This is a genomic window from Streptomyces sp. NPDC005195 (genome assembly GCF_040608315.1).
Classification (GTDB): domain Bacteria; phylum Actinomycetota; class Actinomycetes; order Streptomycetales; family Streptomycetaceae; genus Streptomyces; species Streptomyces kaempferi.
The window spans coordinates 53,822-111,492 of the sequence record NZ_JBEXHZ010000010.1; the positions used below are offsets into that span (position 1 = coordinate 53,822).

A 57,671-nucleotide genomic window follows, 5' to 3' on the forward strand; every position below is an offset into this window, starting at 1 on the left:
CGGACCGGCGTCGGCGACGTACCGGCGCTGGGGGCTGTCCGCCCCGCTCGCCCCGGCCCCGCGGCCGCCCGCGCGCAGGGGCCTGCACCGCGGCCGGACGGGGCTCGTCCCCGTCGTCGGCCGCGTACCCACCCGCGACAAGGTGGTCTTCCTGACGTACGACGACGGCGTCGAGCGCGATCCGCGGTTCGTCGACATGGTGCGTGAACTGCGGCTGCCGGTCAGCATGTTCCTCACCGACCATGTCGTCGGACCCGGCTACGGCCACTTCGCGCGGCTGCGGGAGGTCGGCGCGAGCGTGCAGAACCACACCCTCGACCACGCCTCGCTGCGCGGACTGCCGTACGCGGGCCAGCGGGCCGAGATCTGCGGCCAGCAGGAGAAGCTCAAGGCCCGCTTCGGCATCCGCCCCCGGCTCTTCCGGCCCCCCTACGGCACCTACGACGCCACCACCCTGCGCGCCGCCGCCGACTGCGGGGTCGCGGCCGTCGTCCTGGGCAGGGAGGCCGACGCCCACCGGCTGCGCCCCGGCGACATCCTGTCCGGCTCCGAGGGGCCGAACCTCGTCGCGGCGACCTCCCGACTCCTGCGCCGCATCCAGGAGGAGGGCCTCACCCCGGCCCGCCTGGAGAACTACCTCTGACGCACCGGCGCGGGCGGCCGTCCTCAGCCGGTGCGGCTTCCAGCACGGGCCGGTAGCCCCCAACAGCGCGCGCCCACATCGGCGAACCCCGGCCCGAACCCCACGCCACGCCGCATGCCTTTGGCACTCCGCTTGACCGAGTGCTAATCGCGGTCATAGTCTCAGGCCTGGCACTCGCCACTGGAGAGTGCCAATAGCGACGGGCAGGTCCGGCACCCGCGACGACGGATCCACCTGGTCGCCACCTCAGACAGTTAACCCCGTGAGATCTCCGAAGGGGGAGGCCGGATCGTGACGACCACCAGCTCCAAGGTTGCCATCAAGCCGCTCGAGGACCGTGTCGTGGTCCAGCCGCTGGACGCCGAGCAGACCACGGCCTCTGGCCTGGTCATCCCGGACACCGCGAAGGAGAAGCCCCAGGAGGGCGTCGTCCTCGCGGTGGGCCCGGGACGCTTCGAGAACGGCGAGCGCCTGCCGCTCGACGTCAGCACCGGCGACATCGTGCTGTACAGCAAGTACGGCGGCACCGAGGTGAAGTACAACGGCGAGGAGTACCTCGTCCTCTCGGCCCGCGACGTGCTCGCGATCATCGAGAAGTAATTCACCACAGTTCTGCAGTGAACTGCGCCCCTGGCCCCCGCGACCTTATAAAGCCGGGCGCTGGGGGCGCGGTTCGTTTTCACCCACGATTTCCGAGAGGGCTGAACCGCTCCCATGGCGAAGATCCTGAAGTTCGACGAGGACGCCCGTCGCGCCCTTGAGCGCGGCGTCAACAAGCTTGCCGACACCGTCAAGGTGACGATCGGTCCCAAGGGCCGCAACGTCGTCATCGACAAGAAGTTCGGCGCCCCCACCATCACCAACGACGGCGTCACCATCGCCCGCGAGGTCGAGCTCGACGACCCGTACGAGAACCTCGGCGCCCAGCTGGTGAAGGAGGTGGCGACCAAGACCAACGACGTCGCGGGTGACGGTACGACCACCGCCACCGTGCTGGCCCAGGCGCTCGTCCGCGAGGGCCTGAAGAACGTCGCCGCGGGTGCCTCCCCGGCGCTGCTCAAGAAGGGCATCGACGCCGCGGTCAAGGCCGTGTCCGAGGAGCTCCTCGCGACCGCCCGCCCGATCGACGAGAAGTCCGACATCGCCGCCGTCGCCGCCCTGTCCGCCCAGGACAGCCAGGTCGGCGAGCTCATCGCCGAGGCGATGGACAAGGTCGGCAAGGACGGTGTCATCACCGTCGAGGAGTCCAACACCTTCGGTCTGGAGCTGGACTTCACCGAGGGCATGGCCTTCGACAAGGGCTACCTCTCGCCCTACATGGTGTCCGACCAGGAGCGTATGGAGGCCGTCCTCGACGACCCGTACATCCTCATCCACCAGGGCAAGATCAGCTCCATCCAGGACCTGCTGCCGCTGCTGGAGAAGGTCATCCAGGCCAACGCCTCCAAGCCGCTGCTGATCATCGCCGAGGACGTCGACGGCGAGGCGCTGTCGACCCTGGTCGTCAACAAGATCCGCGGCACGTTCAACGCCGTCGCCGTGAAGGCCCCCGGCTTCGGCGACCGCCGCAAGGCCATGCTCGGCGACCTCGCCACCCTCACCGGCGGTCAGGTCATCGCCGAGGAGGTCGGCCTCAAGCTCGACCAGGTCGGCCTGGACGTGCTCGGCACCGCCCGCCGCGTGACGGTCACCAAGGACGACACCACCGTCGTCGACGGTGGCGGCGACCACGACGCCGTCGTGGGCCGCGTCAACCAGATCAAGGCCGAGATCGAGAACACGGACTCCGACTGGGACCGCGAGAAGCTCCAGGAGCGCCTCGCGAAGCTGGCCGGCGGCGTGTGCGTGATCAAGGTCGGCGCCGCCACCGAGGTGGAGCTCAAGGAGAAGAAGCACCGTCTGGAGGACGCCATCTCCGCGACCCGCGCCGCGGTCGAGGAGGGCATCGTCTCCGGTGGTGGCTCCGCGCTCGTCCACGCCGTCAAGGTCCTCGAGGGCAACCTCGGCAAGACCGGCGACGAGGCCACGGGTGTCGCGGTCGTCCGCCGCGCCGCCGTCGAGCCGCTGCGCTGGATCGCCGAGAACGCCGGCCTGGAGGGCTACGTCATCACCTCCAAGGTCGCCGACCTCGACAAGGGCCAGGGCTTCAACGCCGCCACCGGCGAGTACGGCGACCTGGTCAAGTCCGGTGTCATCGACCCGGTCAAGGTCACCCGCTCCGCGCTGGAGAACGCCGCTTCCATCGCCTCCCTGCTCCTCACGACCGAGACCCTGGTCGTCGAGAAGCCGGCCGAGGACGAGGCCGACGCGGGCCACGGCGGCCACGGGCACTCCCACTGACGTACCCGGTCGGACGCCCGCTTCGGTAGGCGTCCACACCGGTGGACAGCACTGAGGCCCAGCTCCCTCCGGGGATGCTGGGCCTCAGCGCTGTGGCAGGCACGTACGTGTTCCTACCGTCCCGCTGCTCTCCCGCCGTACCGCTCCACCGCCGTACTGTCCCGCTGTCCCACGGCTCCGCCGTTCTACTGCGGCCCGTACTTGCGGCCCGTCTTAGACGTGATCCCGCCCAGCAGCCCGCGCGGCGCCACCTTCACCACACCCATCAGCGCCTTGTAACGCAGGTCGGGGATGGACAGCGACTTGCCGCGGGCCAGGTCCGCGAGCGCCGCCGCGACCAGCTTGTCCGCGTCGAGCCACATCCAGTTCGGGATGTTGTCCGTGCCCATCCCGGCGCGCTGGTGGAACTCGGTGCGCACGAAGCCCGGGGCCAGTGCCATCAGCCGTACGCCGCTGCCCGCCAGGTCCCTGGCCGCGCCCTGCGTGAACTGCACGACCCACGCCTTGGACGCCCCGTACGTACCCCGCGGCACGAACGCGGCCACCGACGCCACATTGACGACCCCGCCCCGGCCGCGCTCCCGCATGGCCGCGGTCGCCGCCGAGGTCAGCCGCAGCACCGCCTCGCAGTGCACCTTGAGCATCGTCAGCTCGTCGGCCATCGACACCTCGAGATAGCGGCCCTTGTTGCCGAAACCGGCGTTGTTGATCAGCAGGTCGACCGGGTTCCTGCGGTCGCTCAGCCGCCTGGCCACCGTCTCGATGCCGTCGTCCGTCGCCAGGTCGGCGGTCAGCACCTCCGCCTCGATGCCGTGCCGGTCGTGCAGTTCCGTCGCCTGCTCGGCCAGGCGCTCGGTGTCGCGCGCCACCAGCACGAGGTTGTGGCCGTCAGCCGCGAGGCGGCGCGCGAAGGCGGCGCCGATGCCCGCGGTCGATCCCGTAATCAGAGCCGTTGTCATGGCCCAAGGCTAGTGACCGGACCAGGCGTACCGCGCCCCCGCCTCCCGGTCCCCGGCCCCGCTCCACGCGTCTCGCGCGGCCGGTGCCGCCAACGCCTCCGGCCGTGTCCCGCGCGCGCCGCCGCGACCGCTATCCGCCCTGTCGCGCCACGTACTTCTCCGCCGCCGCCAACGCCTCCGGACGCAGTGCCCGGCCCGCGGCCAACAGCCCGGGCAACAGCTCGCGTTCGGTCGTCATGGCGCGGAACTCGACCGCGACCGTCACCTCGTGCTCCGGCCGGTGCACGACCTCGATCGGGTCGCCCGCGCGGATCTCGCCGGGCTCGACGACCCGCAGATACGCGCCGGGCGCGGCCTTCCGGGTGAACCGCTTCACCCAGCCCCGCTCCCCGAGGTGCTCCTGGAACGTACGGCAGGGGATGCGTCCGGAGGTGACCTCCAGGACCAGCACGGAGCCGACCCGCCAGCGCTCACCGATCCGCGCGCCGGACACGTCCAGCCCCCGCGTCGTGAGGTTCTCGCCGAAGGCGCCGTTCACCAGTGGCCGGCCGAGCTCGCGCTCCCAGTCGTCGAGGTCCTCGCGGGCGACCGCGTAGACGGCCTGGTCGTTCCCGCCGTGGTGGCGCAGGTCGCACACCGTGTCCCCGGCCAGACCGCTCGCGCCGACCCCCTTGGGCCCGGGGGCCGTCACCCGCACCGGCCCGTCCACCGGCCGCTTGTCGATGCCGGTCACACCCGCGGCCTGGTCCGTGTAGGGGACGGCGTGCGCACGGCCCAGGTTCAGAGACAGAAGCTGCATGGCAGCACGCTAGGCGATGGAGGCCAAAGCGTCGACGCGATATTCGCCACCGTACCCAAGTCTCGCTTATGCTCGAAGGGTGATCGAGGCCCGTCATCTCCGTGTTCTGCGCGCCGTCGCCGCCACCGGTTCCTTCTCGGCGGCGGGACGCGACCTGGGCTGCACCCAGCCGGCCGTCAGCCAGCAGATGAAGGCGCTCGAATCGTCCGTCGGTACACCGCTGCTGATCCGGACGGGCCGCGAGATGCGCCTGACCCAGGCGGGCGAGGCGCTGGTCCGGCACGCGGCCGGCATCATCGCGGGACTGACCGCCGCCGAGGAGGAGGTCGCCGCGATCGCGGGCCTGCGCGCGGGCCGGGTCCGGCTCGTCTCCTTCCCCAGCGGCAGCTCGACGCTCGTCCCCACGGCTCTGGCCGCCCTGCGCGCCGCGCATCCCGGCACCCGGGTCTCCCTGGAGGAGGCCGAGCCGCCGGAGTCCGTCGACAAACTCCGCGACGGCGACTGCGACATCGCGCTCGCGTTCCGGTACGAGGGAGCGGCGGGCGTCGAGGAGTGGGACGACCTGGTCGTACGGCCGCTGCTGCGCGACCGGCTCGTCGGGCTGGTCCCCGAGGGGCACCGGCTCGCCCGCGCGGGGTCGGTCGCCATCGGCGAACTCGCCGGGGAACCGTGGATCGCGGGCTGCCCGCGGTGCCGGGGGCAACTGGTGGAGGTCTGCCGCCGCGAGGGTTTCGTGCCCCGCATCGACTTCGCCACCGACGACTATCCGGCGGTGGTCGGACTCGTCGGCGCGGGTCTCGGGGTCGCCGTGCTGCCGGAGCTCGCGATCGAGTCCGTACGCCCCAAGGGCGCCTGCGCCGTGACCGTGGAGCCGCCGGTGTGGCGGGAGATCGTCGCGCTGACGCTGCCGGATCTCTCCCAGGTGCCGGCGGTGGCGGCGACGCTGGACCAGCTGGCCCGGGCCGCGGCCCGCTGACGGCGGCGGAGGACCGCCGGCGCCGTACGCAGGTCGGGGACGCGCGCGTGCGCGCCCGTACGCGGGCATGCCGACGTGCGCCCGCTCAGCGGCACACCTGTGCGCCCGGCTGCGGACTCATCAACGCAGAAACGTTCCTTCAAGTGTTCGAAGCGGAACCGCTCCCGGTGGCCGACGCCGTCACCAGCCGGTTTCGTGCCCGTCCCATGAGTTCTTCGCGTTCGTCCTCGGTCAGCCCGCCCCACACCCCGTACGGCTCGCGCACCGCCAGCGCGTGAGCGGCGCACTGGGCGCGTACCGGGCATCGCATACAGACCTCTTTGGCCGAGTTCTCGCGAGCGCTCCGTGCCGCACCGCGCTCGCCCTCCGGATGGAAGAAGAGCGAGCTGTCGACCCCACGGCATGCCGCGAGGAGCTGCCAGTCCCAGAGATCCGCGTTCGGACCGGGAAGGCGGGAGAAATCTGCCATTGCGTGTCCCCTTGTTGGCGTTCTGGGATGCTCTGTGCCCACCGACCGTACATCTACGATCTAAGGAGATGAAAATATGACTCATTGCGAATCTAGCCGCAGACACCAGTAAATGGGAAGAAAACAGGCTGAATGGGGCATAGGTTGTGTTGAAAGATTGAGGGTCCGTTGTGCATGTCTGCACCGTGTCCGTGCCCTCACGTAGAGTGCCGAAGATGACTGGCTGCCCCGTAACTCTTTCGAGTGACCATCGTTGAGATTGCGAAGGCGGTTGAAGGAACAAGCGCTCGGGCAGACGGCAGTTTCCGTCGGCGAGTGTCGACCGCACAGGTGACGATTCGTACCAGCCTGGAGGCTCAAGGTGACGCGCATCAGCTGCGGAGGGCGGCCATGACATCCGTCCTCGTCTGCGACGACTCCCCGCTTGCCCGAGAGGCGCTCCGCCGTGCGGTGGCGACCGTGCCCGGCGTCGAGCGCGTGACGACTGCGGCCAACGGAGAAGAGGTGCTCCGCCGATGGGGCGCCGACCGTTCGGACCTGATTCTGATGGACGTACGCATGCCCGGTCTGGGCGGCGTCGAGACGGTTCGGCGGCTGCTGTCCGCCGACCCCGGTGCGCGCATCATCATGCTCACCGTGGCGGAGGACCTGGACGGCGTGGCACTCGCCGTCGCCGCCGGGGCCCGCGGGTATCTGCACAAGGACGCCTCCCGGGCGGAACTGCGCGCGACCGTGACCCAGGCGCTCGCCGACCCGACCTGGCGGCTCGCCCCGCGCAGACTGCGCTCGGCCGAGATGGGTGCCGCTCCCACGCTCACCGCGCGTGAGATCCAGGTCCTCGAAGGCATGAGCCACGGCCGCTCCAACGCGGAGATCGGCCGTGAGCTGTTCCTCTCCGAGGACACCGTGAAGACGCACGCCCGGCGGCTCTTCAAGAAGCTCGGCGCCTCGGACCGCGCGCACGCCGTGGCGCTCGGATTCCGGTGGGGCCTGGTCCGGTAGTGCCGCGGCAGGCGACGCCCGCCCCGTCGCGACGCCCGGCACGCACTCTCGCCGCACCGGCCGAAAGCCCGAGTACGTCCAGTACGAGGACTTCCGGCCGGCACGCCGAGAGCGCGCACCGGACGCCGCTCCTCGAAGGGCAAACGCTGCCTGCCGCGGCACTGGGTGAGCCGTCGCGGGGGTACGACGCACCCCGCCTGTCGTATGGCGGGCGGGGCCTTCAAGGGGGCGCGCCGGGTGCCCGCTGCTCGTTTCGCCGCCGATGCCGCATCCTTGAGGTGTGGAGTTCCTCGGGGACGAGTCGGTCGAGCGGAAGAGGAGGGCGACGGAGATGAGTTCCGGCGCACCTGCTCATAACGCTTCGGTGCACAACTACGGACGCGGTGCCACGGACAGAACGACGCCGAGGCACCATGGACCGATGCGTGACGACGAGACGACGGTGATCGGTGCGCTCGTCCATCGCGCGGTCGACGGCGACGAGCAGGCCACACACGATCTGCTCGCTCATGTTCATCCTCTGGCATTGCGCTACTGCCGCACGCGTCTGTCCCGGCTGCCGGGCGACGCGCGGCACTTCGTGGAGGACCTTGCGCAGGAGGTCTGCGTCGCGGTACTCCTCGCCCTGCCCCGCTACAAGGACACCGGGCGGCCCTTCGAAGCGTTCGTCTTCGCCATCGCCGCGCACAAGGTCGCCGACCTGCAACGCGCCGCGATGCGCCATCCCGGGTCGACGGCTGTCCCCTCGGACGAGATGCCCGAGCGCCCCGACGACTCCCTCGGTCCCGAGGAGCGCGCGCTGCTCAGCAGTGACGCCGAATGGGCCAAGAAGCTGATGGCCAACCTCCCCGAGAACCAGCGCGAGCTGCTTCTGCTGCGTATCGCGGTGGGCCTCACCGCCGAGGAGACGGGGCAGATGCTGGGGATGTCCCCGGGAGCGGTCCGGGTGGCTCAGCACCGTGCGCTGAGCCGGTTGCGGGCGCTGGCGGAGCAGTAGGCGCGGCCGCCGGAGGTGCGCCGCGTGCCGGAGTGCGCGAGGGCGGTCGAAGGTGCGGGCGTGCGTGGCGTCCCCCCGGGGCGGTGTTCTGCCGCGTCGATGTCGGACCGTGTCCGGTGCCGCGTCCTGCGGTGCTCGATAAGCCGGCGCTCGGTGTGCCGCTCCGTCGTGCGCCGTCACGGCGTCGGCGGTGGCAGCGATGCCGGCGGTAGAGACGGTTTCTTACCGCAAACGTGAGAACGGACACGGTGGAATGCGGCATCGTCGGGAGAAACCCCGCCGGGGGATCCGTACGCCACCGCGGTGACGGGACGGCGAATCCCGGGGACCAGGCTGTCGGGCCGACGGGTGAACGGTCCCGGCGTGCCACCCGTACGAACCTACGAAGCCCGAGGGCGATCCGAACCGTGGAATGGGAGACCCTTGCTTCCCGTTAGCATGGACATCCGCACCGATCAAGGCCATTTGGGGAAGGTGTCATGACTGCCAACGTCGACGGAGTGCCCGCCAAATTCGCGACACTCGGGCTGACCTACGACGACGTGCTGCTGCTGCCGGGCGCGTCGGACATGGCACCCGACGAGATCGACACCGCCTCGCACATCTCGAAGAACGTGCGGGTCAACATCCCGCTGCTCTCGGCGGCCATGGACAAGGTGACCGAGTCCCGCATGGCCATCGCGATGGCCCGCCAGGGCGGTGTCGGCGTGCTGCACCGCAACCTGTCCATCGAGGACCAGGCCAACCAGGTCGACCTGGTGAAGCGCTCCGAGTCCGGCATGGTGACCGACCCGATCACGGTCCACCCGGACGCGACGCTCGGCGAGGCCGACGCGATCTGCGCCAAGTTCCGCATCTCCGGCGTGCCGGTGACCGACGGCGGCGGCAAGCTCCTCGGCATCGTCACCAACCGCGACATGGCCTTCGAGACCGACCGTTCGCGCCAGGTGCGCGAGGTCATGACGCCGATGCCGCTGGTCACCGGCAAGGTCGGCATCTCCGGCACCGACGCCATGGAGCTGCTGCGCCGCCACAAGATCGAGAAGCTTCCGCTGGTCGACGACGCGGGCGTCCTCAAGGGCCTCATCACGGTCAAGGACTTCGTGAAGGCCGAGAAGTACCCGAACGCCGCGAAGGACGCCGAGGGGCGCCTGCTGGTCGGCGCGGCCGTCGGCGTGGCCGGTGACGCCTTCGAGCGCGCCCAGGCCCTCATGGAGGCGGGCGTCGACTTCATCGTCGTCGACACCGCGCACGGCCACTCCCGCCTGGTCGGCGACATGGTCGCCAAGATCAAGTCGAACTCCGCGGGCGTCGATGTCATCGGCGGCAACATCGCCACCCGTGACGGCGCGCAGGCCCTCATCGACGCGGGCGTCGACGGCATCAAGGTCGGTGTCGGCCCCGGCTCCATCTGCACGACCCGCGTGGTCGCCGGCATCGGCGTACCCCAGGTCACCGCCATCTACGAAGCCTCCCTCGCCGCCAAGGCGGCCGGTGTCCCGGTCATCGGCGACGGCGGTCTGCAGTACTCCGGTGACATCGCCAAGGCCCTGGTCGCCGGCGCCGACACGGTGATGCTGGGTTCGCTCCTGGCGGGTTGCGAGGAGTCGCCGGGCGAACTGCTCTTCATCAACGGCAAGCAGTTCAAGTCGTACCGCGGTATGGGCTCCCTGGGAGCCATGCAGTCCCGTGGCGAGCAGCGCTCCTTCTCCAAGGACCGCTACTTCCAGGAGGGCGTCGCCTCCGACGAGAAGCTGGTGCCCGAGGGCATCGAGGGCCAGGTGCCCTACCGGGGCCCGCTGTCCGCGGTCGTGCACCAGCTGGTCGGCGGTCTGCGCCAGTCAATGTTCTACGTCGGCGGACGCACCGTGCCCGAGCTCCAGGACAACGGCCGGTTCGTCCGGATCACCTCGGCGGGCCTCAAGGAGAGCCACCCGCACGACATCCAGATGACGGTCGAGGCACCGAACTACAGCCGTAACAAGTAACGGTCACCAAGCAGCCGTACAGAGCTCCACGCGTGCGTGAAGCCCGAACAAGGGCGGTCCCGGAGGTTCCGGGGCCGCTCTCGTCGTAGGCGTCGGGGATACTGGAAGGCGCAGAACCGAAGAGGGAAAGGCCACACACGTGACTGAGATCGAGATCGGGCGCGGCAAGCGCGGCCGCCGGGCGTACGCCTTCGACGACATCGCCGTCGTCCCGAGCCGCCGTACGCGGGACCCGAAGGAGGTCTCGATCGCCTGGCAGATCGACGCCTACCGCTTCGAGCTGCCGTTCCTGGCCGCCCCGATGGACTCGGTCGTCTCCCCGGCCACCGCGATCCGTATCGGCGAGCTGGGCGGCCTGGGCGTCCTCAACCTCGAAGGCCTGTGGACGAGGTACGAGGACCCGCAGCCGCTGCTCGACGAGATCGCCGAGCTGGACGCGGACACCGCGACCCGTCGTCTGCAGGAGATCTACGCGGCTCCCATCAAGGAGGAGCTGATCGGGCAGCGCATCAAGGAGGTGCGCGACTCCGGAGTCGTCACCGCCGCCGCGCTGTCGCCGCAGCGCACGGCGCAGTTCTCCAAGGCCGTGGTCGACGCGGGTGTGGACATCTTCGTCATCCGCGGTACGACGGTGTCGGCGGAGCACGTCTCGGGAGCCGCCGAGCCGCTGAACCTCAAGCAGTTCATCTACGAGCTGGACGTCCCCGTCATCGTCGGCGGCTGTGCCACGTACACCGCGGCCCTGCACCTGATGCGCACCGGCGCGGCGGGTGTGCTGGTCGGCTTCGGCGGTGGCGCCGCGCACACCACCCGCAACGTGCTGGGCATCCAGGTCCCGATGGCCACGGCCGTCGCCGACGTGGCCGCGGCCCGCCGCGACTACATGGACGAGTCCGGCGGCCGGTACGTGCACGTGATCGCGGACGGCGGCGTCGGCTGGTCCGGCGACCTCCCCAAGGCCATCGCGTGCGGTGCCGACTCGGTGATGATGGGCTCTCCGCTCGCCCGTGCCACGGACGCGCCCGGCAGGGGGCACCACTGGGGCATGGAAGCGGTCAACGAGGAGCTGCCGCGCGGCAAGAAGGTCGACCTCGGCACCGTCGGCACCATCGAGGAGATCCTCACCGGTCCGTCGCACATCCCGGACGGCTCCATGAACATCTTCGGCGCCCTGCGCCGCGCCATGGCCACCACCGGCTACAGCGAGCTCAAGGAGTTCCAGCGCGTCGAGGTGACGGTCGCGGACTCGCAGCACAAGCGCTAGCCCGGACGCGCGCCGCGCGCGCCGGTCCGTACGTGTGAAGGGGCCGTCCACCACCCGGTGGACGGCCCCTTCACGTATGAGTGCCGCCGGCCCGTCAGCCGTTCAGCCACCGTCCCGTGCCGGCCGGCACGGGAACGAGATGGAGAGGCGTCACAGGCCGGCCCTGCGGGTGGACTGGAACGCCACGTACGCCGCGATCGCGAAGAAGACGAAGGTCAGCGGGTCCGCGTCGGCCTTCCAGGAGTCCTGGACGAATCCGAGGTGGTCGAAGAAGACCTCGTTGAAGCCGACGCCGACCTGCTTGGCGATGATCATGGCCTCGCCGATCAGCTGGCCGAGGTAGATCGCGGCGACGGAGAGGACCACGCCGGCGACCGGAAGGCTCTGGCTGCGGCCGCCCACCCGGCCCGCGGCGATGCCGACGAGGAAGCCCACACCGACGGCGGCGTAACCGATCTCGTGCTTGGTCAGACCGATGACAAGGCCGTACAGGACGGCGGAGACCAGACCGGCGCCGAGGGCTGCGGCGAGACCGAGCGCGAAGTTGCCGCGCGCCGGGGCGACGGGTGCGACCGGGAAGCCCGGCTGGGGCGCGCCCGGTGGGAAGGCCTGCTGCGGAACACCGGGCTGTGGGGCGGGCGGCTGCGGGACACCCGGCTGCGCGTCGGCCGGCTGTGTGGCGTAAGGGTTCTGGCCCGCGTACGGGTTGTCGACCGGTGGACCGGACGGCGGCGGCGACTGAGTCATGTGGATCCCCCCAGGGACGTGAGCGCACGCCTGACAGCGCCCGGGACGCGGGCGCACTGGTGTGCGAGAGCTGACGCACACTAACAGGCGGCAGTGACATCGGGTCAGGGGATTTCGGAGAGGTCAGAGCCGGTGCGCCGCCCCCGTGGGAGTCGCCCCGCGGGTGTCCAGGAGGAGCTGGGCCTTCACGGACAGGCCCTGGAGGTCGTACGTCCGGTGCGGCTGGAGCAGGATCGTGAGGTCGGCGTCGGCGGCGGCCTCGTAGAGGGAGTCGGCGCGTGGGACGGGGTGACCGAGGACGTTCCAGGCGGGGACGAGCGGGTCGTGGTAGCTGACGGACGCGCCGAGTTCCATCAGACGCAGGGCGATCTCGTGGGCGGGCGTGCCCTGTTGGTCGGCGAGGTCGGCCTTGTAGGTGACGCCGAGCAGGAGCACGCGTGCGGCGCGGGCCGACTTCCCGTGCTCGTTGAGGAGGGCCGCGGCGCGCCGGATGACGTACTGCGGCATGTGGTTGTTGACCTGCTGGGCCAGTTCGACCATGCGCAGGGAGCGGGGCGCGCGGCCGGCCAGGTCCTGGGGGATGCCGTGGCCGCCGACACCGGGGCCCGGCCGGAACGCCTGGAAGCCGAACGGCTTGGTCTCGGCGCAGCGGATGACGTCCCACAGGTCGACGCCCAGGTCGTGGCAGAGCACGGCCATCTCGTTGACCAGGGCGATGTTCACGTGCCGGTAGTTGGTCTCCAGGAGCTGCACGGTCTCCGCCTCGCGGGGCCCCCGCGCGCGGACGACCTTGTCCGTGAGGCGGCCGTAGAAGGCGGCGGCCGACTCGGTGCAGGCGGGGGTGAGGCCCCCGATGATCTTGGGGGTGTTGGCCGGGGTGAAGTCTCGGTTGCCGGGGTCGACCCGGCTGGGCGAGTACGCGAGATGGAAATCGCGCCCCGCGCGCAGTCCGGAGCCCTCTTCGAGGAGGGGGCGCAGGAAGTCGTCCGTGGTTCCGGGGTGCACCGGCGACTCCAGGATCACCGTGGTGTGCGGGCGCAGGTGCGCGGCCAGGGTGCGGGCGGCGGAGGCCACCTGGGCCAGGTCGTGCGCGCCGTCCGGGCCCGGTGGGGTCGGGGCGCAGAGGACGGCGGTGCGGACCCGGCCGAGTTCGACCGGGTCGGTGGTCGGCCGGAAGCCCCCCGAGAGCATCCGGCGCAGTTCGGCGGGGGTGAGCGGGCCGCTTTCCGGCCCGGTCTTGTAGCCGAGCGTGGAGACGCCGGCGGCGACGGCGGCCTGGGCCAGGGGCAGGCCGAGATGACCGAGTCCGATGACGGCGAGATCTGCGGGCATGGCGTGGGCCGTCCTTCCCAGTAACCGAAGCGGGACAGGTGCGCAAGTCCTGTGGACAGGATGGACGAGCGCAATGTCAGACTAGGAGTAAATATGACCGATTTGCGGGATTGATCGGGCGAGTTTCCGCGAGTGTTGTCCACAGGCTGAGGGCGCGTGGTGGCCGAAGAAGGGCAAGACGGTCAGACTTTGGGCAGGGGGCAGGTGAGCCGGGCGTCGCCGGACGGGTGCGGCCAGCACGACAGACAGCGGGAGGCAGCGGTGAGGACAGCGAAACTGGGGCCGGCGGAGCGTGTCGAGTCCCTGGCGGGAATGGCCGAGCGCGAGCTGGATGTGCTGGTCGTGGGTGCGGGTGTGGTCGGTGCGGGCACCGCGCTCGACGCCGTGACCCGCGGCCTGTCCACCGGCCTGGTCGAGGCCCGTGACTGGGCGTCGGGCACGTCGAGCAGGTCCAGCAAGCTGATCCACGGCGGTCTGCGCTATCTGGAGATGCTCGACTTCGCTCTGGTGCGCGAGGCCCTGAAGGAGCGCGGGCTCCTCCTGGAGCGGCTCGCACCGCACCTGGTGAAGCCCGTGCCCTTCCTCTATCCCCTCCAGCACAAGGGCTGGGAGCGGCTGTACGCGGGATCGGGCGTCGCCCTCTACGACGCCATGTCGATGACGAGCGGCCACGGACGCGGACTGCCCACCCACCGGCATCTCTCCCGTGGCAAAGCCCTGCGCGTCGCCCCCGCGTTGAAGAAGGACGCGCTGGTGGGCGCGCTGCAGTACTACGACGCCCAGATGGACGACGCCCGCTATGTGGCGACCCTGGTGCGCACGGCGGCGGCGTACGGGGCGAAGGTCGCCAACCGCGCCCGCGTGACCGGCTTCCTGCGCGAGGGCGAGCGCGTGGTCGGCGCCCGGGTGCAGGACGTCGAGGGCGGCGGGGAGTACGAGATCCACGCCAAGCAGGTCGTCAACGCCACGGGGGTGTGGACCGACGACACCCAGGCCATGGTCGGCGAGAGGGGCCAGTTCCACGTACGCGCCTCCAAGGGCATCCACCTGGTCGTACCGAAGGACCGGATCAACTCCTCGACCGGTCTGATCCTGCGCACCGAGAAGTCCGTCCTCTTCGTCATCCCCTGGGGGCGGCACTGGATCATCGGCACCACGGACACCGACTGGGACCTCGACAAGGCCCACCCCGCGGCGTCCAGCGCGGACATCGACTATCTGCTGGAGCACGTGAACTCGGTGCTCTCGGTACCGCTGACCCGTGACGACGTCCAGGGGGTGTACGCGGGACTGCGGCCGCTGCTCGCCGGCGAGTCGGACGCCACCAGCAAGCTGTCGCGCGAGCACACCGTGGCCCATCCGGTGCCGGGCCTCGTGGTCGTGGCGGGCGGCAAGTACACGACCTACCGGGTGATGGCCAAGGACGCGGTCGACGAGGCGGTGCACGGACTCGACCAGCGCGTCGCCGAGTGCGTCACCGAGGACACCCCGCTGCTCGGCGCCGAGGGATACCGGGCTCTGTGGAACGCGCGGGCGCGCATAGCGCAGCGCACCGGGCTCCATGTGGTCCGCGTGGAGCACCTGTTGAACCGCTACGGCGCGATGGCGGAGGAGGTTCTCGACCTCATCGCCGCCGACCCCGCGCTGGCCGAGCCGCTGCCGGCCGCCGAGGACTATCTCAAGGCCGAGATCGTCTACGCGGCCTCCCACGAGGGCGCCCGGCACCTGGACGATGTGCTGACCCGGCGGACCCGCATCTCGATCGAGACCTTCGACCGAGGTACGCGCAGTGCCCGTGAGGCCGCCGAGCTGATGGCGCCGGTCCTCGGCTGGGACAAGGACCAGATCGAGCGCGAGGTGGAGCACTACGAGAAGCGGGTCGAGGCCGAGCGGGAGTCCCAGCGGCAGCCGGACGATCTGACGGCCGACGCGGCGCGGCTCGGGGCCCCGGACATCGTGCCCCTCTGACCTGGGGATTCCGGCACATCACTCGAACGGGTGCGGTGATCCGGGATCTCTGTTCGGGTCCTGTCCGTTCTAGTGGGTGCGGGTGTGGAACTCGGCTGAGAGCAGGGCGGGTTCGAGACCGGGATCGGCGATCTTGTCCGTGTTCACGCGGGAGGTGGGGATAGGACGGTCATCGGCATCGGCCGCGGTGCGCACCTGGGTGTCGGACGCACAGCCGTCGTGCCCCCACACCGTGATGCCGCACGCCGGTTTCAGGGGGTGGGGTCCCTCCTTCGCGGCGAGCCGCGCCCGCCCCACCAGCCGCGCGAGACGTTCAACACCCGCACCGCGCACGGCGTGTACGGCATGGGCCTCTGGACATGGGCCCGGTTCGGAGGACGGCAGGGCCGTGGCCGGGGCGCCGCCCCGGGTGACGAGACGGGCGAGGGCGGCACGGGGGGTCCGGGTGGTCCGGGAGACAGAGGCCGGTGAGTCGGTCGGCGCGACGGGGCCGGGGGCAAGGGGTACGAGGGGGTGCGAGGTGTCGGCGTCGAAGTCCCGTGGGCTCGCGAGGCCTTCGGCTTCGGAGGGGCGGGCGACGAGGGACCGTCGGCGTGGGCGGGCGGAATGTCCGCCTCCCCGCCGGACGGGGTGACGCGGAGGCGCCGGAGCCCGCCGGAAACAGGGAGATGAAGGACGGGGAGAGGGACGAGTTCAGGCCGAACGGTCCGGCCGAGGCCAGTACCACGAGCGTCAGGGGCAGTGGTATGACCAGGAGTGTCCGAGGTGTCCGGCGCGGCGGCAGCGGCAGTCCTTCCGTCCCGCCGTCCATCATGCGGGACGGTAGGGCCCCGGCACCGGGCGGACCCCTTCCGAGGGGCACCCTGGGCGCTGAGCGCTTGTCGGGTGAGGGACAATGAAGGCTCTGTCAGGGCGGGTTGCATGAGGGGACGCATGTCGGACGCGGAGCGGGCGGGAGCATCCCGTCAGGACAAGAGCGAACGTCTCCTCGCCGGGCGGTACCGGCTGGGGGATGTTCTCGGCCGCGGCGGCATGGGCACGGTCTGGCGGGCCCAGGACGAAACGCTGGGCCGCACGGTCGCCGTCAAGGAGCTGAGGTTCCCGTCGAGCATCGACGAGGACGAGAAGCGGCGGCTGATCACACGCACGCTGCGTGAGGCCAAGGCGATCGCGCGCATTCGCAACAACGGCGCGGTGACGGTCTTCGACGTGGTCGACGAGGACAACAGGCCGTGGATCGTGATGGAACTCGTCGAGGGCAAGTCCCTGGCCGAGGTCATCCGTGAGGACGGCGTCCTCACACCGAAGCGCGCCGCCGAGGTGGGGCTCGCGATACTCGACGTACTGCGGTCGGCGCACCGCGAGGGCATCCTGCACCGCGACGTGAAGCCGTCGAACGTGCTGATCTCCGACGACGGCCGGGTCGTGCTGACCGACTTCGGCATCGCCCAGGTGGAGGGCGATCCGTCGATCACCTCGACCGGCATGCTCGTGGGCGCGCCCTCCTACATCTCCCCCGAGCGGGCGCGCGGTCACAAGCCGGGCCCCGCGGCCGACCTGTGGTCGCTGGGCGGCCTGCTGTACGCGTCGGTCGAGGGCGTCCCGCCGTACGACAGGGGCTCCGCGATCGCGACGCTCACCGCGGTCATGACCGAGCCGGTGGAACAGCCGAAGAACGCGGGCCCGCTGGAGACCGTGATCTACGGGCTGCTCGCCAAGGACCCCGAACAACGGCTCGACAACGAACGTGCGCGGGCGATGCTCAGCGAGGTGGTCCGCGCCCCCGAGCCCGGGGTGGCCGTGCCGGAGCCGGCGGACGCGACGAAGGTCGTGGCGTTGCCGCCGCTGCCGGACGAGGACTCCCGCAAGGGGAGTTCGGGTGGCTCCGGCGCCAAGCGGGGCGAGGAGTCCGGCGAGCGGTTCCGCGGCGCGCTGCGTTCCGTGCGCAAGGCCGCCTCGGCGGCCGGCGCCGCCACCGCTGCGGCGACGGCGCGCGCCAAGTCCACCGGTACGGCGGGCACGGGCGCGGCGGCCACCGAGGGTGCGGCTGCGCAGACGCCGACGGTTCCCAGGCCGACGGCTCCGCCCGCTCCGGCGGGCGCGACCCCGTCGAAGCCCGCGGCCGGGAAGGCCGGGGCGGCCGGCTCGGGCGCGGTCACGCCGGGCCCGCGCACCGGCGCGGCGGACGTCTCCCGCAAGCCGGGCGCCCGCGACGGCGCGACGGTGGGGCTGAGTTCCGGACCGGTCGGTGGGCCGGGCGCGAAGGACACGGCCGGTTCGGCGGATTCGACCCGTGTGGTGGGCGCGGCCGGCTCGACGGCTTCGACCGGTGCGAGCGGGACCGCGGGCGGCTCGGGCTCCGGGGGTTCCCAGGGTTCGGGATGGCCGGTGGCCCCCGAGCGACCGCCGCGGCCCGCGCCGAGGGCGCCGCTCACCGATGTGGTGCCGCGGCGGACCCTGGTCGTCATCGCGGTGGTCCTGGCGCTCGTCGTGATCGGGACCGTGCTGGCCCTGACCCTCGGCGGCGGTGGCGACAGCGGCGCGAAGGGCGGCAAGAGCGACGACACCAAGTCGGCCGCGTCCAGTGGGGCGAACGCCGGCGGCGGCGGCAAGGGCGCGGACAAGGGTGCCCACACCGGCAACGGCGACAAGAAGGACGACTCCTCCGCGCCGGACGGGGGAGGCGTTTCGGGCGCCACGCCCAGCACGGGTGCCTCGGGTGACGGGAGCGGCTCGGGCGACGACAGCGGCTCGGGCGGCGGCGGCAAGGAGACCGGCTCCGGGGGTTCCACGGTGGAGTCGAAGTACAACGGAAGCCAGGGGTTCTCGATCGGCCTGCCCAAGGGGTGGAAGTACAGGACCTCGGACGCCGCGGGCGCCCGTTTCACCGGCCCCGACGGGCAGAAGCTGCTCATCGGCTGGACCTCGACGCCCAAGAACGACCCCGTGGCGGACTGGCAGAACCAGGAGCGGGGCATGGTGCGCCCGCAGTACGAGAAGATCCGCATAGAGAAGGTGGACTACCGCGGCTGGAACACCGCCGACTGGGAGTTCACCTACCAGGACGGCGGGACGACGTACCGGACGATCGACCGCGGATTCGTTGTCAACGGCCATCAGGGGTATGGGTTGATGTACACGGCGAAGGCCTCCGCCTGGGACAGCGATCTGCGCAAGGACACCTGGGAGACGCTGACGAAGACGTTCCAGCCGAAGTCGTGAGACGCGGGTCCGGGCCCGAGTCGTGAGGTTCGGGCCGGTTCGCCCCGGGTGTCTGATGTAGGGCTCGGTCACGGGCTGGTGACATCTCGCATCCTCACATTGCGGGTTGCCTCCGGCACGTATCGTGAGTGGTTGCGGACCGTACCAAGCCGTAACGGGGCGCAAGGCGAACGGAATTGACCACCGGGCGGCCGGGGGAGGCATCGTGGACGAGTACGCGGGTCGGGTACTGGCCGACCGCTATCGCCTCCCGCTGCCGCCGTCCGACGAGTACGAGTTCGCCGAGAGCCGCGCGTTCGACACCTACAGCGGGCAGGAAGTCCTGGTCCGGCAGGTGCCGTTGCCGGAGGTCGTCGAGGCCGAGATGCTCGACGCGGACGGATTGCCCGAGGGGTTCGTGGCGCGGGACGGCGGGGTGCGCCGCGCCTCCGCGCGCACCACGCGCCGGCCGGCCGAACCCGCGGTGCGGCGGGCGATCGAGGCCGCGCAGGCCGCCGCCCAGATTCCCGACCATCCCCGGCTCGACCAGGTCTTCGACGTGTTCGCCGAAGGCGGCTCGCTGTGGATAGTGAGTGAACTGGTGCCCGCGAGGCCGCTGGCCGCGCTGCTCGCCGAGAAACCGCTGAGTCCCTACCGCGCCGCCGAGGTCGCCGCCGACGTCCTCACCGCGCTGCGGGTCCTGCACGCGCACGGCTGGGTGCACCGCAACATCACCGCGCGCACGGTGCTCGTCTGCGACGACGGCCGGGTGATGCTGACCGGGCTGGCGGCCGGGGCCGCGGAGGAGGCGCTGTGCGGGTACGACCCCGTACCGGTACGGGACTTCGAAGGTCCGGCGGGCGCGGAGGGCGTACCCGGAGGGCCGGGGGTGCCCGGAGCGCCGGGAGCCTCGGGTCCGGGCGGGGCGCGGACGCCCCGGGTGTCGCAGGTGGCGCAGGTCCCGCCGGTTCCCCGAGGGACGAGGGCTCCCGGAGGTGAGGGCGCCGGGAGCACCGGGCCGGCGTGGAACACGGGTTCGCCCGGCACGCACCCCGGCACGCACCCAGGCGCGGGCGCCTCGCGTGGCGTGAGCGGGGCCGGAGCTCCGGGGGCCACGAGTCCCGGGGGCACGTTCGGCGCCGTGGTCGCCGGTGCGCAGGGGATCGATGCCGAGGCCGCGCGGCGGGCCGCGATCGAGGCACGCGCCGAGAACGGTACGCCCGCGGAGGAACCGCCCGCCGCGGGCAGCGCGGCCCTGGCCCGCAGGGCACTCGACGCCGGGGGCGACGCCCGGGCGGCGCGGGCCGGAGCCATCGCCGCGTACCGCGCCGGAGCGCGCGCCGCCGCCCGCGTGCACGAACAGCAGCGGGGCGCCCCCGCCGCACTGCCCGCGCCCCGCCCGGCCCCGCCGGCCGACCCCTCCGCGCCGCCCGCCCAGGCGACCGGACACGTCGTGGAACAGCGGCCGGAGACTCCGCCCCCCGGTCAGATCGCCGACCCGTACGGCGTGGCACACACCAGGGCCTGGCACGGCGCCCAGCCCCGCCCCGGCACCGTGGGCCCCGGCCAGGGCACCGCCCCAGGCCCCGGTCACGACACCGGTCAGGGTTTCGGCCAGGGCGTCGATCCCGGGGCCACCCGGGGTTACGGCCACGACACCGGTCAGTCCCTCGCGAACCCCACCGGGCAAGCCCTCGGTCAGGGCGGCGGCCAGGCGCGTCCGGCGCTCCCGGGCGGCGGCGCCGGACACGGCCCCGGCGCGCCGGAACGTCCCGGCGGCGTACCGGCCCTGGTGACCGGACCGGGACCGCGGCAGTCCGCGGTTCCCGTGCCTCCGAACGGCCGCTGGGACGAGCTCGTCGCCGGTACGCCGCCGCGCCGCGGACCCGCCACGGCACTCGCCGCGGAGCGGGCCCGGCAGGCGCGGATGGCGGTCGTCGGCCCGGTGACCGAGCGCTGGGCGCCCGAGCAGGCCGGCCCGGTGCACGAGAACTGGCAGCTGGCGGCGCCGATCGGTCCCGCGACCGACCTGTGGGCCCTGGGTGCCCTCCTCTTCCGCGCCGTACAGGGCCACGCGCCCTACCCGGAGGAGAACACGGCCGAACTGGTGCAACTGGTGTGCGCCGAGCCGCCCGCGTTCGCGGAGGAGTGCGGCCCCCTGCGGCCCGTCGTGGAGTCGCTGCTGCGTCAGGACCCCACGGAGCGTCTCGACTTCGAGGAGCTGCGCGGCTGGCTGCGCTCGCTGGTACGGTCCGCGCCCGAGCCCGAGGCGGGCGCGTACGTCGTCGCGGCGCCCCCGGTCGACCCCAGCCGGCTCCCGATCGTGCGCAGGAGGGGCGAACTCGTCCGCCGGCGCCGCGCCGGACTGCCCGCGACCAGCCCGCACGCCCGTCACAAACGGGCCAGGAGCGACCGCCCGGCAAGCCGAGCCGGGCAGGACAGGCCCCGAAGGCTCGGGCGGAACCTGGTCCTCCTGGTCCTGCTTCTGCTGGTGGCGGCGGTCGCGTACGCGATGGTCTTCATGCCGAAGAACGACCGGTCGAACGGTGCCGACGGCCGTCCGGCCGGCTCGGGGGGACAGCTCAGCCCCGCACCGGACAAGTCCTCGGGTACCGGCGCCGACGGCGGCGCCAGCAGCCAGCCGCGCCCCGACCAGACCTCTCCCGGCGGTGACAAGGACCCCTCGGGCAAGGCCAGTTCACCGACCTCCCAGAGCAGCACGCCGGGTGTCGCGGCGGGCTTCACACTCCGCAAGGACTCCGCGGGCTTCCAGGTCGCGGTGGCCGACGGCTGGGACCGCTCGCCGAGGAACGGGCGCGGCCAGGTGGTGTACTCCCACGGCGACTTCGAGCTCATCGTCGTACCCGGCCGGGACAGCACCGCGACCTACGGAAGTGATCCGCTGACGTACCAGCGGGAGCGGGAAGCCGAGTTGCAGCCGTTCCGCGACTCGACCTGGGCGACGTCCAGCGGGATGCGGCGGATCGACGTCGGCGGGCGGACCATGGCCGAGGGGCAGTTCACCTGGCAGAACTCCGCGGGACAGGAGCTCTACGTCCGCAATCTCGTGATCGTCACCGGCGGGCACTATCACCTCGTGCAGGTGCGCGGCCCGGAGGCCGAGATGGACGAGGTGACCCGGCTGTACGAACAGGCGTCGGCGACGTACCAAGTCACCGGCTGAGCAGGCCGCCTGACGTCCTCGCGGCGCTGAACGCGGAATGGTTCCCTTCCGTACCCGGAAGGGAGAACCGTCACAGTGCGGTCTCCGTACGCCCCCGCCGGTTCCCTGTGGGGTGACCGCTCTTTAGTCTGACCCTGTCAAGACCATTGCGGGGAAACGTGAATCAAATGCAGGGGCTGCTCCTCGCGGGCCGCTACCGACTTGTCGAATCCATCGGCAGCGGTGGCATGGGCCGCGTGTGGCGCGCGCACGACGAGGTGTTGCACCGCGCGGTCGCGGTCAAGGAGCTGACGGCCGCACTGTACGTCACGGAGAGCGACCGGGTGGTGCTCCTGGCCCGTACCCACGCGGAGGCGCGGGCCGCGGCCCGGATCAACCACTCGGCCGTGGTCACCGTGCACGACGTGCTGGACCACGACAACCGGCCATGGATCGTCATGGAGCTGGTCGAGGGCAACTCGCTGGCCGACGCGGTCAATGAGCAGGGGCGGATCGAACCGGCCGAGGTGGCGCGGATCGGGCTGTGGGTGCTGCGTGCCCTGCGGGCCGCACACGCGGCGGGGGTGCTGCACCGCGACGTGAAGCCCGGCAACGTGCTGCTCTCCGCGGACCGGCGGGTGCTGCTCACGGACTTCGGGATCGCGCAGGTCGAGGGCGACACGACCATCACGCGCACGGGCGAGATCGTCGGCTCGGTCGACTATCTCGCGCCCGAGCGGGTGCGCGGCCAGGACCCCGGCCCGTCCTCCGACCTGTGGGCGCTCGGCGCCACGCTGTACACGGCGGTGGAGGGCAGGTCGCCGTTCCGCCGCACCTCGCCCATCAGCACCATGCAGGCCGTCGTCGAGGACGAACCCGCCGACCCGGTCAACGCGGGTGCGCTGGGGCCCGTCCTCGCCGCGCTGCTGCGCAAGGATCCGGCCGAGCGGCCCGGCGCGGAAGAGGCCGAGCAGATGCTCGCCGAGGCGGCGGCGGGACGACTGCCGAGTGCGACGCGGTCGTATGCGCCGACGGAGCAGGCGGGGTACGACACCACGCGGACGGGGACCGGCGCCGGTATCCGCGCGCAGACGGCCGCCGTCACGCCGTATCCGCCGGCGACGATCGGGCCCGTGCCCGCGCCCCCGAAGCGGCACCGCCTGCGTACGTTCGCTCTGGTCGTCGCCCTCGCGGTGATCGTCGGCGGGGGTGCCGCGGTCGCGCTGCAGCAGTTCCGCACGGGCAAGCACGGCGGCTCGGCCTCCGCACCGTCGACTCCGAGCACCAGTGCCAAGCCGAGCGACAAGGGCGGCCAGGGGACGGTTCCCGCCGGTTGGGAGCGGCGCAAGGACCCGGTGGGCTTCAGCGTCTCCCTGCCCAAGGGGTGGCAGCGGTCCGTCTCCATCGACAAGGACGGCCTCCGGCAGGTCGACTACTCGCCCGACAAGGGCAAGCATCTCGTGCGGATCGCCGTCGACACCGCGCCGGACTTCAGCACCTCGTACGACCACATGAGTGCCCTGGAGCATGTGGTCTCGCGCCGGCTGCTGAACTACGAGCAGCTGAGCCTCAAGAAGGAGCTCTTCCGCGATCTGCCGGATGTCCGCTGGGAGTACACGTGGGACGCCCTGGCCAAGGACGCGCCGCACTACTTCCCGGGGCCCTACCATGCGATCGATGTCGGGTACATGAACAACGACGGGACCGAGTACGCCCTCTACGCGGCCTCGCCGGCCGACGACTGGGCCACCACCAAGGAGCAGTTCGACTCGATCCTGCGGGGCTTCCAGGAGAAGTGACTGATCCCTGGCGGAACAGAAGGTTCCGCCGTGTGGATGACCGCGCGGGTACGGGCGTGGGCGGTGGACTCGCTGATCCCGACCCCGGCAGGGGGCGTTGAGGCGCCGTTGCCTCGCGGTGGCCTCGTCGATTCCGGCCGGCACGGTGCGCGCCGGGACCTGAGTTCCCTGGAGTGTGCCACCGGCCGTCCCGTGGCGGCGGCACACTTGGCCGGTCGCCGCCACGGAGAGTGTCCGTCCGGTGCGGCATGATGGGGCGTATGGGGACCGAGGGGGAGAACGTCCGCGTGATCGCCGGCCGTTACCGGCTGGAGGCCAGGATCGGGCGGGGCGGCATGGGTGTCGTCTGGCGGGCCACCGACCAACTGCTCGGCCGTCAGGTCGCGGTGAAGGAACTCGCTCTCGACGACTCGCTCTCCGCGGACGAGGCCCTGCAGCAACGCGATCGCACGCGGCGCGAGGCCCGCGCGGTCGCCCGGCTTCACCACCCGCACATCATCGTCGTGCACGACGTGGTGGAGGAGGCCGACCGCCCGTACATCGTCATGGAGCTGATCGACGGCGGCTCGCTCGCCGAGCGGATCTCCGCCGACGGCCCGGTCGACGCGCGCGAGGCCGCCCGGATCGGCATCGATCTCCTCGGCGCGCTGCGCCGCGCGCACGACGCGGGGATCCTGCACCGTGACCTCAAGCCCGCGAACGTCCTGATGGAGGCGGGCACCGACCGGGTCGTCCTCACCGACTTCGGCATCGCCCAGGTCGCGGGGGCGACGACGCTCACCGAGAGCGGCTCCTTCGTGGGCTCGCCCGAGTACACCGCGCCCGAGCGGATGTCCGGCGCCCGGACCGGCCCCGAGTCCGATCTCTGGTCGCTCGGCGCGCTGCTGTGCACGGTGCTGAGCGGCGAGTCGCCGTTCCGCCGCGATTCCCTGGGCGGCATCCTGCACGCGGTCGTCATGGACGAGATCAGGCCGCCGGCCCAGGCCGCGCCCCTGCTCCCCGTCGTACGGGGGCTGCTGGAGCGCGATCCGGACCGGCGGCTCGACGCGGTGGAGGCGGAGCGGCTGCTGCGGGCGTTCCGGCAGACCGGCCGCACACCGCGGCCCGCGCCGCCCGGGTACTCGCCCACGCAGCGCGACGTACCGAAGCGCAGGCCCGTGCCGCCGGACGCCGGGCCCCCGGTGCCCGCCGCCGGGACGGCCGCCACCGCCCTGCCGGAGCGCGTCGCGAAGCGCTTCCCGCGGGGTCTGCTCGTCGCCGCGCTGGTCGTCGCGATGGCGGGTGCGGGGGTATCGGCGGCCGCACTGCTCATCCACGACGGCCGGAACGGGAGCGGCGGGGGCAGCGGGGGCCGTACGCCGTCCACGTCGGCGAGTCCCGCGCCGGGGGCCTCGGCGAGCGTGTCGGCGTCCGTGAGCGGCCAGGCGTCCCCGGCGACTGCGCACCCCACGGTCACCGTCACCCGGGAGCGGACATCGAGTCCCGCCGACCGCACCGCGCCGGCCGGTTACCGGACCGTGCACGATCCGGACGGGTACGCGCTCGCCGTTCCCGACGGCTTCACCCGTGATCCGCAGGGAGAGCGGATCTTCTACATGTCGCCGGGACAGACCTTCCGGATCGGCATCAAGGTGTCGGATCCCGTGGTGGGCGGCCCGCTCGTGGTGATGCGGAGCGCGGACGCCGACGGGCCGTCCACGAACCCCGGTTACCGCGACGGCACGGTCACCGCGACCACGCACGCCGGACGGTCCGCCGCGCTGTGGGAGTTCAGCTGGGAGGGCTTCACCAAGGAGGAGGGGCCGCGGCACACGTACGACCTCTGCTGGGAGGAGCGCGGCCGGATGTACGACGTGTGGGTCTCGGCGCCGGTCGGCAAGGGGACGACGGCGAAGGAGTACTTCGACGTGGCGGTGGACACCTTCACCGCCTCGTGAACCACGCGTAGGAGTCCGACGGCCGTCCCGCCGTCTTCGTGGCGGCGGGGCCGCCGCCGGTCACGGCTTCAGCCGCTCCACGACGGCTTTGGCCAGGTTCGTCTTCGCCACCTGCAGCGCGAAGCCCGCCGCGCCGGGTACCGGCTTCGCGTACCAAGGCAGCCCCCGACGGCGCCACTTGGCCGGTACCGACTTCCTGGGAAGGGCGGGCAGCGGCAACGACCACGGGCCGAGGCGGAGCCGGCCGGTCCACTCACGGGCCGGGAGCCGTGTGACCGGCACCCGTACTCGGCGACGAGGGTGAAGCGGGTGTGCCCCCGAACAACGCCCTGATCAGCGCATTCGCTGCCAGTACTCACTGGCGTGGTGTGTGCGCCCGGTGAAAGCGTGTTACCAACGGGTACCCAAAGCCCTCGTGCCGTCATACCCTGCGCTTCATGACGGACTCGCAGGCCCCGGAAATCATCGGTACGGACCAGCCGGAAAAGACCGGCACCAACCCCCTCGCCCCCGCCCCCGCGGGCGCCCGCACCGCTGCCGACGTGGTCACGCCCGAGCTGGTCGCGCAGCTCACGAAGGGTGTCGTCGGCTCCGGACGGACGGCCAACCACACCCCGTTCACCGGCGGGAAGCTGGCCGACCTGCCCGAGTCCACCCCCGAGGACGTCGCCACGGCCTTCGAGCGGGCCCGCACGGCGCAGGCGGTCTGGGGCGCCACCCCGGTGCGGCAGCGCGCCGCCGTCCTGCTGCGTTTCCACGACCTGGTGCTCGCTCGGCAGGCCGAAGTGCTGGACCTCATCCAGCTGGAGACGGGCAAGGCCAGGCTGCACGCGCACGAGGAGGTGCAGGCCGTCGTCGTGGCCGCGCGCCACTACGGCCGCAGGGCCCCGGCGTACCTCCGTCCCAAGCGGCACGCCGGCGCGATGCCCACCCTCACCAAGGTCACCGAGCTGCGCCACCCGCGGGGCGTCGTCGGTCAGATCGCGCCCTGGAACTACCCGCTCGAACTCTCCGTCGGCGACGCGCTCCCCGCGTTCGTCGCGGGCAACGCGGTCGTCATGAAGCCCGACACCGAGACCTGCCTCACCGCGCTCTGGGCACGCGACCTGCTGATCGAGGCCGGGCTGCCCGCCGAGGTCTTCCAGGTGGTCATCGGGGACGGTCCGGTCGTCGGGCCCGAGGTCGTCAAGCACGCCGACTACGTCTCCTTCACCGGGTCGACCCGCACGGGCCGTGAGGTCGCCCAGGGCGCCGCGGCCCGTCTCGTCGGCGTCTCCCTCGAACTCGGCGGCAAGAACGCCATGGTGGTCCTGGAGGACGCCGACATCGACAAGGCCGCCGCGGGCGCCGTCCGCGCCTGCTTCTCCTCCGCCGGCCAACTCTGCATCTCCATCGAGCGGCTGTACGTCCACGAGTCCGTCGCCGACGCGTTCGCGGAGCGTTTCGCCGCCCGTACCAGGGCCATGCGGCTCGGCACGTCCCTCGCCTACGGGGCCGACATGGGCTCGCTGGTGGGGGAGCGGCAACTGGAGACCGTGACCCGGCACGTCGAGGAAGCGGTCGCGAAGGGAGCGAGGGTCCTCGCCGGAGGCGTCGCCCGTCCCGACATCGGCCCGTACTTCTACGAGCCCACCATCCTCGACGGCGTCGAGGCGCCCATGGCCGTCTGCAACGAGGAGACCTTCGGACCGGTGGTCTCCCTGTACCGCTTCAGGACGGAGGACGAGGTCGTCGAACTCGCCAACTCCACCGCCTACGGCCTCAACTCCTCGGTCTGGACGAAGGACGGGCGGCGCGGACGCGCGGTCGCGGCCCGGCTGCGCACCGGCACCGTGAACGTCAACGAGGGCTACGCGCCCGCCTATGGCAGCGTCCAGTCGCCCATGGGCGGCATGAAGGACTCGGGGCTCGGCCGGCGCCACGGCTCCGAGGGCATCCTCAAGTACACCGAGGCGCAGACCGTCGCCCAGCAGCGGCTCCTGCCGATGGCGCCGTCGCTCGGGATGGACGACGAGAAGTACGCGGCGTTCATGAGCCGGAGCCTGAAGGTCATGAAGGCGCTGCGGCTTCGCTAGTGCCGCGGCAGGCACTGGCTGAGGCGTCTTCGCACGTCCGCACCCGTTCTCGACGAGGAGAGCAGCACGTGTCACAGGAGAACTCCGTCCAGGAACAGCACGACGACTCCGCATACGACTCCACGCATGACTCGGCGTACGACTACGACGTCCTCGTGGTCGGTTCCGGCTTCGGCGGTTCCGTCACGGCCCTGCGCCTGACGGAGAAGGGCTATCGCGTCGGAGTGCTGGAGGCCGGCCGCCGCTTCACCCGCGACACGTTGCCGAAGAACTCCTGGGACATCAGGAACTACCTCTGGGCCCCGCGGCTCGGCATGTACGGCATCCAGCGCATCCATCTGCTGGGCAACGTCATGGTGCTGGCCGGCGCGGGCGTCGGCGGTGGCTCGCTCAACTACGCCAACACCCTCTACGTACCGCCGAAGGCCTTCTTCGACGACCCGCAGTGGAAGGACATCACCGACTGGCAGGGGGAGTTGGAGCCGTACTACGACCAGGCCCGGCGCATGCTGGGGGTACGGCTCAACCCGACGATGACCCCGTCCGACGTCCACCTCAAGGCCGCCGCGCAGCGGATGGGCGTCGGCGACACCTTCCACATGGCGCCGGTCGGCGTCTTCTTCGGGGACGGGAAGGACGCGGACGGCACGGCCGAGGCCGCCCCCGGCGGTGAGGTCGCGGACCCCTACTTCGGTGGTGCCGGACCCGGCCGCAAGGCATGCACCGAGTGCGGTGAGTGCATGACCGGCTGCCGGCACGGCGCGAAGAACACCCTCAACGAGAACTACCTCTACCTGGCCGAGAAGGCGGGCGCGGTCGTGCACCCGATGACGACCGTCGTGTCCGTCACCGACGACTCGCGCGGCGGGTACGCCGTCGCCACCCTGCCCACGGACGGGAAACGCAAGGACGCGGGCCGGATGTTCACGGCGCGCCGGATCGTGATCGCCGCCGGTACGTACGGCACGCAGACCCTGCTGCACCGGATGAAGGCGGGCGGCCAGCTGCCCCGCCTCTCGCCGAGGCTGGGTGAGCTGACCCGCACCAACTCGGAGGCGCTGGTGGGCGCGCAGACGGACAACCGCCGGTACCGCAGGGCCACCGGTGAGCCGAAGGTCGACTTCACCCGGGGCGTCGCCATCACGTCCTCGATCCACCCCGACGAGAACACGCACATCGAACCGGTCCGCTACGGCCGGGGATCGAACTCGATGGGCAGCCTCTCCATCCTCCAGGTCCCGTACGCGGAGGGCTCGTCGAGGGCTCTGGGCTGGCTGGCCAACGCCGCGCGGCACCCGCTGCTGGTGGCCCGTTCGCTCTCCAACCGGCACTGGTCGGAGCGGACCATCATCGGTCTGGTGATGCAGTCGCTCGACAACTCGCTGACCACCTATCTGAAGCCGAAGGGCGCGGGCAAGGGCCTGTTGACGGCCCGTCAGGGGCACGGGGCTCCCAACCCCAAGCAGATCAGGGCGGCTTCGCAGGCCGCCTCCACCATCGCCGCCGAGATCAACGGCTTCGCCGGCAGTAACGTGGGCGAGCTGATGGGCACCCCGCTCACCGCGCACTTCCTGGGCGGCTGCCCGATCGGCGCGAGTGCCGACGACGGCGTGATCGACCCGTACCACCGGCTGTACGGCCACCCGGGGATCTCGGTGGTCGACGGCGCCGCCGTCTCCGCGAACCTGGGTGTCAATCCGTCGCTCACCATCACGGCCCAGGCCGAGCGCGCGATGTCGTACTGGCCCAACAAGGGGGAGACGGACCCGCGTCCGGCGCAGGGAGCCGCGTACGAACGGCTGAAGCCGGTCGAGCCTCTTCGGCCCGCCGTCCCCGGGGACGCCTTCGGCGCGCTGAGGCTGCCGTTCCTGGGGATGCCGACGGTGCCGCGGAAGAAGTAGGACGGAGCCGGTCCCCACCGGCCACGGGAGGGCGCGGCGAGAGGCGGGCGGGCGCGGGAAGGCGCCGGCCTGCCCGGGAACGCGAAGAGGGACCTGTGCCCCCCTCCGAGCTCAGGTCCCTCTTCTTGCACTTCCACGAGCTCCGGTACCGGATTCCCGTACAGGGTTCCCGTACCGGATTCCCGTACGTGTACGGCCCCTCCTGCTACGAGGTGTGCCGCCTACGTGGTCCGTCCCAGGCGTACCGCCTTACGCGGCCGCGCCACCCGACTTGCGACGACGCACCGTGAACACCGCACCGGCACCCGCGACGACGGCGATGCCGCCCACGAGGGCGATCGTCGGCAGGGCGGACGAGGAACCGGTCGAGGCGAGGCTGCCGGTGGCCGGGATCTCGTCGGCGCCACCCTGCGGCTTCGTGCCACCGGACGGCTTGTCGCCCTTGCCCGGCTTGGCCTCGCCCGGGTCGTCGTTGCTGCTGCCGGCCGCGAGGACGGTGAGCTCGTAGAACGCGAAGGAGCTGTGGACACAGTCCTTCTCCTGGTCCACGTAACCGCCCAGGCCGAGGGCGTAGCCGTCGCCGGCCGGGGCCTTCGCGCTGATGTTGACACGCAGCTTGATGGCGACCGTCTGCTTGCCGCCCAGCGTGGTCTCACCGAAGTAGACGCCGCTGCCGACCTCGTCCGCGATGGACTCCCACGACTTGCTCGTGGGGTTGAAGTACTCGAGCTGGGCGTACGTGCTCAGCCAGTCGTTCTCGTCGTCGCTGTCCGAGTAGTTGTCGACCGTGGCGAGCCACTGGACCTGACCGAGCTCCTGGTCGCTGTGGTTGGCGGCGGAGAGCGTGAAGTTGTGCCAGCCGCTGCCCGCGACGATCTTGCCCGGCAGTCCGGAGACGGCCAGCGACAGCTGGGAGTCGGCGTCCACACCGTCGTCGTCGACGGGGCACTCCGCCGTCGGCCACGCCGACGGCTCGGCGGACTGCGACGGAGTGGCCGACGCGCTCGGCTTGCCGGACGTGGTGGCGGTGGCGCTCGCGCTCGCGCTGGTGCTCGGAGCCGGAGCGGACTCGCTCGCGGACCCGGAGGCGCTCGGCGCGGGAGCGGAGTCGCTCGGCGACGCGGACGCCGACTCGCTCGTGGACTCGGACACCGTCGCGCTCGGGGAGGTGCTGTCGTCCGACGCGAACGCGGCCGGCGCCGAAAGCAGCGCCAGTGGAGCTATGGCTGCCGTCGCGGCCGCGACGGCCATGGCACGGCGAAGCTTCATGAAGACCTCGGAAAGTCCGGTGCACCGCGACGCCGCGGTACGCGTATGGGTGAGGCCTCCGCGTGTGGGGCGCGGGTGTGGCCGTTGATTCACCAGGTGTGACCCGTGGACCCTGTGAACGGTTGTGCGGTCCTTCACAGAATTCTTATGTGTCCTGGGTCACATACGGATACGACTTGTGGACACCCGTTCTATCCACTTAGAACTGACCCTCGTGTCTGAGAAGCAGCCCGAAAGGGCAGGTGAGCCCGAGCGGCCGGAGGGTTCCTCCGTTCCCGACGAGGTGTGGGAGCGGTTCATCCGCGATTCCGAGCGGGACATCCGGGCCTCGGCCCCGAAGGAGCCGTCGGCCCGCGCTCGCATGGTGACCGAAAGGTTGCGGGAACAAGAGGCCCGGGGCGTCGAACCGGAGGGGTGGCGGACCGGGCCCGCCTGGCAGGAGATGCGCAAGGCGGAGGGCCGTACGACCCGCCGCCGGCGGCTGTGGGCGGTCATCGGCGTTCCCCTCGCGGCGGCCGTGGCGCTGGTGGCCGTACGGCCGTCGCTGCTGCCGGGCGATCCCTTCAAAACGTCCTCCGGCAGCGCGTCGTCCGGCGCCACGGAGGCCGCCCGCGAACTCCCCGCCGAGACCGCGGCCCCGACCGCCGCACCCTCGCAGGCCGCGCCCGGCACCCCCACCCTCGAGCGGCCGTTCGCCGGATCGCCCGCCGAGCGGTACGCCGACGGCGCGGCCGGCATCCTCGTGCCGGACGCGAAACCGGTCGGCCCGCTCACCGAGGAGCAGGTCGCCCGCGCGCTGCGGCAGACCAAGGCGCTGCTCGTCGGCGCCAACATCGACCGGAAGACGTTGCTCGGCGGCCGCCCGACGAGCGCGCTCGCCCTTCTCGACCCCAAGCAGCCGAGGATGCTCGACGACGTGAACGGCTGGCTGCGCAAGCCGGACGTGAAACACGATCCGCTCTGGCTCTTCAGCCGGTTCGACCCGCACGAGGTACGGCTCGTCGGGGACGTGGTCAAGACCCGCGGCCATATGACGTTCAAGGCCGGCACCCGCGCGTCCGTCGTCATCCACGCCGACTACACCTTCGTCTACCCGCTGGCCCAGGCGGACCAGAAGTCGACCGAGGTGGCCCGCACCATCGTGCGCCGCATCCTCGACATCGAGGTCTCCGATCCGAGGAAGTACCAGGTCACCCCGGGCAAGCTGGCGCTCCTCGCGTACGACGAGGACCTCGCCAACTCCGCCTGTTTCGTCTACGACGGCTTCCTGCACCCGCAGTTCGACTCGGTCGCTCCGACGGGCGCGACGCCCAGCGGACCGGCGGTCGATCCGTACGACCGGAGCCGGGTGCTTTCTCACTCCGACGGTGTTTCCTGCGGATCGGTCTCCAGGACCTGACTCCGCGGGCACACCCGTACGCACATGCGAAGGGCCCCGCGGGACGGAAGCCGCGGAGCCCTTCTGCGTCGGCACCGGCGTCAGAGCGGCGCCGGTGCCTGGGGCGCGGCGCCGGAGGGGGTGCGCCGCGGGTCATGGAGCGAGGTCGTTCGTCCACGGGTCCATGGACATATGGCTCAAATGGCTCATGTGACCGGAGCCGGGACCGGCGCATGAGCCGGAGCCGGGACCGGCGCATGAGCCGGAGCCGGGATTGAGGCATGAGCCGGGACCGGGGCATGAGCCGGGACCGGGGCATGAGCCGGGACCCTGGGACGTGTGGGGGGTGAGGAACCTCTTCGGGTGGGGTCCGTCGAAGTGACCTTGCTGCGCCGCCCGGCCGGACGATCGCGCCGGCCGGCCCCGGGCGTCCCCGGAGCCGGCCGTTCTCTTGAGTGACCGGGCCGCTGTCCCCTGCCGTCCGGTCACACCTCTGGGGCGAGGTCCCACGACGCACGGCACGATCCGTACGTCTCAGCGCCCCAGCGGAGCCACGCGTGGTTGTTTCGGGGCCGCCCCTGGCTGGCACGGACACCGGGACCAACGAGGCCCGCCGCGCCCCGGTCACGCGCCGTACGGGTGAGACGGCGTGCGTACGTGCGGACGCGGCGTGACGGGGTGCGTGGGAACAGGGCGTGCGGGACGCGACCGTCGCGCGGGACTCAGATCCGGCCGCGGCACAGCTCCAGCAGGGTCATCGCCAGCGACGTGCCCGGCTTCCCCAGCGCGTCCCGGTAGTGGCCGAGGACCTCCATCTCGCGGGAGAGGTTCACGCGCCGGCCACCGGACTCGATCCGGGCCTTCTGGATCACCGCCGAGACGGCCATGCGTTCCTGGACGAGGCCGATGATCCGGTCGTCGAGGGCGTCGACGCGGTCACGGGCGTCGGTGATCACGCCGGCGGCGTCGTCGGTACGGGCGCCGGTCTTGTCGAGTACGTCGGCCGCGTCGGCCATGGTGGGCTCCTTCTGTTCGGTGGAAGGGGTGCCCCGGAGCGACGGGCCCGGAAACGGCAGACGCCCCGGGCCTTGTCGGCCCGGGGCGCCTGGGGAGTCGCTTGTCAGTTGCTCAAGCAGCACGACCATGGCAGCCGGCGGGCCGGTTGCCATAGGTAAACGCGAACGTGTGATGCGTGAGCATGGGACCAGTATGCCCGCGCGTCCGGCACGGGCCAAGCGGGTTCGGATACTGAGACAGGCGTCCCGCAGTTCCCCGCGCCCCTTGCGGGCATGACCCACCCGAGCCCTTCGGGCGATGGGTCCAGGGGGCGCGGCCCCTTGGCGGCCGGCTCGGGGGAGGGCAGGGGCGGCGGCGAGGGCGGAGAAGAGGCGGGACGGCTCCCCCACGCACACCCCCGGTAGACTCGATACCCCACACCCCCTGCTCACCGCCGGAAGGCAAAACGTGCCAGAAGCGTCCCCCGCCGCCCCCGACACCGTCCTGGTCGTCGACTTCGGTGCGCAGTACGCCCAGCTCATCGCCCGTCGCGTCCGCGAGGCCCGGGTCTACAGCGAGATCGTGCCGAGCACCATGCCGGTCCAGGAGATGCTCGCCAAGAACCCGGCGGCGATCATCCTCTCCGGGGGCCCCTCGTCGGTGTACGCCGAGAACGCCCCCCGCCTCGACCGCGAGCTCTTCGAGGCCGGCGTCCCGGTCTTCGGCATGTGCTACGGCTTCCAGCTGATGGCGACGGCCCTCGGCGGCACCGTCGACAACACGGGCGCCCGCGAGTACGGCCGTACGCCCCTGCATGTCTCGAAGTCGGGCTCCACCCTGTTCGAGGGCACCCCGGACGAGCAGCCGGTGTGGATGTCGCACGGCGACGCGTGCAGCGCCGCCCCCGAGGGCTTCACGGTGACGGCCTCCACGGACGTCGTCCCGGTCGCGGCCTTCGAGAACGACGAGAAGAAGCTGTACGGCGTCCAGTACCACCCCGAGGTCATGCACTCCACGCACGGCCAGCAGGTGCTGGAGCACTTCCTGTACCGCGGCGCCGGCCTCGAGCCGGACTGGACGACCGGCAACGTCATCGAGGAGCAGGTCGCCCTCATCCGCGAGCAGGTCGGCACCAAGCGCGCCATCTGCGGTCTGTCCGGCGGTGTGGACTCCGCCGTCGCCGCGGCCCTCGTCCAGAAGGCCATCGGCTCCCAGCTGACCTGCGTGTACGTCGACCACGGTCTGATGCGCAAGGGCGAGACGGAGCAGGTCGAGAAGGACTTCGTGGCCGCGACCGGCGTGCAGCTGAAGGTCGTGGACGCGCAGGAGCGGTTCCTCGACGCGCTCAAGGGTGTCTCGGACCCCGAGGAGAAGCGGAAGATCATCGGCCGGGAGTTCATCCGGGTCTTCGAGCAGGCCCAGGCGGACATCATCGCCGAGGCCGCGGAGGGCGAGGACGTCGCCTTCCTGGTGCAGGGCACCCTCTACCCGGACGTGGTCGAGTCCGGCGGCGGCACCGGCACCGCCAACATCAAGTCCCACCACAACGTGGGCGGCCTCCCCGAGGACCTCGAGTTCGAGCTCGTCGAGCCGCTGCGCCAGCTGTTCAAGGACGAGGTCCGGATGGTCGGCCAGGAGCTCGGCCTGCCGGACGAGATCGTCCAGCGCCAGCCCTTCCCGGGTCCCGGCCTCGGCATCCGTATCGTCGGCGAGGTCACCAAGGACCGCCTCGACCTGCTGCGCGAGGCCGACGCCATCGCCCGCGAGGAGCTGACGGCGGCCGGCCTCGACCGCGAGATCTGGCAGTGCCCGGTGGTCCTGCTCGCCGACGTCCGCAGCGTGGGCGTCCAGGGCGACGGCCGTACGTACGGCCACCCGATCGTGCTCCGCCCGGTGTCGAGCGAGGACGCGATGACGGCCGACTGGTCGCGACTGCCGTACGACGTCCTCGCCAAGATCTCGACCCGGATCACGAACGAGGTCGCCGACGTCAACCGCGTCGTCCTCGACGTGACGAGCAAGCCCCCGGGCACGATCGAGTGGGAGTAGCCCCTCCCGTCAGGTCCGTTGGAGAGTCCGCACCGGCTCTCCGGGCTTCCAGACCTGGACGACCAGATACCTGTCGTCCTCGACGAAGGTCCGTACGACCTCCGTCAGCTCGGTGCGGAAGAGGTGGAACGGCTCCGGCGGTTCCACCTCTTTCACGTACGCCCGTTTCGCGTCGCCGTCGGTGACCTCCACCGCCCGGCCGCTGATCCGTACGTCGCCCCCGCCCATGGCGGTGCCCGGCCCCGGGTTGGCCTGGAGCGCGAAGCGCGGGTCGCGGCGCAGGTCGAGTGCCTTGAGCGAGTCCGGCATCATGCCGAGCCACAGCTCGCCGAGCAGGAAACGCGCCTCGATGCCGCTGGTGCGGGGTGCGCCGTCCCTGCGGAGGGTCGCGAGGACATGGTGGGTGAACGCTCCGAACCGCTCCTCGGCCGGTCCGGCGAGTTCGGGTGCGGAGGCGGTGAAGGCGGCCCAGTTCGTACGACTCATGCGAGGAGTGTCGCGCCGATACCCGACATCTTCTGTCGAGTATGGGGGAGCTTCTCCGCGTCCGGTGACCGGGGCGGTTCCACCGTCGCGTTCGTGAAGGGCAACAAGCACCTGCCGGCACCCTCACGAACCGGCCGCACGGCTGTCCATGGATCGACCGTCGCACGGCTGTCCACGAACCGGCCGCACGGCTGTCCACGAACCGGCCGTACGGTGGTCCACGAACCGGCAGCGCGGCTCCCCCATGACACTCCCGCGTAACGGTTGCGCACTCTCTTCACCGAACGGCCCTGTTCTCCTACGGCGCCCGGAGGTAACTTCCGGTCCGTATCGGACACGCCAGTGCTGGAGGACATATGCAAGGGCCCACGCCGCCCCTGCCCCTACCGACCGACCAGCTCCAGTTCGCCATGCCGCCGATGTACGACTCGCCGGACGACGAGCGACGCCACCGCAAGGAGCGGCTGGCCGGAGCGCTGCGGATCTTCGGGCGGCTCGGATTCGAGGACGGGGTCTCCGGCCACATCACCGCGCGCGACCCGGAGTACAGCGACTGCTTCTGGGTGAACCCCTTCGGGATGCCCTTCAAGCACGTCACCGTGAGCGACCTGGTCATGGCCAACCAGGACGGGCAGGTGGTCGAGGGCCGCTACCACGTGAACCAGGCGGCGTTCACCGTGCACGCCCAGGTCCACGCCGCCCGCCCCGACGTCGTCGCCGTCGCCCACTGCCACTCGGTGCACGGCCGCGCGCTCTCCGCCCTCGGCGACCTCCTCGACCCGATCAGCCAGGAGAGTTGTGCCTTCTACGAGGACCACGCGCTCTACGACACCTACAGCGGTGTCGCCGTGGACACCGAGGAGGGCCGCCGGATCGCGGGCGCGCTCGGCACCCGCAAGGCCCTGGTGCTGCGCAACCACGGACTGCTCACCGTCGGCGACTCGGTGGACGCGGCGGCCTGGTGGTTCCTGTCGATGGAACGCTCCAGCCAGGTCCAGCTCACCGCGCAGGCCGCGGGACGCCCGGTCCTCATCGACCACAAACAGGCGGTCGCGACCCGGGAGCAGCTCGGGGGCGACCTGGTGGCGTGGATCAACTACCAGCCCCTGTGGCAGGACATCAGCAGGAGCGAGCCGGATCTCCTCAGCTGAATCCCTTCAGGACCGCCGCCTTCGTCGCCGCGAACTCCTCGTCCGTGAGCACCCCGTCCCGGTGCAGCTCGCCCAGCTCACGCAGCCGGCGCAGGAGTACGTCGTGATGGTCGGCCCGGGCCGGTGCCCGCGCGGCTGCGGGCGGCTGCGGGGGCCGGTCGGTGAACTCGCCGGCCCGGACCGACGGATGCGGCAGACGGGCCGTCACCGCGGCGGCGACGAGTGCCGTGAGCAGGTCACGGCGCGCGCTGCCCCACAGGTCGAGCGCGAACGGGTCCTTTTCGGGCGGCAGTTTGGAGAACGCGGTCTCGCGCGTGACGAAGCGCAGGAACCCGTCCTCGTAGCCGGAGTTGGGCAGCCATTCGACCTGCACCAGGTCGCCGACGGCGATGATCCGCGGGCCCGTCGCGCGCTTGACCCGGTCGGAGGTGTCCGCCCAGTCGATGCGCACCTGCGCGCCGTCGAAGGAGACCGTGCCGTCACTGGACCGCACGGAGACGGGCACCGGCGGCCCCGCGAGCAGATAGCTCTTCGCCGGTTCGTTGGGGACCTGGTCCAGGAGCAGCGCGCGGCGGATCTCCTCGGCGACGTACTCGGCGACCCCGGAGCGGTCGACGTCGACCGTCAGCCGGTACGGATCGGCGGCGTCCGGAAGCCGTCCCCCGGTCGCCTGGAGCAGCGGATCGGCTCCTTCGCGCAGCCTCAGGCGCAGCCGGCCGCGCTTGCGTTCCGGTTCGTGGACGATGCCGGACACCGCTTCCAGGGGAACCGTGATCTCCCCGTACGTCTGCCGGAACAGGGGCACGGAACGGTGCAGCCCCGGCGTGATCCTGACCGTGCTGCCGTCGAAGGCCCAGGTCCCGTCGCGCTGGATGATCTCGGCCATGGGGGAATTCTCGCAGCCGGGTCAACACGGAGTCCGGCACTTCACCCGCGCTGACCAGACCTGCCGGACGCGGGCGCTGTTGCGTACGGCACAATTCGCTGTCATCGCGGGGCAGTTGTAAGGCAGTTGTACGGAAGTCAGGCGTGCGGGGGCGTACGGAGGCGTAGGACCCCGCACGAGGACGTACGCAGGCGTACGCAGACGTACGAGGATCTGGCCGCACGGGAGTTCCCGGTGCGGGGAAGGCGGCAACGGGCGTGGCGGTGCAGGAGGCGAGACACGGCGCGGAGCGCGGTGCGGGGCGCGGTGGCGGGCTCGGCGCCGGTCAGGGCGCGCATGGTGGCGGCTGCACCTGCGGGGACTGCCCGCACGGGGCGCGCGAGGGACACCGGCGGGCCGTCGCCGCGTTCCTCGTCAAGCGCGACGAACTGGCGTCGGGGCAGGGACTGCCGGCCGGCGTCGCCCACTCGGCGTCCGCGTCCCGGCAGTGGGTCTCGGACGAACTCACCCAGTCCGCCGACCTCGTCGCGGAACGCGGGCGCGTCGACGGCGAGGCCTGGCTGGGGCGGCTGTGGCGGCGTACGGCGTTCGCGGTGTGGGGAACCGTCGTGGCGCTGCTGCTGGTGCAGGCGCTCACCGCGATCGGCGCGGGGTGGTCGGCGGCGCGGACGGCGGGGCTGGTCGCCGCCGTCGTGGTGGCCGGCCTGCTGACCGGCGCGGGCTATCTGCACCGGGCGCGCGGTGGTGCCCTCGCGCCGGTCATCGGCGAGGACAACCGTCTCTCCACCTCGCGTGCGATGGCCGCCGCGTGGGTGCTGTTCGTGGTGTTCGCGGTGCTCGTCCTGGTGGGTCAGCTGGCGGCGGCCTCCGCCCACGGCCGGCGTGACGACCTGATCGCCGGGCTCGCACTCGCCCGGGGCGCCGGAGTCGTGACCGTCGTCGCGGTGGTGTGCGGGATCGCGGTGCTGGTACGCCGCGTGGTGGGCGTGCGGGTCCTCGCGCAACGGCTGCAGAAGGTACGGGCCGACCGGCCGCGCGCCGCCGACCTCCTCACGGACGACTCGGGCAAGGGCAGCTTCGCCGACATCCAGTACGTCGTCATCGGCGCCGTCGCCCTGGTCTTCGCGGCGGTACGGCTGGCCCGGCGGCCGGAGCAGCTGCCCGACCTGCCCTGGGGCCTGGCGGTGCTCGTCCTGGTCTCGGCCGCCACCTACCTCTCCGGCAAGTACGCCGAGGGCGGGCGGCCCGTGATCCTCTCCGTCGTCCGCTCCCGCGAGGCCGGTGACCTCGACGCCCCGATCCGCACCGGGGACGACATCGAGATCCGGGGGGCCGGTTTCGTGCCTCCGGGCGCCCAGAGCGCGGACCGGCTCTCCCGCATGGTCGTCCGGATCGGCGCGGTCCATGTGCACGTACCGCTGGTCCCGGTGCCGGGCGGCTTCAGCAATCCCACGGACGCCGTGCTCACCGTGCCGGTACCGGTCGACGTGGAGCCGGGGCGGGTGGAGGTCCAGGTGGTCACGGCAGCCGGTGTGGAGACCAACCGCTGTGTGATCGATGTGACGGACTGAGGGAGCGATACCGGCGTGCGGCCGGACCGGGTCACCGGTTCGGCGGTGGCGGGCAGGAGCGGAATCCTCGACCTGCCGACCCGGGCATTTTGTGGCCGAAAGGCGGCCGAGAGGTGCCTCCGGGCAAGAAAACCGCTCCCGGGCATTGAGCGGGGACCCGCTCTCGTACGTATGGTCTGTTGAGGGGTCAACGGAATACGGGTGAGAGGCGGCGGAGAGCGATGACTCACGGTATGCGAACGGATACCCAGAGCTCCTATGTCGACGGCGGCGGGAGAGACGGGTGGCGCGATACGGCCACGCGGTACGCCCTGTTGCCCCTGCGGATCTTCCTCGGCGTCACCTTCATCTACGCGGGGATCGACAAGCTCACCAACAGCGCCTTCCTCTCCGCCTCCGGCTCCGGCTCGGTCGGGGACCTGATGCGCACGGTGCGTGACTCCTCGGCGATCCCGGCCCTGGTCGACCTCGCGCTGAAGAGCCCCGTCGGCTTCGGCTACGCCATCGCCCTCGGCGAACTGGCCGTCGGCATCGGCACCCTCATCGGACTGCTGGCCCGCCTCGCGGCGTTCGGCGGCGCGCTGATCTCCCTCAGCCTGTGGCTGACGGTCAGCTGGGCCTCCGACCCGTACTACTACGGAAATGATCTTGCCTACTTGATGGCCTGGCTGCCCCTGGTCCTCGCGGGCGCCTCGGTCTTCTCGCTCGACGCGGTCTGGCGCGCACGACGCAGGCAGCGGGCCGGGGAGTACCGCTACTAGGACCGCCGTACGCGGGTCCCGCCCACCACGGGCCGCCGCACACCTGCCGGACCGCGAGGCCGAGGCGCGAGCGCCGAAGGCCGAGCGGTCCGTTCGTGCGTGATGCCCCGGTCCGGTCAGCCCGGCACGTTCGAGCCGCCGGGGCCTCTGTTCGCCGCCGTCCTCGCGGCCGTCCGTCGTGAGGCCGCCCGCCGCCGTACGCCGTGGGTCAGGAGCGCCACCGCTCCGGCCAGGCTGAGGCCGCCGGTGAGGAGGGGGATCATCACGAACCACGGGGTGTCCCACCAGCCGCCCGCGTCCCCGGCGTACACGACACCCGCGGTGGTGAGGAAGAAGCCCGCGATCAGCTTTCCCGGCTGGAACTCATGACGTGCCACGGGTCACCTCCGCCTGACCGACGCCCACGTGCAGGTCGAGGTCGAGTATTCCGCCGTGCCCGGTGCCGGCCGCGGGGGCCAGCGTCACCTGCTGGGACTTGCCGGGCTCCACGTCCACGTCCTTCTTGCCGTCGCCCGGCAACTGGATGTCCCCGAGCCCCACGTCGATGTTCAGTCTCACGGTCGAGTCCTTCGGGACCACCACCTCGAGGCGGCCCGCCCCCACCTCCGCGCGCGCTGTCACCGTCTGTCCCCTGGCGAGGTCGAGCCGGCTCAGGTCGAGGGTGCCCACGCCGGAGCCGAGTTCGTAGTTCTTCTGTACGTCGGCGACGGCGGCCGGTGTCCAGTCGGTCCGCCTCCAGTCGGTGCTGATGTCCTTGGGGAGGGCCACCGAGCCGGCCAGCAGGGCCGCCGTGACCACGGCGAGGAAGAGCGAGCCCGCGCCCGTACGCCCGACGAACGCGCTGAGCGCGATGCCCAGGCCGAAGACGACGAGCGCGCAGGACAGACCGATCTGCAGGCTCGGACCGAGCGGCCGGTCGTGCCACGTCAGGCCCGAGCCGAGGCCGCCCGCGACGAGCGCGAAGAGGAACACCCAGCCGCCTATCCAGCGCGGCCCGCGCGGCCGCGGCTCCCGCGTCGCGCGCGGGTCAGGGCCGGGCATCCCGCGGGCGATGTTGACCGCCGCCGAGACATCCCGGTCCCGGGCGTCCTGCGGCCCCCAGAGATAGCCCGTGCCCCCGACGTGCGAACCGTCCTTGACGATCGGGTCACGCCACCAGGAGGGGTAGGAGGCGGGGACCGGCGGGGCCTGCGCCTCGGGCGGGGCGTCGGCCACGGCCTGGGCGGCGAGCGGGTCCGGATCGGGGGCGCCGCGCTGTTGCGACCAGTACCCCGCGCCCGCGAGGAGCAGGGTGAGGACCACGGCGAAGGTGAGCACCCCGCCGTTGTTGAGCATGGACAGGAAGACTCCGCAGCCGACGAGGGCGAAGAGCACGGCCGTCAGAGCGTGGCCGTCGACGCGGCCGGTGAGGAGCTTGCGCACCTCGTTCTCGTCCTCGTCGTCGTACGGGACGAACAGCCAGAAGAAGCCGTACAGGATGAGGCCGATGCCGCCGGTCGCCGAGAGCACCGCGAGCACGATCCGGAAGATCACCGGGTCCATGTCGCACTGCCGCCCGAGCCCCGCGCACACCCCGCCCAGCATCCGGTGCCGCCGGTCGCGCCGGAACCTGTGCGGGGCTTCGGGCGCCACCACGTCGTCGTGCGCGCGCGGCTCACCACCTGTGGCGGTGCCCGGTGGCGGGACGCCGGAGCCACGGGGCGGCTCCGCTGCCGCGCGCTGCTGATCTGTCATGTGTCCATGGTGACGGGCGGGAGGGCGCGACGGGAGTCGGGACGACCCTGGCCGAACCCTGATATCGGCCCTGACGGGTGCGCGGGGAACCGTTCGAGGACCGGCTCCCCGAAGATCAGGGGAGTCTCGGGGGCCGACCCTGATGCTCCGGCCGCCCGGCCGTGTGAACATCGTTGGCATGCCGGACGCCGCAGCAGTGCCTCTCGACGACCCGCGGCCCCCGCGCAAGCTCTACCGCAGCAGTGACGGACGCTGGCTCGGCGGTGTGGCGCGGGGGCTCGCGGGACATCTCGGGCTGCCCGTGATCTGGGTGCGGCTGGTGTTCGTCGGCCTGTTCATGGCGGACGGCCTCGGCGCGCTGCTCTACGCCGCCTTCTGGTTCTTCGTGCCGCTGGGCGTCGGCGGGGTCGACTCCGAGCGAGCGTCGGCCTTCACCACCGAGACCGCTCCCGACGGCCGCCGCAGACTCGTCGCCCGCAAGCCGGACCGGGGCCAGATCGTCGCCCTGCTCCTCATGGTCGTCGTGGCCATGGTCTTCGTCGGCAATGTGAACCTCGGCGGCGGAGCCAAGGCGTATCTCTGGCCCACCGTCCTCGTCGGCGCGGGCGTCGCCCTGGTCTGGCGCCAGGCGGACAACGCGCGGCGGGCCCGCTGGGTGGAGGTCGGCCGCCGCCGCCGGACGCTCACGCTGCTGCGGTCCGCGGCCGGTGTCCTGCTCGTCACCGCGGGCGTCACCGGGATTTTCGTCCTCCAGGGCTCGGCGGCCCACCTCGGCTCCGTCCTGCAGGCGGCGCTCGCCGTCCTCGTCGGCACAGCGCTCCTCGCCGGCCCCTATCTCGTCCGTATGACGCAGGACCTCTCCGAGGAGCGCCTGATGCGCATCCGGGCCCAGGAGAGGGCCGAGGTGGCCGCCCACGTCCACGACTCGGTGCTGCACACCCTGACCCTGATCCAGCGCAACGCGGAGAACGCGGGCGAGGTGCGCCGCCTCGCCCGGGCCCAGGAGCGCGACCTGCGCGCCTGGCTCTACAAACCGGAGGGCACCGGCAAGGACGAGGCCGACGAGCCCGCGACCCTCGCCGACGCGGTCCGCCGCAACGCGGCCGAGGTCGAGGACAAGCACGGCGTCCCCATCGAGGTCGTCGTGGTCGGCGACTGTCCGCTCGACGAGGGCCTGACCGCACAGATGCAGGCCGCACGGGAAGCCATGGTGAACGCCGCCAAGTACGGTGGCGAGGGCGGCGCCGTACAGGTCTACGCCGAAGTCGAGGGAACGACGGTCTTCGTGTCCGTCCGCGACCGCGGCCCCGGCTTCGACCTCGACGCGATACCCGCCGACCGCATGGGCGTCAGAGAATCGATCATCGGCCGCATGGAGCGCAACGGCGGCACGGCGCGGCTGCGCGCGGTGCCGGACGGCGGCACGGAGGTCGAGCTGGAAATGGAGAGGGCGGAGAAGACGTCATGAGCGACGCGAACGGGCCGACGGCCGGGTTGCCCGGGCACACCGGCCCCAACGAGCCGAGCGACACCGCGACCGGAGCGGGGGCGGTCACCGGGCCCGGGGCGGGCGGGCCGGCCGCCGCGGCCGCCGTCGAGCCGTCCGGAGCCCCCGGCGGGCGTCACGTACGGGTCGTCCTCGTCGACGACCACCGCATGTTCCGTACGGGCGTGCAGGCCGAGATCGGACAGACCGAGCGGACGGGCGTCCAGGTGGTCGGCGAGGCCGCGGACGTCGACCAGGCGGTCACGGTCATCACCGCCGCCCGGCCCGAGGTCGTGCTGCTCGACGTCCACCTGCCGGGCGGCGGCGGCGTCGAAGTGCTGCGCCGCTGCGCCCCGTTGATGAGTGACGCCGAACGGCCGGTCCGTTTCCTCGCGCTGTCCGTCTCGGACGCCGCGGAGGACGTCATCGGCGTGATCCGCGGCGGCGCCCGGGGCTACGTCACCAAGACGATCACCGGCACCGACCTGGTGGACTCCATCTTCCGTGTCCAGGAGGGCGACGCGGTCTTCTCGCCCCGCCTGGCGGGCTTCGTGCTGGACGCCTTCGCCTCCACCGACGCCCCGCCGGTCGACGAGGACCTCGACCGTCTCACCCAGCGCGAGCGCGAGGTCCTGCGCCTCATCGCCCGCGGCTACGCGTACAAGGAGATCGCCAAGCAGCTGTTCATCTCCGTCAAGACGGTCGAGTCCCACGTCTCGGCTGTCCTCAGGAAGCTCCAGCTCTCCAACCGGCACGAACTGACCAGGTGGGCGACGGCGCGACGCCTGGTGTGACACGCCGTCCGCCGGGCGGCGCGGACACCGGAGGCCCACCGGTGTTCGGCGGCGGACGCACCTCTGCTTGCTGCCGGTGTTCCGCGGCGGACGCCCGGCGGTTTCCGGTGGCTCGCGGCGGACACCGGGCCTCTGCCGGTGTGGTGCGGCGGGTGGGCGCCGGACGACTACCGGTGTTCCGAGGCGGGCGCCGGGCCCAGGATGCGCAGCGCCCAGCGGTAGTGGCGTACGGCCTTCGTGATGCCGATGAGTCCGGTCGTCCACAGGATCAGGCCGATCCCGACGCCTTGGACGACATCGCTGTACAGGCCGCGGCCGGACTCGGCCGGTGCCGCCGCGGCGTAGGACGTCCAGACGCCGCTCGCGCAGACGCCGAGCGAGGAGAGCAGCCAGAACAGGCTGAGCCCGGGGGAGCGGAGCCGGGAGTCGGTCGCGGGGTGGCGGTCCAACTCGCTCCAGGCCTTGAGCAGTTCGTGCATGCGGCGGTCGAAGCGCACGGACAGGGCGACGGCGAGGACCGTCGGGGCGAGCGCGGCCAGGCCCAGCAGGGCGAACAGCGGCCCCAGGACGACACCGGTGGGGTCGCGCTGTTCGATCTGCTGGAGCGGCAGGACCAGCAGGGCCCAGCCGACGATCGCCGCGAGCGCCAGCAGCCAGAGCAGCAGTACCCGGTGTACCCCGAGGCTCCGTCCGCGCAGTTCCTCCAGCGCCCGCCCCCGGTCGGCCAGCAGCGCCGCCCGGTCCGGCCAGGAGCGGATGTGCGAGGGCGGCGGAGGAGGCGGCAGGAGGAAGCCGGGCATCAGGACCTCTCGGACGACGGGACGGAGTCCGCGTCGACGCTACCGCGATCCACCCTCGCGCCCCCACTGCGCCGATCCGCCCCGGTGTCTTCGCGCCACCCGGGTGGACATGTGCGCTCAGGCCACCCGGGTGGCTCCCGCGAACGGCATCTCGTCGACCGGGGCGAGACGCACCGGCGCGGTGGGGTTCGGGGCGTGGATCATCATCCCGTTGCCCACGTAGATCCCCACATGGCTGATGCCCGAGTAGAAGAACACCAGGTCACCGGGGAGGAGTTCGGAGCGTGAGACCCGTCGGCCCGCGTTGATCTGGGCGTACGTCGTGCGCGGGAGCTGGACACCCGCCGAGCGGTAGGCGGCCTGGGCCAGGCCCGAGCAGTCGAAGGCGTCGGGCCCGGTGGCGCCCCAGACGTAGGGGCTGCCGAGCTTCCCGTAGGCGTACGAGACGGCGGCGGACGCACGGGAGTTGGGGGCGGCGACGGAACCGGACGAGGGCGACGCGGGGGACGAGGGCGCCGGGCCCGGGTCACGCGCGGCGGAGCGGGAGGCGTGCCGGACTGTGCCCGCCGCCCCGCCGGCCGCTCCGAGGTCCCCGAGGCGCGCCCGCTGCTCGTCGGTGAGCCGCGACAGCAGTTGCCGCGCGGAGTCCAGTTTTCCGGTGATCGCCTGCTTGGCCCGCTTCAGCTCCGCCTGCCGCGAGGTGAGCGACGCCAGCTCGACGTGCGCGGCGCCGCGCAGCTGCTCGATCTCCCGGAGTTGCTTGCGTACCCGGGCCACCGCCCCCGCCTGCCGGTCACCGACCCGCTCGGCGAACGCGGCCCCGTCCAGGTACTGGTCGGGCCGGTCGGAGAGCGCGAGCTGCAGAGCGGGGTCGAGGCCGCCGCTGCGGTACTGCGCCGCGGCGATCGAACCGAGAGCGTCCCGCGCCGTGTTGAGCCGGTCCTCCTTGCGCGCCGTCTCGTCGCGCAGGTCGTGCAGTCGCCGTGACGCGTGGTCGGCCTTCTCCTTCGCCCCGTTGTACTTCTCGGTGGCGACCTCGGCCTCTTCGTACAACGTGTCGACCCTGGCCTTCACCTGCGCCGGGGAGAGCTGCGGCTCCGCGTGCCCCGTGCCCTCGAATCCGGCCGTCGTCGCCGCGCCGGCGAGGGCGATGGTCGCGGCCGTGCGGACCGTATGGCCGCCGAGTGAGCGCTGTCTGGGCTTGCGGTGCGCTGCCACGAGGGCGCACATCCTTCCCGGGGGACGTGACCGCCGGGGAGAGCGCGGTCATCGGTGAGGCGTCCGGCGACGGCCCACACAGGGGGAGCGAGTCGCCGCCGGACCTTTCTCGGCGGTGGTGTCCGGCTGCCGCCCCTGGCCCGGGCGGCGGTGGGGAGCCGGGCACCTGGTGGAGGACGCTAAACCTGAGCGCGAGGGCTCGGTAACACCATGTACGGAACTGGCGTAACTGGATCGCGGGGTGACCTTATGTGACCGTGATCCCGCTCCTCCCCCGGCGACTTCACGCAGGGTGATGACCGATGGGGCGGTTCCGGGACAATCGGGGACTCTCAGGTGCTACGGGTCCCCATGGGGTGGGCCGGTGCCAAGGGGGACACCCCTGGCCGATTAGGCTCCGGTTCCATGGACGTACTCATCCATCTCTTCGTGGGCCTGCACATCATCGGCATCGCCTCGCTGCTCGGCGGCTTCCTCACCCAGATGAAGGCGATGGGCCGGGGCACCGCCCGGTTCGTCCCCGCCATGCTGCACGGCGCGCTGACCATGCTGGTCACGGGTGTCGTCCTGGTCGGTCTCAACCAGGCGGACGATCACTCGGTCAACACGGTCAAGATCGGCGTGAAGCTGGCCCTGCTGATCGTGATCCTCGGGCTGGTCTATGTGAAGCGGGACGACGAGAAGGTCGACAAGGGACTGTTCGGACTGGTCGGGCTGCTGACGACCGCGAACATCTTCATCGCGGTGCTGTGGACCTGATTCATCGCGGTGTCGTGGACCTGATGGTTCCGGCCGCCACCAGCAGCCAGGCGGCCACCGAGATCCACAGCAGTACCTGCCCGAGCCCCCTGAGCCAGGCGAAGCCGACGGCGTCCGCGACCGACAGGGCCGCCGCCGCCGTCATGGCCATCGGGAACACGGTCGCCCAGCGCCGTACGTCGTAACGCGGACGCCGCCACAGCAGCTCCGCGACGGCCAGCACGGCGTACCAGGCGAGCGTCAGCATGATCAGAGCCTGGGACACCCAGCGCATCACGCCGTTGTCGTCGTAGTTCCACAGGTAGCCGTTCGCCTGGTAGGCGAGGACCAGCTTCGACGCGGCCAGCGCCGAGATCGCGAGCGCGCCGCCCGCGATCCACTGGTCGCCGCCCCCCGTGGCCGCCTCCCGGAAGTCGAAGCACGTCAGCGCCACCACGTACAGCACCAGGAACCCCAGCCAGAACAGCACCAGTGCCGCGTACGCCAGCCAGTTCGCGCGCGCGGCCTCGGCGAGCGACGCGGCGAGCACCGCGAGGCCCTGCGTGGCCACGCACCCGAGGAACACGCTTCCGGGCATACGGAGCCGCAGCCCTCGTAGGAGCAGGTAGAGCAGCCCCGGCCACAGCACCGCGGCGAGCGCCAGCAGTACCTCGGCGGCCACGAGCCACCCCAGGTCGGTGAGCCGGGTGCCGAGTACGGCGCTCGCGGCGACCCCGGTGAGCGCGCTCGGTGTGCCGGCCTCCTCCAGCCACCGCTCCCGTTCCCTCAGCAGACGGACGGTGAAGTCCACGGCGAAGCCGAGCCAGAGGACGGCAGCCAGGACCAGCACGATCCGGGAGAGGATCTCGGCGCCGGACTCGTGCAGCCCGACGGAGAGGATGCCGGTGGCCAGGACGGCGGCCGCGGCGGCGGGCGGGCTCTCCGCCCACCAGGTGCGGAGTCGGACCCACGGGCTGCGGGGCGGCGAGGTGGCTGGCATGGCCCCGATGCTAGGGATCTCCGAGCGTGTTGCCCGCGGGGCGCGCTGACACGGGGGCACGGCAACCCGGCAACCCGGCGAACGGGGATCGGCGAACGGCCTTCTCGGCGGCGGTCGGCTTCGAGAGCGGTTCGCGGGCCGCGGCGAGCGGTCCGGTTTCCACGGTGCTCCGGCCCGGACTCCGGGGGAAATCCGGCCCAGTTTCCGGGGTGGCGGCGGGTTGTCGGTGCGGCCGCCTAGACTCGGAGAGCGATGAGCAGCCTCTTTGATGACAGCTTCCTGGCGGACCTCAAGCCTTCCGGGGCCCATGAGGAAGAGCCCCCGCCGCCCGAGGACGAGGCGGCGGAGCCGCTTCCGGACGACCTGTTCGGCGGCCGTTTCGACGTGCCCCCGGACCGCGACGCGTACTACCGCGACGGCGCCCACCGGCCCGCCGTGGACCCGGCGGCCCTGCTGGACGGGCTGAACGAGAACCAGCGCGCGGCCGTGGTGCACTCCGGCTCCCCGCTGCTCATCGTCGCCGGCGCCGGCTCCGGCAAGACCCGGGTGCTCACGCACCGGATCGCGCACCTGCTGGGCGAGCGCCATGTGCACCCCGGCCAGATCCTCGCGATCACCTTCACGAACAAGGCCGCGGGCGAGATGAAGGAGCGCGTCGAGCAGCTCGTGGGCCCGCGCGCCAACGCCATGTGGGTGATGACCTTCCACAGCGCGTGCGTGCGCATCCTGCGCCGCGAGTCGAAGCGGCTCGGCTTCACGTCCTCCTTCTCGATCTACGACGCAGCCGACAGCAAGCGCCTGATGGCCCTGGTCTGCCGTGACCTGGACCTCGACCCGAAGCGCTTTCCGCCGAAGTCGTTCAGCGCGAAGATCTCCAACCTGAAGAACGAGCTGATCGACGAGGAGGACTTCGCCGGCCAAGCCGCGGACGGCTTCGAGAAGACCCTCGCCCAGGCCTACGCGATGTACCAGTCGCGGCTGCGCGAGGCCAACGCCCTCGACTTCGACGACCTGATCATGACGACGGTCAACCTCCTCCGTGCCTTCCCGGACGTCGCCGAGCACTACCGCCGCCGCTTCCGCCACGTCCTGGTCGACGAGTACCAGGACACGAACCACGCGCAGTACGCCCTGGTCAGGGAGCTCGTGGGACCGGCGAGCGGCGACCGCCCCGAGGACGCGCCGCCGGCCGAGGGCGACCTCGGGCCCGCCGAGCTGTGCGTCGTGGGCGACGCCGACCAGTCGATCTACGCCTTCCGCGGTGCGACCATCCGCAACATCCTCCAGTTCGAGGAGGACTACGCGGACGCGACGACCATCCTCCTGGAGCAGAACTACCGCTCCACGCAGACGATCCTCACCGCGGCCAACGCGGTCATCGAGCGCAACGAGTCGCGCCGCCCCAAGAACCTGTGGACCAACGCGGGCGCGGGGTCGGACATCACGGGCTACGTCGCCGACACCGAGCACGACGAGGCACAGTTCGTCGCCGACGAGATAGACCGTCTCACCGACGCGGGCGAGGCGAAGGCGGGCGACGTCGCGGTCTTCTACCGGACGAACGCCCAGTCCCGTGTCTTCGAGGAGATCTTCATCCGCGTCGGCCTGCCGTACAAGGTCGTCGGCGGTGTCCGCTTCTACGAGCGCAAGGAGGTCCGGGACGTCCTGGCCTACCTGCGGGTCCTGTCCAACCCCGAGGACTCCGTCCCGCTGCGCCGGATCCTGAACGTCCCCAAGCGCGGGATCGGTGACCGCGCCGAGGCGATGATCGACGCCCTCTCGCAGCGGGAGCGGATCAGCTTCCCGCAGGCTCTGCGCCGCGTCGACGAGGCGTACGGCATGGCGGCGCGCTCGACGAACGCCGTGAAGCGGTTCAACACGCTCATGGAGGACCTCCGGACGATCGTCGAGTCCGGCGCGGGCCCGGCGACCGTCCTGGAGGCGGTCCTCGAGCGCACCGGGTATCTCGCCGAACTTCAGGCCTCGACCGACCCGCAGGACGAGACCCGGACCGAGAACCTCCAGGAACTCGCGGCCGTGGCACTGGAGTTCGAGCAGGAGTCCGGCGGGGGCGAGGCCGGTGCCGGTGCGGCTGAGACGGCCGGAGCGGCCGGAGCCGCTGAGACGGCTGGAGCGGCGGCCGGGCCGGCCGGCGGACTCTCCGGGTTCCTGGAGCGGGTCGCGCTCGTCGCCGACTCCGACCAGATCCCCGACGAGGACGACGGCAACGGCGTCATCACCCTGATGACCCTGCACACGGCCAAGGGCCTGGAGTTCCCGGTCGTGTTCCTCACCGGCATGGAGGACGGCGTCTTCCCGCACATGCGTGCGCTGGGGCAGGTCAAGGAGCTGGAGGAGGAGCGGCGTCTCGCGTACGTCGGCATCACACGCGCGCGGGAGCGGCTCTACCTCACCCGCTCGTCCATGCGCAGCGCGTGGGGCCAGCCCTCGTACAACCCGCCCTCCCGCTTCCTGGAGGAGATCCCGGACACACATCTGGAGTGGAAGCGCACGGGCGCGACGGCTCCGGTGTCCGCGGGTCCGGTCTCGGGCGTGGCGGCCTCGCTGTCGTCCTCGTTGTCGCGCTCGAGGTCCGCGGCGTCCGGGGCCTCCGGTTTCGCGACGCGCCGCGGGGCCTCCGAGAAGCCGGTCGTCTCGCTGGCGGTGGGTGACCGGGTCACCCACGACCAGTTCGGGCTCGGCACGGTGGTCGGTGTGAAGGGCACGGGGGCGAACGCGGAGGCCACGGTCGACTTCGGAGAGCCCAAGCCGAAGCGGCTGCTGCTGCGGTACGCGCCGGTGGAGAAGCTCTAGTCCACGAGGCTTCGGGGCCGGGCGGGGGTTCCCGTCCGGTCGCGAAGCCCGGCGGTGGACCGCGGTGGGTGCGTCACGGCGGGTGGGTCACCGAGAGCGGGTTACGGCGGTGCTCACGTCGGGTCCAGGCCGTGGCTGCGCAGCCACGGCAGGGGGTCGATGGCCGAGCCGCCCGCGGGCCGGACCTCGAAGTGCAGGTGCGGCCCGGTCGAGTTCCCGGAGTTCCCGGAGAACGCGATCTGCTCACCGGCCTTCACGACGGTGCCCGACGGCACCTTGTAGCTGGAGAGGTGGCAGTACCAGGTCTCCGTGCCGTCCATCGCGGTGACGATCGCCATGTTCCCGTACGCGCTGTTCCACTGCGTCCGTACGGTTCCGTCCGTCGCGGCCATCACCGTCGTGCCGTACGACACGGGGAAGTCGATGCCCGTGTGCACGGACATCCAGTTGACCCCCGCCTGACCGAAGTAGGCGCTGAGTCCTCTCTGCGTGACCGGAAGGACGAACTTGGGCCGCAGCCGCTCCTTGCGGGCCGCGGCCGCCGCCGCCTTGTGCTGCTCGGCGGCCCGCTCGGCCTTGAGGTCGATGCGTTCCTGGGTGCGGCTGGCCCGGTCGGCGAAGTCGTCCGCACCCGCGGACAGGCTCTGGAGCTGGGTGTCCAGCTTGTTGTTGGCGGTGGACGGCTTCACCGCGGTCGCGTCGGACGCGCCTGCCGTCGTGTTCTTGGTGTTGTCCCCGCCGATGGTCCCCACGGAGGCGGCGGCGATACCCGCGACGCCCATCACACAGACCGAGGGCACGGCGACGGTGAGCAGCGCGGAACGCTTGGCCGGGGAGCGGCGGCGGGAGCGGGACTGCGGCCGGTTCGCGGCACGGGGGGCCGGTGTGACCTCTTCCATGTCGTCGAGCAGCGGCGCCTCGTGCGCGGGATCGGCGTCCTCGAAGTCGTACTCGTCCGGCTCGGCGGCGGACCGCTCGTACGGCATGTGCTCGAAGGTGGCGGTCGCCTGCTGGTCGAAGGGCTCGGGATCGGCCTGCTGCTCGTACGGGTCGGCGGTGGCCTGGTGCTCGTACGGGTCCGCCGCGACCTGGTGCTCGTACGCGTCGGCGGCGGGGTGGTCGTGCGACTCGCCCTGCTGGGGGTGCTCGTACGCCTCGTACGGGTCGTGTTCTCCGGCGGTGTTCCACTGCGTGGCGTCGTACGCACCCGTCTCCTGGGTGGGGGCGCTCCACTGCTGGGTCTGGCCGGCCGGTTCGGCCTGGAGCCAGGCGGCCGCGTCCCACTGGCCGCTGGCGTCGGGGCCCGGATGCTGTGCGGGGATGTCGGCGAGCTGCTGGTAGCCGGTCGTCCAGGCGGTGGTGTCGTAGCCGCCGGTGTCGTACGCGGCCTGGTGCTGCGCGGCGTACGGGTCGTAGGCCGGCGTCTGGTGGCTGCCGGTGTTCCACTGCGTCGCGTCGTACGAACCCGTACCGTCGCCGCCCGACATGTCGCCGAAGAGGGGGTCGGACTCGAAACTCGCGGTCGCGTGGGCGCCGGTTCCGTTGTAGCCGTCGTACAGGGTGAAGTCGCCGTACTGGACTTCCTGGCCGGCGTACGACGCGTAGTGCGCCGAGGCGGCATCGGAAGCCGGGGCCGGGGGGGTCACGGTCCCCGACGGGTGACGGTCGTTCACCAACTTCTCTTTCGCCTCGACAACAGGGGCTGGCAGAGCAGTGCGGCGACTGTACCCGGCGGTATGCGGGCGCGACAATCTTCGGCAGGTTTCCTCCTCTCAGGAAACGGGCATTCGGCCGTCTTTCGGGGGAGTGCGGGCAAGGGCTTGGCCTGGCGTTCGATGAATGTTCGAAATCGAGGCGTCGTCCGACGCCTGTCCGGCTCCTGTCCGACCGCCGTCCGGGCCCTCCCCGGTCGTCAGGAGAGGGCCCGGACGGAGGTTGCCCGGAGGGCGTCACGCCACGGTGAGGCCCCCGGCTTCGGCCACGGCCTCCGCGGCGGTGGTGCGGACGGCGGTCTCCTCGCTGTCGAGCGCCTGGCGTATTCCGGCGGCGACGGCGGGGTGGACCGGCAGGGCGAGATGCCCGATCCCGCTCACCTGGACGCTCTGTGCGAGGAGGTCCGAATGGTCGATGGCGGCGGTCTCCAGCGGGTCCATCAGGTGGTCGAGATCGCTCCAGAAACTCACGAAGCGCGTACGGCAGTCGGGCGCCGGCTCGCACAGCTCCTTGATCACATCGGAACCCGGGCGCATCTGACGGACGATCGGGTGCGCGTTCATCAGCGTGACGACCCGGGTGCCCGAGTGCGGTGTGCCGAGCGTGACCAGCGTGCGGACCCGCAGGTCGCCGCCGAGGCGCTGCACGTAGTACCGCGCGATCAGTCCGCCGAGGCTGTGTCCGACGATGTCCACCCGGTCGCACCCCGTGCGCTCGCAGATGTCCTCTATGTGCCGGCCGAGCAGCTCCGCCGCGGTGCGGATGTCGTACGTCAGCGGTGAGTAGTTGAGCGATTCGATGTGCTGCCTGCCGTGCTGCGCGAGATTGCGGCGCAGCAGGACGAACACCGAGCGGTTGTCGATGAAGCCGTGCAGCAGGACGACCGGGGGCTTGGTCCCGGTGGGCAGCCGGGTCGCGTCGGACGGGGGGAGCGCGGGGGAGGTGCGGCGCTCCTGGACGATGCCGGAGGGATAGAGGAGGAGGTGTCCCGCGAGGATCGCGATCTCCAGAGCCGTCGCCTTCAGCAGGGCCACCGAGAGGCCTGTCAGCCTGCCTGGCAACAGGCGCTGACGGAGCGGGATAAGGGGCGGCTCTGTCCCGGTGACCTTCATGGCCGACCTCCCGTCGACACGCGAAGGGACCCCTCTGTCCCCCGTGTGCCCTTGTGGAAAGCCGGGGCGGCGGAGGCCGACGGTGCGTTCGCGGCGCGTGGTGCGCCGGTGGCGCGGCGGGAATCCCCTCCGTCGTGCTCCCGCCGGTGTGCCGCACCGTCGCCGCGCCTCGTGGGCGTGGTGCCGGTGCCGCCACCTGCTGGCGGCTCTCCTTGCGCAGGCTCCGGTCGTGGCCCGCGCGTCGCAGGTTGCTGCGGCGCGTGTGCGGCTGAAGCGCGGAGCGGTGCGCGGCGAATGTGTCCCACCGTGTGATTTCCCCCTCGCTCTTCAGCGGGAAACTGTGGTTTGCACGGATCTGACGATAACGTTCGTTCACTTCCCCGGCCGGTGCGGCGCGGGGCGCCTGTGCCGCAGAGGTACGTCCCGCGCGGTGAGCGGCAGAATGTTCGGTATGTGTCGGTACGGGTCGTTGTAGTCGGTTCATGGAGGCAGTGATGGGTGTGGCAGCCGGTCCGATCCGCGTGGTGGTGGCCAAGCCGGGGCTCGACGGCCACGATCGGGGCGCCAAGGTGATCGCGCGGGCGCTGCGCGACGCCGGTATGGAAGTCATCTACACCGGGCTCCATCAGACCCCCGAGCAGATTGTCGACACCGCGATCCAGGAGGACGCCGACGCGATCGGTCTCTCCATCCTCTCCGGCGCGCACAACACGCTGTTCGCCGCCGTGATCGATCTCCTCAAGGAACGTGACGCGGAGGACATCAAGGTCTTCGGCGGCGGGATCATCCCCGAGGCGGACATCGCTCCGCTCAAGGAGAAGGGCGTCGCCGAGATCTTCACGCCGGGCGCGACGACCGGGTCGATCGTGGAGTGGGTACGGGCGAACGTGCGGCAGCCCGCGGGAGCGTAGCGCCTGGCCGGCGGGGGGCGGTGCGTACGGATTTCCGCCCTGGTCGCCCTTGACCAACTCCGGGCGAGGGTCCGTCGGGTGCGGGTGCGGGTGCGTGTGTGGGTGCCGGTCAGTGGGGGCCGGTCGCGCGGTTCGCCGCGCCCCTGGCGGGGCGCTGGGGTTTCCGGCACCGGTGTTCATGGCAGCGTCGGAGCCCGCTCGGGTTCCGGCACCGTCAGTTCCGCGGTCATCTCCGCGCGCAGCCGCAAGGTGGTGACGAGGCGCTGGAAGGCCTCCGCCCAGTAGCCGCCGGCCCCCGGCGCGGTGTTCTCCGTCTCGTCGGTGATCGCCGTGAGCGCGTCGAGCCGACCCGCCTCCACCGGGTCGAGGCACCGCTCGGCCAGACCCATCACCCCACTGAAGCTCCATGGGTAACTCCCCGCGTCGCGCGCGATGTCGAGCGCGTCGACCACCGCCCGCCCCAGGGGCCCGGCCCACGGCACCGCGCAGACCCCCAGCAGCTGAAACGCCTCGGACAAGCCGTGCGTGTCGATGAACCCCGCCACCCACTCGGCCCGTTCGCCCGGACCCAGCGTGGCGAGCAGCTTCGCGCGCTCGGCCAGCGACACCGCCCCCGGGCCGCCGGCCTCCGGGGCGGAGGGTGCGCCGAGGAGCGCCCGGGACCACCCGGGGTCCCGCTGCCGTACCGCCGCCCGGGACCACGCGGCGTGCAGTTCGCCGCGCCAGTCGTCCGTCACGGGAAGCGCGACGATCTCGTCCGGTGTGCGTCCCCCCAGCCGCCGCGGCCATGTCCCGAGCGGTGCTGCTTCGACCAACTGGCCCAGCCACCACGACCGTTCCCCTCGTCCCGCCGGAGCTTTCGGTACAACACCGTCCCGCTCCATGCTCGCGTCGCACTCGTGCGGCGCCTCGACGACGATCGAGGGCGTCCCCCGGGTGCGGTCGACGGCCACGCACGAACCGGCCCGCGCCGCCATCCGGGCGGCCAGCGCCGAACCGGGCAGTGCGGACAGCAGCTCCGCCGCCGTGGCCCGCACATTGCGGCTCCGGTCGGTGAGGGCCCGCTCCAGGAACGGCTCGTCGGCCGGCTCCAGCCCTGACCGCAGCGAGTCGAGGAACATCAGCCGGTCCTCGGCCCGCTCCGTCCCCCAGGTGGCGGCGAGCAGCTCGCGCGCGGCCGCCGGACGACGGGCCCGCAGCGCCGCGAGCAGCGCGACCCGCTCGGCGAACAGGCCCTCCTGCCACAGCCGTTCCGTGCGCTCGGGCTCGTCGGGGCCGGGCAGCGCGGCGCCGCCACCGGGCAGGGAACGCAGCGCGAACCTCCAGTCCGGGTTCAGCCGGGCCAGCCACAGGGCGCGCGGTCCGGCGAAGGCCAGCGCGGCCGGCCTCAGATCCGTACGGCCCCGGGCCGCGTCGAGGAGCGCGGGCAGCGTTTCCGGAGGAGCCGCGAAACCGCGCGCGTCGGCCAGCGCGAGCCACTGGGGCAGCAGTTCCATGAGGTCGGGTGCCGCGCCCCGGCGGCCGCCTCCGGTGCCGGGCCGGTCGGCCAGCAGCACCGTCAGCCGGTGGGCCGCGGCCGGCGGGAGGGGGCGTCGCGGGTCGGGTGCCGCGAGCTCGGGCCGGGCGGCCGCCCGGCCCGGCCGCATCCCGGCCCGCCGCCGCAGGGTCGCCACGGCTGCCGCGTCCAGGACGGCGACCGGCACCTCACGCCCGGCCGCCCACGCCGGCGGTGTGCGTCGCTCGGTGCCGAGCAGCGCCACGGTGACGAGCTCATCCCAGGAGCTCTCGACGGGTGCGCCCGCCGGAGCGGAGGTCGCGTTCATGAACGTCCTTTCCCTGCGGAGGCACCGCGCGCGGGAAGCGCGCGGTGGGCGGCACCGGCGGCGGACGTGGTGTCGCGGGTCAGCACAGCCGCACCGCCTCGCCCGTCCCCTCCGGCCAGGCGGTCAGCGGAGCGAAGCCACGGTGACCGCATTCGCCGAAGACCGTGACGGGGGCGCCGCCGGAGAGGGCGGCCAGCCGCCACAGCCCGGGTCCGGAGAGCGCCGAGGGCGTGAGGGGGAGCGCGGAGTCACCTTCCGCGTCTGCGAGTTGCCAGCTGTCCCCATGGGGGGTGGGTATGACCCGGGACAGCGTGACCGGGGAGGCGTCGAGCCAGGGGTCGTCCCGCAGTGCCTCGCCGTAGCGGGCCGCCGCGCGGAGTGTGCTCACTCCCGGCGGACGGGTGCGCGTGGCTGCCGGGAGGGTGAACCGCTCGCCCAGGGCGGCCCGGAGCTGTCCCGTGCCCGCGTACGCGGACACCTCCGCCTCGAAGGCCAGGCCCACCGGCAGGCTCAGCTCCGGCGCGCGGCCGGCCGGCCCGTAGGAGAGGACCCGGACCGTGCGGCCGGACTCCGCGCCGTACAACCAGATCCTGCGGGTGGTGAGACGGCTGTCCGCCGTGTCGTACTGGGCGAGGACCAGCCAGCGGTCCCGCAATGGGGGGCCGCCCGCCGAGCCGGTCAGACCGACCCGGGAGCGGACGGTCGCGGCCAGCCCGTCCGGCAGCGAATCGCGGCGCAGCCAGCCCTGGTCGAGGAGATGGAGCAGCGCGCACTCCTCAAGCAGTCGTACGGGCCAGCCCGGACCGGAGGCGGGGATCGCACCCAACTCCCGGACCCGCGCGGCCAGTCCGGGCGCCTGCGCGTCGACCATGCGGGCCGCCGTCTCCTCCCACATCCCGTACCCCGCCTGCTCGGCCGCCGCGAGGCCACCCCGCAGGAGGTCGGCCAGCCGCCGCTCCAACTCCCCCGCACCGGCGGTGATCCGCGCGGCCCGGCGCTCCGCTCTGCGCCGGGCCGCGTCCGGGTCAGCCGGTGACGCCGTCCCAGATGCCCCGCCCGTCGTCCGACTCGCCGCCGCTCGCTCCCTTCTCCCCTCCGTCCATCGCCCCGCCCAGTCCGGCACAGGTCCCCGCGGCACCGTGCCTTCCTCGCCCGCCCAGAGCAGCAGCAGTCCCAGCGTGTGTTTGCACGGGAACTTCCGGCTCGGACAACTGCACGTGTACGCGGGCCCGGTGGAGTCCGCGATATCGATGACCGTCTGATAAGGCGTGCTGCCGCTTCCTCTGCACAGTCCCCATAGCGTCCCCTCGTCAGAACTGCCTGTTTCCGACCACGGCCCGGCGGTGCCGAGCTTGCTGCCCGCTCTGCGTGACGCCATGTCAGGAGCCAGTGCCAGCACCTGATCCGCCGTCCAGCGCACC

The 57,671-nt window shown here is 71.9% G+C and carries 45 protein-coding genes (2 of these 45 running past the window's edge); 25 read left to right on the plus strand and 20 right to left on the minus strand.

Annotated features, from left to right (window positions below; all coding sequences use genetic code 11):
- The 3 genes from ABZV34_RS14090 to groL all read left to right on the plus strand — a co-directional run.
- Positions 1 to 643: the 3' portion of a polysaccharide deacetylase family protein gene (locus tag ABZV34_RS14090; RefSeq protein ID WP_356275224.1), read on the plus strand. Its footprint begins 110 nt before the window's first position; 643 of the gene's 753 nt are visible here — the last part of the coding sequence; its start codon lies off the left edge, out of view; it ends in the stop codon at positions 641 to 643.
- A gap of 291 nt (positions 644 to 934) precedes the next feature.
- Positions 935 to 1,243 carry a co-chaperone GroES gene (gene groES / locus ABZV34_RS14095; protein ID WP_060901476.1) on the plus strand — a complete coding sequence of 103 codons (309 nt, stop codon included), beginning with the start codon at positions 935 to 937 and terminating at the stop codon, positions 1,241 to 1,243.
- A 114-nt stretch (positions 1,244 to 1,357) separates the two neighbouring features.
- Entirely contained in the window at positions 1,358 to 2,983 is a 1,626-nt protein-coding gene (groL, locus tag ABZV34_RS14100; RefSeq protein WP_356274877.1) for a chaperonin GroEL, read from the plus strand.
- Positions 2,984 to 3,168: 185 nt separating this feature from the next.
- On the opposite strand, the gene ABZV34_RS14105 is transcribed toward groL, so the two are convergent.
- Both ABZV34_RS14105 and ABZV34_RS14110 read right to left on the minus strand, forming a co-directional pair.
- Entirely contained in the window at positions 3,169 to 3,942 is a 774-nt protein-coding gene (locus ABZV34_RS14105) for an SDR family oxidoreductase (RefSeq protein WP_356274880.1), read from the minus strand.
- A gap of 130 nt (positions 3,943 to 4,072) precedes the next feature.
- Positions 4,073 to 4,741 carry an MOSC domain-containing protein gene (locus ABZV34_RS14110; RefSeq protein WP_356274883.1) on the minus strand — a complete coding sequence of 223 codons (669 nt, stop codon included), beginning with the start codon at positions 4,739 to 4,741 and terminating at the stop codon, positions 4,073 to 4,075.
- Between the two features lie 79 nt (positions 4,742 to 4,820).
- Between ABZV34_RS14110 and ABZV34_RS14115 the strand changes: the two genes are divergently transcribed.
- Positions 4,821 to 5,717, plus strand: coding sequence for a LysR family transcriptional regulator (locus ABZV34_RS14115; protein ID WP_356274886.1), 897 nt, complete (start codon positions 4,821 to 4,823; stop codon positions 5,715 to 5,717).
- A 139-nt stretch (positions 5,718 to 5,856) separates the two neighbouring features.
- Here ABZV34_RS14115 and ABZV34_RS14120 read toward each other — a convergent pair whose 3' ends face one another.
- Complete coding sequence (locus ABZV34_RS14120) at positions 5,857 to 6,186, minus strand: WhiB family transcriptional regulator (protein WP_153289078.1); 330 nt, start codon at positions 6,184 to 6,186, stop codon at positions 5,857 to 5,859.
- A 390-nt stretch (positions 6,187 to 6,576) separates the two neighbouring features.
- Between ABZV34_RS14120 and ABZV34_RS14125 the strand changes: the two genes are divergently transcribed.
- The 4 genes from ABZV34_RS14125 to ABZV34_RS14140 all read left to right on the plus strand — a co-directional run bounded on the left by ABZV34_RS14125 (position 6,577) and on the right by ABZV34_RS14140 (position 11,437).
- Positions 6,577 to 7,188, plus strand: a complete 612-nt coding sequence (locus ABZV34_RS14125; RefSeq protein ID WP_003948568.1) for a response regulator transcription factor — start codon at positions 6,577 to 6,579, stop codon at positions 7,186 to 7,188.
- Positions 7,189 to 7,609: 421 nt separating this feature from the next.
- A complete protein-coding gene (locus ABZV34_RS14130; protein WP_148010063.1) occupies positions 7,610 to 8,185 on the plus strand; it encodes a sigma-70 family RNA polymerase sigma factor in 576 nt (191 codons plus the stop codon).
- A 479-nt stretch (positions 8,186 to 8,664) separates the two neighbouring features.
- Positions 8,665 to 10,173, plus strand: coding sequence for an IMP dehydrogenase (gene guaB / locus ABZV34_RS14135; RefSeq protein WP_356274889.1), 1,509 nt, complete (start codon positions 8,665 to 8,667; stop codon positions 10,171 to 10,173).
- Positions 10,174 to 10,312: 139 nt separating this feature from the next.
- The gene (locus ABZV34_RS14140) at positions 10,313 to 11,437 is read left to right on the plus strand and encodes a GuaB3 family IMP dehydrogenase-related protein (protein ID WP_067366955.1); all 1,125 of its coding nucleotides are present in this window, start codon (positions 10,313 to 10,315) and stop codon (positions 11,435 to 11,437) included.
- 150 nt (positions 11,438 to 11,587) lie between these two features.
- On the opposite strand, the gene ABZV34_RS14145 is transcribed toward ABZV34_RS14140, so the two are convergent.
- Positions 11,588 to 12,184 (minus strand): hypothetical protein, encoded by a 597-nt coding sequence (locus ABZV34_RS14145; RefSeq protein WP_356274893.1) that lies wholly within the window; start codon positions 12,182 to 12,184, stop codon positions 11,588 to 11,590.
- Between the two features lie 123 nt (positions 12,185 to 12,307).
- Positions 12,308 to 13,516, minus strand: coding sequence for a nucleotide sugar dehydrogenase (locus ABZV34_RS14150; protein WP_356274896.1), 1,209 nt, complete (start codon positions 13,514 to 13,516; stop codon positions 12,308 to 12,310).
- 261 nt (positions 13,517 to 13,777) lie between these two features.
- On the opposite strand from ABZV34_RS14150, the gene ABZV34_RS14155 reads away from it, so the two are divergent.
- The gene (locus tag ABZV34_RS14155; RefSeq protein WP_168529734.1) at positions 13,778 to 15,484 is read left to right on the plus strand and encodes a glycerol-3-phosphate dehydrogenase/oxidase; all 1,707 of its coding nucleotides are present in this window, start codon (positions 13,778 to 13,780) and stop codon (positions 15,482 to 15,484) included.
- 69 nt (positions 15,485 to 15,553) lie between these two features.
- Here the strand turns inward: ABZV34_RS14155 and ABZV34_RS14160 are convergent, their stop codons facing one another.
- Positions 15,554 to 15,817 carry a hypothetical protein gene (locus tag ABZV34_RS14160; protein WP_356274899.1) on the minus strand — a complete coding sequence of 88 codons (264 nt, stop codon included), beginning with the start codon at positions 15,815 to 15,817 and terminating at the stop codon, positions 15,554 to 15,556.
- A 600-nt stretch (positions 15,818 to 16,417) separates the two neighbouring features.
- On the opposite strand from ABZV34_RS14160, the gene ABZV34_RS14165 reads away from it, so the two are divergent.
- From ABZV34_RS14165 to ABZV34_RS14180, 4 genes are all read left to right on the plus strand, one after another.
- Positions 16,418 to 18,706, plus strand: a complete 2,289-nt coding sequence (locus ABZV34_RS14165) for a serine/threonine-protein kinase (RefSeq protein WP_356275227.1) — start codon at positions 16,418 to 16,420, stop codon at positions 18,704 to 18,706.
- 205 nt (positions 18,707 to 18,911) lie between these two features.
- Positions 18,912 to 21,869: a protein kinase gene (locus ABZV34_RS14170; protein ID WP_356274902.1), complete on the plus strand. Its 2,958-nt coding sequence runs from the start codon at positions 18,912 to 18,914 to the stop codon at positions 21,867 to 21,869.
- 167 nt (positions 21,870 to 22,036) lie between these two features.
- Entirely contained in the window at positions 22,037 to 23,647 is a 1,611-nt protein-coding gene (locus ABZV34_RS14175; protein ID WP_356275230.1) for a protein kinase, read from the plus strand.
- A gap of 260 nt (positions 23,648 to 23,907) precedes the next feature.
- Complete coding sequence (locus ABZV34_RS14180; protein WP_356274905.1) at positions 23,908 to 25,584, plus strand: protein kinase; 1,677 nt, start codon at positions 23,908 to 23,910, stop codon at positions 25,582 to 25,584.
- Between the two features lie 60 nt (positions 25,585 to 25,644).
- On the opposite strand, the gene ABZV34_RS14185 is transcribed toward ABZV34_RS14180, so the two are convergent.
- Positions 25,645 to 25,866 carry a hypothetical protein gene (locus ABZV34_RS14185; RefSeq protein ID WP_356274908.1) on the minus strand — a complete coding sequence of 74 codons (222 nt, stop codon included), beginning with the start codon at positions 25,864 to 25,866 and terminating at the stop codon, positions 25,645 to 25,647.
- Between the two features lie 155 nt (positions 25,867 to 26,021).
- Here ABZV34_RS14185 and ABZV34_RS14190 point away from each other — a divergent pair, with 155 nt between their 5' ends.
- Together ABZV34_RS14190 and ABZV34_RS14195 are read left to right on the plus strand one after the other, a co-directional pair.
- Positions 26,022 to 27,659, plus strand: coding sequence for a succinic semialdehyde dehydrogenase (locus ABZV34_RS14190; RefSeq protein WP_356274911.1), 1,638 nt, complete (start codon positions 26,022 to 26,024; stop codon positions 27,657 to 27,659).
- A 155-nt stretch (positions 27,660 to 27,814) separates the two neighbouring features.
- On the plus strand, positions 27,815 to 29,560 hold the full coding sequence (locus ABZV34_RS14195) for a GMC family oxidoreductase (RefSeq protein ID WP_356275233.1): 1,746 nt from the start codon (positions 27,815 to 27,817) through the stop codon (positions 29,558 to 29,560).
- Between the two features lie 249 nt (positions 29,561 to 29,809).
- Here the strand turns inward: ABZV34_RS14195 and ABZV34_RS14200 are convergent, their stop codons facing one another.
- The gene (locus ABZV34_RS14200; protein WP_356274914.1) at positions 29,810 to 30,829 is read right to left on the minus strand and encodes an LPXTG cell wall anchor domain-containing protein; all 1,020 of its coding nucleotides are present in this window, start codon (positions 30,827 to 30,829) and stop codon (positions 29,810 to 29,812) included.
- A 214-nt stretch (positions 30,830 to 31,043) separates the two neighbouring features.
- On the opposite strand from ABZV34_RS14200, the gene ABZV34_RS14205 reads away from it, so the two are divergent.
- Entirely contained in the window at positions 31,044 to 32,228 is a 1,185-nt protein-coding gene (locus ABZV34_RS14205; RefSeq protein ID WP_356274917.1) for a hypothetical protein, read from the plus strand.
- Between the two features lie 701 nt (positions 32,229 to 32,929).
- Here ABZV34_RS14205 and ABZV34_RS14210 read toward each other — a convergent pair.
- Positions 32,930 to 33,223, minus strand: a complete 294-nt coding sequence (locus tag ABZV34_RS14210; RefSeq protein WP_356274920.1) for a chorismate mutase — start codon at positions 33,221 to 33,223, stop codon at positions 32,930 to 32,932.
- 448 nt (positions 33,224 to 33,671) lie between these two features.
- Between ABZV34_RS14210 and guaA the strand changes: the two genes are divergently transcribed.
- The gene (gene guaA, locus ABZV34_RS14215) at positions 33,672 to 35,252 is read left to right on the plus strand and encodes a glutamine-hydrolyzing GMP synthase (RefSeq protein WP_356274923.1); all 1,581 of its coding nucleotides are present in this window, start codon (positions 33,672 to 33,674) and stop codon (positions 35,250 to 35,252) included.
- Positions 35,253 to 35,261: 9 nt separating this feature from the next.
- On the opposite strand, the gene ABZV34_RS14220 is transcribed toward guaA, so the two are convergent.
- On the minus strand, positions 35,262 to 35,738 hold the full coding sequence (locus tag ABZV34_RS14220) for a pyridoxamine 5'-phosphate oxidase family protein (protein WP_356274925.1): 477 nt from the start codon (positions 35,736 to 35,738) through the stop codon (positions 35,262 to 35,264).
- A gap of 356 nt (positions 35,739 to 36,094) precedes the next feature.
- Here ABZV34_RS14220 and ABZV34_RS14225 point away from each other — a divergent pair, with 356 nt between their 5' ends.
- The gene (locus ABZV34_RS14225) at positions 36,095 to 36,889 is read left to right on the plus strand and encodes a class II aldolase/adducin family protein (protein ID WP_153289062.1); all 795 of its coding nucleotides are present in this window, start codon (positions 36,095 to 36,097) and stop codon (positions 36,887 to 36,889) included.
- On the opposite strand, the gene ABZV34_RS14230 is transcribed toward ABZV34_RS14225, so the two are convergent.
- Positions 36,882 to 37,775, minus strand: coding sequence for a DUF4429 domain-containing protein (locus ABZV34_RS14230; RefSeq protein ID WP_356274926.1), 894 nt, complete (start codon positions 37,773 to 37,775; stop codon positions 36,882 to 36,884). The genes ABZV34_RS14225 and ABZV34_RS14230 overlap by 8 nt on opposite strands.
- Before the next feature lie 257 nt (positions 37,776 to 38,032).
- Here ABZV34_RS14230 and ABZV34_RS14235 point away from each other — a divergent pair, with 257 nt between their 5' ends.
- Together ABZV34_RS14235 and ABZV34_RS14240 are read left to right on the plus strand one after the other, a co-directional pair.
- Positions 38,033 to 39,346 (plus strand): hypothetical protein, encoded by a 1,314-nt coding sequence (locus ABZV34_RS14235; protein ID WP_356274928.1) that lies wholly within the window; start codon positions 38,033 to 38,035, stop codon positions 39,344 to 39,346.
- A 221-nt stretch (positions 39,347 to 39,567) separates the two neighbouring features.
- On the plus strand, positions 39,568 to 40,107 hold the full coding sequence (locus tag ABZV34_RS14240) for a DoxX family protein (RefSeq protein ID WP_356274931.1): 540 nt from the start codon (positions 39,568 to 39,570) through the stop codon (positions 40,105 to 40,107).
- 116 nt (positions 40,108 to 40,223) lie between these two features.
- On the opposite strand, the gene ABZV34_RS14245 is transcribed toward ABZV34_RS14240, so the two are convergent.
- Both ABZV34_RS14245 and ABZV34_RS14250 read right to left on the minus strand, forming a co-directional pair.
- The gene (locus ABZV34_RS14245; protein WP_356274933.1) at positions 40,224 to 40,484 is read right to left on the minus strand and encodes a hypothetical protein; all 261 of its coding nucleotides are present in this window, start codon (positions 40,482 to 40,484) and stop codon (positions 40,224 to 40,226) included.
- Positions 40,471 to 41,841 carry a PspC domain-containing protein gene (locus ABZV34_RS14250; RefSeq protein ID WP_356274936.1) on the minus strand — a complete coding sequence of 457 codons (1,371 nt, stop codon included), beginning with the start codon at positions 41,839 to 41,841 and terminating at the stop codon, positions 40,471 to 40,473. The genes ABZV34_RS14245 and ABZV34_RS14250 overlap by 14 nt, the downstream gene beginning before the upstream one ends.
- Before the next feature lie 142 nt (positions 41,842 to 41,983).
- Between ABZV34_RS14250 and ABZV34_RS14255 the strand changes: the two genes are divergently transcribed.
- Both ABZV34_RS14255 and ABZV34_RS14260 read left to right on the plus strand, forming a co-directional pair.
- A complete protein-coding gene (locus ABZV34_RS14255) occupies positions 41,984 to 43,309 on the plus strand; it encodes a PspC domain-containing protein (protein ID WP_356274939.1) in 1,326 nt (441 codons plus the stop codon).
- A complete protein-coding gene (locus ABZV34_RS14260) occupies positions 43,306 to 44,121 on the plus strand; it encodes a response regulator transcription factor (RefSeq protein ID WP_356274941.1) in 816 nt (271 codons plus the stop codon). Before ABZV34_RS14255 ends, ABZV34_RS14260 begins: the two co-directional genes overlap by 4 nt.
- A 167-nt stretch (positions 44,122 to 44,288) precedes the next feature.
- Here ABZV34_RS14260 and ABZV34_RS14265 read toward each other — a convergent pair whose 3' ends face one another.
- Positions 44,289 to 44,921, minus strand: coding sequence for a hypothetical protein (locus tag ABZV34_RS14265; RefSeq protein WP_356274944.1), 633 nt, complete (start codon positions 44,919 to 44,921; stop codon positions 44,289 to 44,291).
- A gap of 117 nt (positions 44,922 to 45,038) precedes the next feature.
- Complete coding sequence (locus tag ABZV34_RS14270) at positions 45,039 to 46,139, minus strand: NlpC/P60 family protein (protein WP_356274947.1); 1,101 nt, start codon at positions 46,137 to 46,139, stop codon at positions 45,039 to 45,041.
- A 405-nt stretch (positions 46,140 to 46,544) separates the two neighbouring features.
- Between ABZV34_RS14270 and ABZV34_RS14275 the strand changes: the two genes are divergently transcribed.
- On the plus strand, positions 46,545 to 46,898 hold the full coding sequence (locus ABZV34_RS14275; protein WP_148010087.1) for a hypothetical protein: 354 nt from the start codon (positions 46,545 to 46,547) through the stop codon (positions 46,896 to 46,898).
- A gap of 1 nt (position 46,899) precedes the next feature.
- Here the strand turns inward: ABZV34_RS14275 and ABZV34_RS14280 are convergent, their stop codons facing one another.
- Positions 46,900 to 47,877 carry a hypothetical protein gene (locus ABZV34_RS14280; RefSeq protein WP_356274950.1) on the minus strand — a complete coding sequence of 326 codons (978 nt, stop codon included), beginning with the start codon at positions 47,875 to 47,877 and terminating at the stop codon, positions 46,900 to 46,902.
- A 252-nt stretch (positions 47,878 to 48,129) separates the two neighbouring features.
- Here ABZV34_RS14280 and pcrA point away from each other — a divergent pair, with 252 nt between their 5' ends.
- Complete coding sequence (gene pcrA / locus ABZV34_RS14285; protein ID WP_356274953.1) at positions 48,130 to 50,691, plus strand: DNA helicase PcrA; 2,562 nt, start codon at positions 48,130 to 48,132, stop codon at positions 50,689 to 50,691.
- A 113-nt stretch (positions 50,692 to 50,804) separates the two neighbouring features.
- Here pcrA and ABZV34_RS14290 read toward each other — a convergent pair whose 3' ends face one another.
- The gene (locus tag ABZV34_RS14290) at positions 50,805 to 52,364 is read right to left on the minus strand and encodes a peptidoglycan DD-metalloendopeptidase family protein (RefSeq protein WP_356274956.1); all 1,560 of its coding nucleotides are present in this window, start codon (positions 52,362 to 52,364) and stop codon (positions 50,805 to 50,807) included.
- A gap of 276 nt (positions 52,365 to 52,640) precedes the next feature.
- Positions 52,641 to 53,516, minus strand: coding sequence for an alpha/beta fold hydrolase (locus tag ABZV34_RS14295; RefSeq protein ID WP_356274959.1), 876 nt, complete (start codon positions 53,514 to 53,516; stop codon positions 52,641 to 52,643).
- Positions 53,517 to 54,010: 494 nt separating this feature from the next.
- Between ABZV34_RS14295 and ABZV34_RS14300 the strand changes: the two genes are divergently transcribed.
- Positions 54,011 to 54,427, plus strand: coding sequence for a cobalamin B12-binding domain-containing protein (locus ABZV34_RS14300; protein ID WP_099942951.1), 417 nt, complete (start codon positions 54,011 to 54,013; stop codon positions 54,425 to 54,427).
- Positions 54,428 to 54,603: 176 nt separating this feature from the next.
- Here the strand turns inward: ABZV34_RS14300 and ABZV34_RS14305 are convergent, their stop codons facing one another.
- A complete protein-coding gene (locus tag ABZV34_RS14305; RefSeq protein ID WP_356274962.1) occupies positions 54,604 to 56,250 on the minus strand; it encodes a DUF5691 domain-containing protein in 1,647 nt (548 codons plus the stop codon).
- 79 nt (positions 56,251 to 56,329) lie between these two features.
- A protein-coding gene (locus ABZV34_RS14310; protein ID WP_356274965.1) for an SWIM zinc finger family protein crosses the window boundary here: on the minus strand, positions 56,330 to 57,671 show its 3' portion. The gene runs 14 nt beyond the window's last position; the window shows 1,342 of its 1,356 coding nt (coding positions 15–1,356); its start codon lies off the right edge, out of view; it ends in the stop codon at positions 56,330 to 56,332.

Coding starts and splice junctions, on each gene's coding strand:
- ABZV34_RS14175 (WP_356275230.1), top strand. CDS start 22,037: ATGCAGGGGCTGCTCCTCGCGGGCCGCTACCGACTTGTCGAATCCATC.
- ABZV34_RS14110 (WP_356274883.1), bottom strand. CDS start 4,741: ATGCAGCTTCTGTCTCTGAACCTGGGCCGTGCGCACGCCGTCCCCTAC.
- ABZV34_RS14295 (WP_356274959.1), bottom strand. CDS start 53,516: ATGAAGGTCACCGGGACAGAGCCGCCCCTTATCCCGCTCCGTCAGCGC.
- ABZV34_RS14120 (WP_153289078.1), bottom strand. CDS start 6,186: ATGGCAGATTTCTCCCGCCTTCCCGGTCCGAACGCGGATCTCTGGGAC.
- ABZV34_RS14200 (WP_356274914.1), bottom strand. CDS start 30,829: ATGAAGCTTCGCCGTGCCATGGCCGTCGCGGCCGCGACGGCAGCCATA.
- ABZV34_RS14240 (WP_356274931.1), top strand. CDS start 39,568: ATGACTCACGGTATGCGAACGGATACCCAGAGCTCCTATGTCGACGGC.
- ABZV34_RS14105 (WP_356274880.1), bottom strand. CDS start 3,942: ATGACAACGGCTCTGATTACGGGATCGACCGCGGGCATCGGCGCCGCC.
- ABZV34_RS14130 (WP_148010063.1), top strand. CDS start 7,610: ATGCGTGACGACGAGACGACGGTGATCGGTGCGCTCGTCCATCGCGCG.
- ABZV34_RS14145 (WP_356274893.1), bottom strand. CDS start 12,184: ATGACTCAGTCGCCGCCGCCGTCCGGTCCACCGGTCGACAACCCGTAC.
- ABZV34_RS14150 (WP_356274896.1), bottom strand. CDS start 13,516: ATGCCCGCAGATCTCGCCGTCATCGGACTCGGTCATCTCGGCCTGCCC.
- ABZV34_RS14180 (WP_356274905.1), top strand. CDS start 23,908: ATGGGGACCGAGGGGGAGAACGTCCGCGTGATCGCCGGCCGTTACCGG.
- ABZV34_RS14300 (WP_099942951.1), top strand. CDS start 54,011: ATGGGTGTGGCAGCCGGTCCGATCCGCGTGGTGGTGGCCAAGCCGGGG.
- ABZV34_RS14210 (WP_356274920.1), bottom strand. CDS start 33,223: ATGGCCGACGCGGCCGACGTACTCGACAAGACCGGCGCCCGTACCGAC.
- groL (WP_356274877.1), top strand. CDS start 1,358: ATGGCGAAGATCCTGAAGTTCGACGAGGACGCCCGTCGCGCCCTTGAG.
- ABZV34_RS14250 (WP_356274936.1), bottom strand. CDS start 41,841: ATGACAGATCAGCAGCGCGCGGCAGCGGAGCCGCCCCGTGGCTCCGGC.
- ABZV34_RS14255 (WP_356274939.1), top strand. CDS start 41,984: ATGCTCCGGCCGCCCGGCCGTGTGAACATCGTTGGCATGCCGGACGCC.
- guaB (WP_356274889.1), top strand. CDS start 8,665: ATGACTGCCAACGTCGACGGAGTGCCCGCCAAATTCGCGACACTCGGG.
- ABZV34_RS14260 (WP_356274941.1), top strand. CDS start 43,306: ATGAGCGACGCGAACGGGCCGACGGCCGGGTTGCCCGGGCACACCGGC.
- pcrA (WP_356274953.1), top strand. CDS start 48,130: ATGAGCAGCCTCTTTGATGACAGCTTCCTGGCGGACCTCAAGCCTTCC.
- ABZV34_RS14225 (WP_153289062.1), top strand. CDS start 36,095: ATGCAAGGGCCCACGCCGCCCCTGCCCCTACCGACCGACCAGCTCCAG.
- ABZV34_RS14230 (WP_356274926.1), bottom strand. CDS start 37,775: ATGGCCGAGATCATCCAGCGCGACGGGACCTGGGCCTTCGACGGCAGC.
- ABZV34_RS14280 (WP_356274950.1), bottom strand. CDS start 47,877: ATGCCAGCCACCTCGCCGCCCCGCAGCCCGTGGGTCCGACTCCGCACC.
- ABZV34_RS14220 (WP_356274925.1), bottom strand. CDS start 35,738: ATGAGTCGTACGAACTGGGCCGCCTTCACCGCCTCCGCACCCGAACTC.
- ABZV34_RS14265 (WP_356274944.1), bottom strand. CDS start 44,921: ATGCCCGGCTTCCTCCTGCCGCCTCCTCCGCCGCCCTCGCACATCCGC.
- ABZV34_RS14190 (WP_356274911.1), top strand. CDS start 26,022: ATGACGGACTCGCAGGCCCCGGAAATCATCGGTACGGACCAGCCGGAA.
- ABZV34_RS14125 (WP_003948568.1), top strand. CDS start 6,577: ATGACATCCGTCCTCGTCTGCGACGACTCCCCGCTTGCCCGAGAGGCG.
- ABZV34_RS14275 (WP_148010087.1), top strand. CDS start 46,545: ATGGACGTACTCATCCATCTCTTCGTGGGCCTGCACATCATCGGCATC.
- ABZV34_RS14305 (WP_356274962.1), bottom strand. CDS start 56,250: ATGAACGCGACCTCCGCTCCGGCGGGCGCACCCGTCGAGAGCTCCTGG.
- ABZV34_RS14165 (WP_356275227.1), top strand. CDS start 16,418: ATGTCGGACGCGGAGCGGGCGGGAGCATCCCGTCAGGACAAGAGCGAA.